The organism is Actinomadura livida (assembly GCF_014648675.1).
Classification (GTDB): domain Bacteria; phylum Actinomycetota; class Actinomycetes; order Streptosporangiales; family Streptosporangiaceae; genus Spirillospora; species Spirillospora livida.
This window is the reverse complement of the sequence record NZ_BMRO01000007.1, coordinates 384551-441589: the sequence shown is the minus strand read 5'-3', so window position 1 is coordinate 441589 and position 57039 is coordinate 384551. Positions and strand designations below refer to the sequence as shown.

General features: G+C 71.9%; 50 protein-coding genes, 2 tRNA genes and 1 pseudogene (1 of these 53 running past the window's edge). 26 read left to right on the top strand and 27 right to left on the bottom strand.

Features of this window, described 5'->3' with window-relative positions:
• On the top strand, nt 1-584 hold the final stretch of the coding sequence (gene alaS / locus IEZ03_RS19435; RefSeq protein ID WP_184882112.1) for an alanine--tRNA ligase. Its footprint begins 2017 nt before the window's first position; the window shows 584 of its 2601 coding nt (coding positions 2018-2601); its start codon lies off the left edge, out of view; the stop codon is at nt 582-584.
• Between the two features lie 50 nt (nt 585-634).
• Here alaS and IEZ03_RS19430 read toward each other — a convergent pair.
• Nucleotides 635-708: transfer RNA gene (locus IEZ03_RS19430), tRNA-Pro, on the bottom strand.
• Nucleotides 709-847: 139 nt separating this feature from the next.
• Here IEZ03_RS19430 and IEZ03_RS19425 point away from each other — a divergent pair.
• Nucleotides 848-921: transfer RNA gene (locus IEZ03_RS19425), tRNA-Gly, on the top strand.
• A gap of 1120 nt (nt 922-2041) precedes the next feature.
• Here the strand turns inward: IEZ03_RS19425 and IEZ03_RS19420 are convergent.
• From IEZ03_RS19420 to IEZ03_RS19400, 5 genes are all read right to left on the bottom strand, one after another.
• Nucleotides 2042-3280 carry an FUSC family protein gene (locus tag IEZ03_RS19420; protein WP_184882110.1) on the bottom strand — a complete coding sequence of 413 codons (1239 nt, stop codon included), beginning with the start codon at nt 3278-3280 and terminating at the stop codon, nt 2042-2044.
• Between the two features lie 19 nt (nt 3281-3299).
• On the bottom strand, nt 3300-4892 hold the full coding sequence (locus tag IEZ03_RS19415) for an FAD-dependent oxidoreductase (protein WP_229808404.1): 1593 nt from the start codon (nt 4890-4892) through the stop codon (nt 3300-3302).
• Nucleotides 4876-5301 carry a thioredoxin family protein gene (locus IEZ03_RS19410; RefSeq protein WP_184882106.1) on the bottom strand — a complete coding sequence of 142 codons (426 nt, stop codon included), beginning with the start codon at nt 5299-5301 and terminating at the stop codon, nt 4876-4878. Before IEZ03_RS19410 ends, IEZ03_RS19415 begins: the two co-directional genes overlap by 17 nt.
• 40 nt (nt 5302-5341) lie before the next feature.
• On the bottom strand, nt 5342-5791 hold the full coding sequence (locus IEZ03_RS19405) for an Hsp20/alpha crystallin family protein (protein WP_221480610.1): 450 nt from the start codon (nt 5789-5791) through the stop codon (nt 5342-5344).
• 101 nt (nt 5792-5892) lie between these two features.
• The gene (locus IEZ03_RS19400; protein WP_184882104.1) at nt 5893-7467 is read right to left on the bottom strand and encodes a Na+/H+ antiporter; all 1575 of its coding nucleotides are present in this window, start codon (nt 7465-7467) and stop codon (nt 5893-5895) included.
• A 173-nt stretch (nt 7468-7640) separates the two neighbouring features.
• On the opposite strand from IEZ03_RS19400, the gene IEZ03_RS19395 reads away from it, so the two are divergent.
• Nucleotides 7641-10175: a winged helix-turn-helix domain-containing protein gene (locus tag IEZ03_RS19395; RefSeq protein WP_184882102.1), complete on the top strand. Its 2535-nt coding sequence runs from the start codon at nt 7641-7643 to the stop codon at nt 10173-10175.
• Between the two features lie 68 nt (nt 10176-10243).
• Here the strand turns inward: IEZ03_RS19395 and IEZ03_RS19390 are convergent, their stop codons facing one another.
• A complete protein-coding gene (locus tag IEZ03_RS19390; protein WP_184882100.1) occupies nt 10244-12148 on the bottom strand; it encodes an MFS transporter in 1905 nt (634 codons plus the stop codon).
• A 187-nt stretch (nt 12149-12335) separates the two neighbouring features.
• Between IEZ03_RS19390 and IEZ03_RS19385 the strand changes: the two genes are divergently transcribed.
• A complete protein-coding gene (locus IEZ03_RS19385; RefSeq protein WP_184882098.1) occupies nt 12336-12764 on the top strand; it encodes a DUF2267 domain-containing protein in 429 nt (142 codons plus the stop codon).
• On the opposite strand, the gene IEZ03_RS19380 is transcribed toward IEZ03_RS19385, so the two are convergent.
• On the bottom strand, nt 12751-15603 hold the full coding sequence (locus tag IEZ03_RS19380) for a helix-turn-helix transcriptional regulator (protein WP_268248547.1): 2853 nt from the start codon (nt 15601-15603) through the stop codon (nt 12751-12753). The two genes, IEZ03_RS19385 and IEZ03_RS19380, sit on opposite strands and share 14 nt — an antisense overlap.
• A 133-nt stretch (nt 15604-15736) precedes the next feature.
• Complete coding sequence (locus IEZ03_RS19375; protein ID WP_184882094.1) at nt 15737-16186, bottom strand: DUF1931 family protein; 450 nt, start codon at nt 16184-16186, stop codon at nt 15737-15739.
• A 343-nt stretch (nt 16187-16529) separates the two neighbouring features.
• Between IEZ03_RS19375 and dnaK the strand changes: the two genes are divergently transcribed.
• The 5 genes from dnaK to clpB are packed head-to-tail and all read left to right on the top strand — an operon-like array spanning nt 16530 to nt 22833.
• Nucleotides 16530-18410 (top strand): molecular chaperone DnaK, encoded by a 1881-nt coding sequence (gene dnaK, locus IEZ03_RS19370; RefSeq protein ID WP_184882092.1) that lies wholly within the window; start codon nt 16530-16532, stop codon nt 18408-18410.
• Nucleotides 18379-18948 (top strand): nucleotide exchange factor GrpE, encoded by a 570-nt coding sequence (locus IEZ03_RS19365; RefSeq protein ID WP_184882090.1) that lies wholly within the window; start codon nt 18379-18381, stop codon nt 18946-18948. The genes dnaK and IEZ03_RS19365 overlap by 32 nt, the downstream gene beginning before the upstream one ends.
• Nucleotides 18948-19892, top strand: a complete 945-nt coding sequence (locus IEZ03_RS19360) for a DnaJ C-terminal domain-containing protein (RefSeq protein WP_184882088.1) — start codon at nt 18948-18950, stop codon at nt 19890-19892. Before IEZ03_RS19365 ends, IEZ03_RS19360 begins: the two co-directional genes overlap by 1 nt.
• Entirely contained in the window at nt 19892-20236 is a 345-nt protein-coding gene (locus IEZ03_RS19355) for a chaperone modulator CbpM (protein ID WP_184882086.1), read from the top strand. The genes IEZ03_RS19360 and IEZ03_RS19355 overlap by 1 nt, the downstream gene beginning before the upstream one ends.
• Nucleotides 20218-22833 carry an ATP-dependent chaperone ClpB gene (gene clpB, locus IEZ03_RS19350; RefSeq protein WP_184882084.1) on the top strand — a complete coding sequence of 872 codons (2616 nt, stop codon included), beginning with the start codon at nt 20218-20220 and terminating at the stop codon, nt 22831-22833. The genes IEZ03_RS19355 and clpB overlap by 19 nt, the downstream gene beginning before the upstream one ends.
• Before the next feature lie 18 nt (nt 22834-22851).
• Here clpB and ligD read toward each other — a convergent pair whose 3' ends face one another.
• From ligD to IEZ03_RS19325, 5 genes are all read right to left on the bottom strand, one after another.
• Nucleotides 22852-23805: a non-homologous end-joining DNA ligase gene (ligD, locus tag IEZ03_RS19345; protein ID WP_184882082.1), complete on the bottom strand. Its 954-nt coding sequence runs from the start codon at nt 23803-23805 to the stop codon at nt 22852-22854.
• Nucleotides 23806-24018: 213 nt separating this feature from the next.
• Nucleotides 24019-24303: a hypothetical protein gene (locus IEZ03_RS19340; protein WP_184882080.1), complete on the bottom strand. Its 285-nt coding sequence runs from the start codon at nt 24301-24303 to the stop codon at nt 24019-24021.
• A gap of 1045 nt (nt 24304-25348) precedes the next feature.
• Complete coding sequence (locus tag IEZ03_RS19335) at nt 25349-25969, bottom strand: hypothetical protein (protein ID WP_184882078.1); 621 nt, start codon at nt 25967-25969, stop codon at nt 25349-25351.
• A 125-nt stretch (nt 25970-26094) separates the two neighbouring features.
• Complete coding sequence (locus IEZ03_RS19330; RefSeq protein WP_189241218.1) at nt 26095-26358, bottom strand: hypothetical protein; 264 nt, start codon at nt 26356-26358, stop codon at nt 26095-26097.
• 308 nt (nt 26359-26666) lie between these two features.
• On the bottom strand, nt 26667-27437 hold the full coding sequence (locus IEZ03_RS19325) for a protease inhibitor I9 family protein (protein ID WP_184882074.1): 771 nt from the start codon (nt 27435-27437) through the stop codon (nt 26667-26669).
• 127 nt (nt 27438-27564) lie between these two features.
• On the opposite strand from IEZ03_RS19325, the gene IEZ03_RS19320 reads away from it, so the two are divergent.
• Both IEZ03_RS19320 and IEZ03_RS19315 read left to right on the top strand, forming a co-directional pair.
• Nucleotides 27565-29370: a thiamine pyrophosphate-requiring protein gene (locus tag IEZ03_RS19320; protein ID WP_184882072.1), complete on the top strand. Its 1806-nt coding sequence runs from the start codon at nt 27565-27567 to the stop codon at nt 29368-29370.
• A 52-nt stretch (nt 29371-29422) separates the two neighbouring features.
• Nucleotides 29423-29854, top strand: a complete 432-nt coding sequence (locus IEZ03_RS19315; protein ID WP_184882071.1) for a hypothetical protein — start codon at nt 29423-29425, stop codon at nt 29852-29854.
• A gap of 75 nt (nt 29855-29929) precedes the next feature.
• Here IEZ03_RS19315 and IEZ03_RS19310 read toward each other — a convergent pair whose 3' ends face one another.
• From IEZ03_RS19310 to IEZ03_RS19300, 3 genes are read right to left on the bottom strand one after another with little or no spacing between them, the layout of a single operon-like run.
• Nucleotides 29930-30613, bottom strand: coding sequence for a response regulator transcription factor (locus tag IEZ03_RS19310; protein ID WP_184882069.1), 684 nt, complete (start codon nt 30611-30613; stop codon nt 29930-29932).
• On the bottom strand, nt 30610-31836 hold the full coding sequence (locus tag IEZ03_RS19305; protein ID WP_184882067.1) for a sensor histidine kinase: 1227 nt from the start codon (nt 31834-31836) through the stop codon (nt 30610-30612). The genes IEZ03_RS19310 and IEZ03_RS19305 overlap by 4 nt, the downstream gene beginning before the upstream one ends.
• Nucleotides 31837-31843: 7 nt before the next feature.
• Nucleotides 31844-34087: an MMPL family transporter gene (locus IEZ03_RS19300; protein ID WP_184882065.1), complete on the bottom strand. Its 2244-nt coding sequence runs from the start codon at nt 34085-34087 to the stop codon at nt 31844-31846.
• Between the two features lie 290 nt (nt 34088-34377).
• On the opposite strand from IEZ03_RS19300, the gene IEZ03_RS19295 reads away from it, so the two are divergent.
• The gene (locus IEZ03_RS19295) at nt 34378-34761 is read left to right on the top strand and encodes a hypothetical protein (RefSeq protein WP_229808403.1); all 384 of its coding nucleotides are present in this window, start codon (nt 34378-34380) and stop codon (nt 34759-34761) included.
• On the opposite strand, the gene IEZ03_RS19290 is transcribed toward IEZ03_RS19295, so the two are convergent.
• The 4 genes from IEZ03_RS19290 to IEZ03_RS19275 form a co-directional block, all read right to left on the bottom strand.
• Nucleotides 34758-35417, bottom strand: a complete 660-nt coding sequence (locus IEZ03_RS19290) for a YbgA family protein (RefSeq protein ID WP_184882061.1) — start codon at nt 35415-35417, stop codon at nt 34758-34760. The two genes, IEZ03_RS19295 and IEZ03_RS19290, sit on opposite strands and share 4 nt — an antisense overlap.
• The gene (locus IEZ03_RS19285) at nt 35414-35911 is read right to left on the bottom strand and encodes an RNA polymerase sigma factor (RefSeq protein WP_184882059.1); all 498 of its coding nucleotides are present in this window, start codon (nt 35909-35911) and stop codon (nt 35414-35416) included. The genes IEZ03_RS19290 and IEZ03_RS19285 overlap by 4 nt, the downstream gene beginning before the upstream one ends.
• Before the next feature lie 69 nt (nt 35912-35980).
• A complete protein-coding gene (locus IEZ03_RS19280) occupies nt 35981-36892 on the bottom strand; it encodes a MerR family transcriptional regulator (protein ID WP_184882057.1) in 912 nt (303 codons plus the stop codon).
• A gap of 71 nt (nt 36893-36963) precedes the next feature.
• Entirely contained in the window at nt 36964-37200 is a 237-nt protein-coding gene (locus IEZ03_RS19275; RefSeq protein ID WP_184882055.1) for a hypervirulence associated TUDOR domain-containing protein, read from the bottom strand.
• A gap of 176 nt (nt 37201-37376) precedes the next feature.
• Between IEZ03_RS19275 and IEZ03_RS19270 the strand changes: the two genes are divergently transcribed.
• The 4 genes from IEZ03_RS19270 (at nt 37377) to IEZ03_RS19255 (ending at nt 41229) form a co-directional block, all read left to right on the top strand.
• The gene (locus IEZ03_RS19270; protein WP_184882053.1) at nt 37377-37670 is read left to right on the top strand and encodes a hypothetical protein; all 294 of its coding nucleotides are present in this window, start codon (nt 37377-37379) and stop codon (nt 37668-37670) included.
• A gap of 139 nt (nt 37671-37809) precedes the next feature.
• On the top strand, nt 37810-39282 hold the full coding sequence (locus IEZ03_RS19265; RefSeq protein WP_184882051.1) for a phytoene desaturase family protein: 1473 nt from the start codon (nt 37810-37812) through the stop codon (nt 39280-39282).
• A complete protein-coding gene (locus tag IEZ03_RS19260; protein ID WP_132047409.1) occupies nt 39279-40235 on the top strand; it encodes a phytoene/squalene synthase family protein in 957 nt (318 codons plus the stop codon). The genes IEZ03_RS19265 and IEZ03_RS19260 overlap by 4 nt, the downstream gene beginning before the upstream one ends.
• A gap of 1 nt (nt 40236) precedes the next feature.
• Nucleotides 40237-41229 carry a phosphate acyltransferase gene (locus IEZ03_RS19255; RefSeq protein ID WP_184882049.1) on the top strand — a complete coding sequence of 331 codons (993 nt, stop codon included), beginning with the start codon at nt 40237-40239 and terminating at the stop codon, nt 41227-41229.
• Nucleotides 41230-41234: 5 nt separating this feature from the next.
• Here the strand turns inward: IEZ03_RS19255 and IEZ03_RS19250 are convergent, their stop codons facing one another.
• Nucleotides 41235-41969 carry a spheroidene monooxygenase gene (locus IEZ03_RS19250; RefSeq protein ID WP_229808402.1) on the bottom strand — a complete coding sequence of 245 codons (735 nt, stop codon included), beginning with the start codon at nt 41967-41969 and terminating at the stop codon, nt 41235-41237.
• Here IEZ03_RS19250 and IEZ03_RS19245 point away from each other — a divergent pair.
• On the top strand, nt 41944-42540 hold the full coding sequence (locus IEZ03_RS19245) for a glycerol-3-phosphate acyltransferase (protein WP_184882047.1): 597 nt from the start codon (nt 41944-41946) through the stop codon (nt 42538-42540). The two genes, IEZ03_RS19250 and IEZ03_RS19245, sit on opposite strands and share 26 nt — an antisense overlap.
• Here IEZ03_RS19245 and IEZ03_RS19240 read toward each other — a convergent pair.
• Genes IEZ03_RS19240 through IEZ03_RS19230 form a run of 3 tightly spaced genes read right to left on the bottom strand, consistent with a single transcriptional unit; the run spans nt 42491 to nt 45878 of the window.
• Nucleotides 42491-43630 (bottom strand): glycosyltransferase family 2 protein, encoded by a 1140-nt coding sequence (locus IEZ03_RS19240; RefSeq protein WP_229808401.1) that lies wholly within the window; start codon nt 43628-43630, stop codon nt 42491-42493. The genes IEZ03_RS19245 and IEZ03_RS19240 overlap by 50 nt on opposite strands.
• Complete coding sequence (locus IEZ03_RS19235; RefSeq protein WP_184882045.1) at nt 43627-45075, bottom strand: phytoene desaturase family protein; 1449 nt, start codon at nt 45073-45075, stop codon at nt 43627-43629. The genes IEZ03_RS19240 and IEZ03_RS19235 overlap by 4 nt, the downstream gene beginning before the upstream one ends.
• Nucleotides 45063-45878 carry a carotenoid biosynthesis protein gene (locus IEZ03_RS19230; RefSeq protein ID WP_184882043.1) on the bottom strand — a complete coding sequence of 272 codons (816 nt, stop codon included), beginning with the start codon at nt 45876-45878 and terminating at the stop codon, nt 45063-45065. Before IEZ03_RS19230 ends, IEZ03_RS19235 begins: the two co-directional genes overlap by 13 nt.
• A 179-nt stretch (nt 45879-46057) precedes the next feature.
• On the opposite strand from IEZ03_RS19230, the gene IEZ03_RS19225 reads away from it, so the two are divergent.
• Nucleotides 46058-47518, top strand: coding sequence for a DUF1990 family protein (locus tag IEZ03_RS19225; RefSeq protein ID WP_184882041.1), 1461 nt, complete (start codon nt 46058-46060; stop codon nt 47516-47518).
• Nucleotides 47515-48192, top strand: a complete 678-nt coding sequence (locus tag IEZ03_RS19220; RefSeq protein ID WP_184882039.1) for a DUF1990 family protein — start codon at nt 47515-47517, stop codon at nt 48190-48192. The genes IEZ03_RS19225 and IEZ03_RS19220 overlap by 4 nt, the downstream gene beginning before the upstream one ends.
• Before the next feature lie 15 nt (nt 48193-48207).
• Here the strand turns inward: IEZ03_RS19220 and IEZ03_RS19215 are convergent, their stop codons facing one another.
• Complete coding sequence (locus IEZ03_RS19215; RefSeq protein WP_184882037.1) at nt 48208-48369, bottom strand: hypothetical protein; 162 nt, start codon at nt 48367-48369, stop codon at nt 48208-48210.
• 169 nt (nt 48370-48538) lie between these two features.
• Here IEZ03_RS19215 and IEZ03_RS19210 point away from each other — a divergent pair, with 169 nt between their 5' ends.
• Together IEZ03_RS19210 and IEZ03_RS19205 are read left to right on the top strand one after the other, a co-directional pair.
• Complete coding sequence (locus tag IEZ03_RS19210; protein ID WP_184882035.1) at nt 48539-48991, top strand: hypothetical protein; 453 nt, start codon at nt 48539-48541, stop codon at nt 48989-48991.
• A 71-nt stretch (nt 48992-49062) separates the two neighbouring features.
• Complete coding sequence (locus tag IEZ03_RS19205; protein ID WP_184882033.1) at nt 49063-49257, top strand: hypothetical protein; 195 nt, start codon at nt 49063-49065, stop codon at nt 49255-49257.
• A 12-nt stretch (nt 49258-49269) separates the two neighbouring features.
• On the opposite strand, the gene IEZ03_RS19200 is transcribed toward IEZ03_RS19205, so the two are convergent.
• The gene (locus IEZ03_RS19200; protein ID WP_184882031.1) at nt 49270-50988 is read right to left on the bottom strand and encodes a sensor histidine kinase; all 1719 of its coding nucleotides are present in this window, start codon (nt 50986-50988) and stop codon (nt 49270-49272) included.
• A gap of 137 nt (nt 50989-51125) precedes the next feature.
• Between IEZ03_RS19200 and IEZ03_RS19195 the strand changes: the two genes are divergently transcribed.
• The 5 genes and pseudogenes from IEZ03_RS19195 to IEZ03_RS38010 form a co-directional block, all read left to right on the top strand.
• Nucleotides 51126-51809, top strand: coding sequence for a response regulator transcription factor (locus IEZ03_RS19195; RefSeq protein WP_132047427.1), 684 nt, complete (start codon nt 51126-51128; stop codon nt 51807-51809).
• Nucleotides 51806-52249: a pyridoxamine 5'-phosphate oxidase family protein gene (locus IEZ03_RS19190; protein ID WP_229808400.1), complete on the top strand. Its 444-nt coding sequence runs from the start codon at nt 51806-51808 to the stop codon at nt 52247-52249. The genes IEZ03_RS19195 and IEZ03_RS19190 overlap by 4 nt, the downstream gene beginning before the upstream one ends.
• Before the next feature lie 7 nt (nt 52250-52256).
• On the top strand, nt 52257-54878 hold the full coding sequence (locus tag IEZ03_RS19185; RefSeq protein ID WP_184882029.1) for a cation-translocating P-type ATPase: 2622 nt from the start codon (nt 52257-52259) through the stop codon (nt 54876-54878).
• A gap of 139 nt (nt 54879-55017) precedes the next feature.
• Entirely contained in the window at nt 55018-56496 is a 1479-nt protein-coding gene (locus IEZ03_RS19180) for a bifunctional aminoglycoside phosphotransferase/ATP-binding protein (RefSeq protein WP_229808399.1), read from the top strand.
• Nucleotides 56497-56567: 71 nt separating this feature from the next.
• Nucleotides 56568-57039 (top strand): annotated as a pseudogene (locus tag IEZ03_RS38010) (4-hydroxybutyrate CoA-transferase); the annotation flags it as partial.

Below are 57039 nucleotides of genomic sequence, written 5' to 3'. Positions count from 1 at the left end.
CCGTCCACATCGTCGCCGAATCGTCCATCGGCACCGGCCTGCGCCGCATCGAGGCCCTGACCGGCACCGACGCGCTCCGCCACTACGATCACCAACGCGACATCCTCAACGAACTGGCGGGACTCCTGCACGTCCACCCCGACCAGGCCCCCGCCCGCCTACGCCAACGCCTGGAAACCCTTGCAGAGACCCAGCGCCAGCTGGAGAACCTCCGCCAGGCGGGACTCGACACCCACGCGGCGTGCCTGGCCGCCGACGCCGAGCCGGTCCCGGGCGGATGGCTCATCGCTGAAAGCGTCCCCGGGGAGACGGACCTGCGCGCACTCGCCACCAAGATCCTCAAGCTCCGCCCGGACCGCGGCGTCGTCATCCTGGGCGCGCATTCGGACGGCAAGGCGTCCCTGGTGGCGGCGACGAACACGGGGTCGCAGGCACGGGACATGCTCACCGAGGCGGCCCGCGAGATCGGCGGCGGCGCCGGCGGGAAGGGCCCGATCGCGAACGCGGGCGGCCGCAACCCCGCCAACCTCCCGGCGGCGCTCGCCACCGCGGCGACCCGGGCCCGCACGCTCCTGGCCCCCTGACACGGCACGGCCGCCGCCCGGCACCGGGCGGCGGCCAAGAGCCTCCACTGTCGGGCTGGCGGGATTTGAACCCACGACCCCCGGCACCCAAAGCCGGTGCGCTACCAAACTGCGCTACAGCCCGCACACGATGACGGAGTCTAGCCCCCCGCGCCACGGCCCGCCGCTCCATTACCCGGCACCCGGACCACCCGGCACGTCCACACCCGGAACCCTGTACGCTACGGACTGACGATCGAGGGCCGACCGCCCTCCGTCCCCTCGCGGGCGTAGCTCAATGGTAGAGCCCCAGTCTTCCAAACTGGCTACGCGGGTTCGATTCCCGTCGCCCGCTCCACTGTTTCCGCAGGTCAAAGCCCTGCAGGGCGAGCTTGAGATGGACACCAAGATCTTCTATCACTGGTTCTATCACTGGACCTGTACGTGATCATGACGGATTACGTCACCTGAACCGGCATCGAAGGGCACTCCTTCAAGCCGCCGATTGGACGTCATCCCGCCCTCGACGAACTGGGCATCAGGCACGAACTTGGGTCGGCTCGGACCGCATCACCTGTCTTCGTCGGCGACGAGATGGGCGACGACCAAGGGCAGCAACCGCATCACGCTCCGCCTCACCAGATGACATCGTTGATGCCACCGGAGGGACCGGAGGGGGACCCCTGAGCACATACGCCTTCGACGAAGATCGCCATGTGCTCGTCGTGTTCTGGGAGACCAGCTCGGGCTGCGCAGCCTCCACCTGCGCCGAACTCCCGCGCGACATCCCCGCCGGCGCAATCCAGCGTCTCGCTCAGGCTCTGACCTCGTTCTCCGCTCAGGCCTGGCGCACCTACACCCACCCGGCCTAGCAAGAGGTGAACACCGAGGGATGGCGACGTGCACAACACCGAGAATCGTTCGCGACAGTGATGGATGCTCTGACGCATCCGAACCTGCCCTCGGACGGCATGCTGGTGACGTCGTACGACCCTGTCGAGGAAAGTGCTCACCAGGTCGGCCGTGCCCTGCACGCCATTGACGATCCGGACTTGAGCAGACGGCTTAGCGCCGAAATCCAGGCCGAGCTGACCGCGATCGAACGGGCAGAAAGTCGGCGACCTAACTGGCCGCGCCCGCCAAGCTCTGGCCCTCACCCGCGCCGACGCCTCCCCCGCCCAGGTGCAAGCCGCCGCTGACGTCACCGCCGAGGCATCCGGCGATGCACCCACCCAGATCATCGAGGAAGCAGACAACATCGAGGCTCTTGCCCACGAGACCCCGACCATTGTGCTGCAACAACTCGAACTCGGCCTCAGCCCTTCGCATGCGCCGCTAGCGCCGGCCCGAGCGGCAGTGCCGCAGGCGAGGCGGGTGAGGGTGAGGCGAGGGAGCCCGGCAGTACGCCCGCTGGCCGACTGTGGCTCGACGATGCTCACTGTCGAAGGCGCTCGCGATCTGTCGGCGGCGAGTGCGGGTCAGGAGCGTGCTCGACGGAGGTCGGTTCGTCGCCGGATCGGGCTGAGCGTGGCGGGCGGCGAAGGCTTGGGGATGCGGAGTCGGCGACTCGGGCGCCTTGCCGCTCGCGTTCGTCGTCCGGACTCCAGTTCGGCTCTCAGGCGGTCCAGGTGAACGAGGAGCTCGCCATGGAGCGGCCAGTCGGGGCTGTCGGCCCGCAGCATCTGGGTCAGCTTGACGCGCTCTTCCCGCGCGGTGTCCAGGTGGGAGGCGAGCGTGTCCTCGAGGTCGGTGCTTCCTGTGGCGAACTGCTGCCGGCGCATCCGCCCGTACATGCCCAGCGCCGAGGCCAGATGCCTCGCGGTCGTGGCCAGCAAGGCGCGGGTGTCGCTCTCGGACAGGGGGTCCTCGCGCCCCTGCTCAGGTTCGTTGGCGTGGTCGGCGAGGCAGCGCGCGAGGCCGCGGATGGTGACTCCGCAGTGTTCCAGTGCGACCAGGGTCTCCCGCAACGCCACCATTGACCGCAGCATTCCGACGCCTTGCGGATTGAGGCGGATGCTTTCCTCGGCATGTACGAGTTCGCCGTCCACGCGTTGGACTTCCCGGGCGAGGGAGCGGGCCTGGGACAGCAATTCGTCGAAGGTGTGCGGCTCGGGGCGCTTTTCCACCGCGTCGGCGATGTCGCGGAGGTGACGGGCCATGGTGCCGCTGAGGTCCTCGAGCGCCTCCTCGGCTGCTTGGATCTTGACGGGAGAGGTCAGCAAACCGGCGACCAGGCCGGTGAGCGCGCCGACGAGCGTCTCCACGATCCGCCCGGTGGCGGCGGCGCCGGTCTCGAGGGAGAGGATGAGCATGGCGCTGATCGGCACCTCGAGGATGTAGTTGCCGAGCCTCATGACGAATCCGCAGATCAGTGCGGCCGTGATGGCCAGGCCCAGGCTCCACCAGCTGAATCCCAGCACGCTCGACAGCAATGCCGCGACCACCACACCGACCACTACGCTGACGACGCGTTGCCAGACATGGTGAATGGTCTGGTACAGCGTGACCTGGACGACGAGGAGTGCGGTCAGAGGGGCGAGTACGGGCCTTGGGCTGGTAGCGGGCAGCCATGACGCGAATTGGAATGCAAGAACCGCTGTCACGGCGAGGCGGGCGATCACGAGGGTCGTGGGCTGTGTGCGCAGCCGCTTCAGTCGCACCCGCACCGGCGTGACCGCAGTGCGCGCCGCCGCACGTATCCGCTGGTCACCGTTCATCCCACGCCCCAACGGCCGGTCATCGACTCAGGCGCTCGAACGCCAGGCGGACGGCCATCGCTCCCTCTCCGACCGCAGACGCGACCCGCTTGATCGAGCCGCTCCGCACATCACCCGCGGCGAGCACGCCGGGGAGGTTGGTCTCCAGCGGCAGGGCCTGTGGGCCCCCGGTGCGCACATACCCCTTGTCATCGAGATCGACCGTGCCGGACAACCAGGCGACGCAGGGGTCGGCTCCGATGAAGACGAACAATGCGCGCACCTCGAAGCGGCGGACTTCACCGGTCCGGTTGTTCCTTGTGACGACTTCCTCCAGGAGATCGTGACCGTGCAGTTCACGAATCTCGGTGTGCAGGAACACGTCGATCTCGGGGCAGTGCTCGATCCGGTCGACGAGGTAGCGCGACATGTTCTCGCCGAGTTCTCCGCCCCGGACGAAGAGCAGCACGCGCGTGGCGTGCCGGGCCAAGAAGAGGGCCGCCTGACCCGCCGAATTACCGCCACCGACGATGGCCACCGATACGTGACGGCACTGGAGCGCCTCTACCTGGGTCGCCGCGAAGTACACGCCGGCACCGTCGTAGTCGTCAAGGCGCGGGACGTCCAGCCGGCGGTAGCGGGCGCCGGTCGCGATGACGACCGTGCGGCCGGACAGCTCACCGCCTCCGTCGAGGTCGACGGTGTACCGGCCGTTGCCCGCCCGCAGCCCCGTGGCGCCGCCGGGCACGTGCAGTCTCGCGCCGAACCCTCTGGCCTGGATGACCGCCCGTTCCGTCAGCTCCGCACCCGAGATGCCGGCAGGGAAACCGAGGTAGTTCTCAATCTTGGACGACTTCCCGGCCTGTCCTCCGGTCGCGATGGCATCGACGACCATCGTGTCCAGGCCGTCCGAGGAGCCGTACACGGCCGCGGCCAGCCCGGCGGGGCCCGCGCCGATGACGAGCATGTCGTGCGCCGAGGAGGCCGGCGCCGGCGGCGGCAGCCCGAGCAGCCGGTTGAGCTCGTCATCTCCCGGATTGCGCAGCACCCGCTCACCGTTCAGGATCACGACGGGTGTTTCGGACGCCGGGACGCCGAGCTTCCTGAGCAGCGATTCGGCGTCCTCGTCGTCCTCGACGTCGATCCACCGGTGCGGCAGCCGGTTGCGCGCGGCGAAGTCGCGCAGTCGCAGGCAGCGGGGAGAGAATCGCGAGCCGATGATCCGCAGCCCGGCGCCGTGCTCGATGAGCAGGGAGCGCCGGATGAGGAACGCGCGCAGGACGAGGTCGCCGAACCAGGGTTCCCGGTCGGCCAGCTCGCGCAGGCGTCGCGGCCGCACCGCTATCACCTCACCGGGTTCCTCGACGCGGGCGGTGAGGAACGTCTGCTGACCGGTCAGCAGGCCGAGCTCACCGAGGAAGCGTCCCGGTCCGTGCACGCGGATGACCTCGCCCTTGTCGAGCATCGCCACCGTACCGGCCACGATCAGGAAGAAGTCGTGGTCACGGTCCCCTTCCGAGAAGAGGACATCGCCGCGGCGGGTCGGGCGTCGTTCCCCGTATGCCGCGACCAGCCCGATCTGCTCCCGGTCGAGTCGGGGGTAGGCGCCGTACAGATCAGGTGTCTCTTCCAAGGGCTTCCTCCACCCACGTGCGGAGCGGACCGGCATGTGCGGCGCCCGCCCTCCGGTCGATCACCTTCCCGTCGCGCATCAGCAGCAGCGTGGGAACGGCTCGCACGGCGAAGCGCTCCCGGATCCTCGGTGCCCGGTCTATGTCGGTCTTCACGAGCTTCAGCCGCCCCGCCATCTCGTGGGCGATGCGCTCCAGTACCGGGCTGACCGTGCGGCACGGCGCGCACCAGGCCGCCCACAGGTCGACGAGGACCGGGACCGAGGAGCGCTCGGCGACCTCGGTGAAGTCCTCGTCTCCGGCGTCCGCGATCCACGGGAGCGGCCGGTGACAGTTGCCGCAGACCGGCTTGCCGCCGGCGGCGCCCGGCACACGGTTCTTCGTACCGCAGTGCTCGCAACGGACGGTCATCGGTCCCTCCCGCGGATGCGGGCGAAGTGCCCCGTGCGGGTCAGCCCTTGACCTCGATGTGGCGGTCCTTCTCGGTCGTGGCCTTGGGGACCGTCACGGTGAGGACGCCGTCTGCGAGTTTTGCGTCGATCCCCTCGGCATCGATGTCACCGGGCAGGTACACGCGGTACTCGAACCGGCCGGTGCGCCGCTGCTTGTGATGCCGCAGCCCGCGGCTCTCCCGCTCCTTGATCTCTCCCGTGATGGTCAGCTCCCGGTCGTGCAGCGATACGTCGATCTCGTCCTTCTTCAGGCCGGGGAGTTCGGTCTCGATCACGTAGGCGTCGTCGGTCTCGCTCACGTCCCCCGCGGGCGCCCAGGGCATATCTGTGGCAGTACCGGCGAAGGCCGCGTTGACCAGCTGCTCCATCTGCTCGTAGAGGGGGTCGAACGCCCGCGGCCGCGGGGTGAGCATCGTGTCTCCGGGGCGGCGGATGCTGGGCAGTGCCATCGTCTGATCCTCTCGTTGGACGTTCTCTCCATGGGACGTTGCCCGTCCGGCCGGTCCGGCACATCCTCAGAGTTGACAGGTCCGGGACGTGCGGCTCCCGGTCAGCCGATTTCCCGGATGTCGGGGTCCTCGAGATCGAGCCACCGGTCCACGGCTCGCATCACCTCTGCGCTGATGCTGCCTTGGGAGTAGAGCCGGCGCAGCTTCTCGCGCTGCGTTCGCACCAGTTCGCGGCGGAGGCCGAGGACGTCGGTGACCTCCTCGTCGAGGTCCTCGCCGGATTCGGTGCGGACCTGGTCCAGGAGGCTCTCGTACAGCCGGCGGAAGGTCCCGCCGGTGCGATCGTCGACCTCGCCGTTCTCGATGAGCTCGTCCAGCCGCGCGAGGGCGGCGTCCACCACGGCCTTCCGCGCCTCCTGGTACTCGATCCGGACGCGGTCGGACCCGGCCAGGCCCAGCCGTCTCAGCAGGCCGGGCAGCGTGGTCGCACACCCGATCAGGGCGATGAACACGACGGCGCCGATCACGAAGAGCCGCTCGCCGCGCCGTTCCGGCGGCAGGCCCGGTGCGGACACCGGCAGGGACAGCACGATCGCCAGCGAGATCGCGCCTCGCATACCGCTCCAGCCGATGACGAGCCGGTCGCGCCAGGGCAGATGGTCGAAGGCGAAGTGCCGGCCGGGCAGGTACCGGGAGAGCGGGAAGACGAACTGCGTCCAGGCGAGCCGCAGGGCCACGATGACGGCCGTGACCGCGACCGCGCCGAGGATCGCCGACGACCACGCCGCGCCGGTCAGCTGGCGCACGATGAGGCGTACCTCAAGGCCGAGCAGCACGAACAGCGCCGATTCCAGAAGGAAGACCAGCACCTGCCAGAACAGCTGCCCGGGCAGCCGGGACGCCGGCTGGAGCATGCCCTCTCCGCGGGTGCCGAGGTAGAAGCCCGCGCAGACGGCGGCGAGGACCCCGGAGAAGCCGAGCTCCTCGGCCGGGACGAACGCGAGGTACGGCGTCAGCAGGGTCACGACGATCTGGCTGCCGGGATCGCGGATCCGGCGGCGGAGGCGGGACGCGACGAAACCCACCGCGAGGCCGTACGCCACGCCGCCGGCGACGACTTCGGCCAGCCGCGCGATGCCGTGCCCGAGGGTGAAGGGCGTCGTCAGCGCCTCGACGGCCAGCACGAAGGCGGTGAGCGCAACGGCGTCGTTGATGAGGTTCTCACCTTCGACGATGGTCACGAGCCGGCCCGGCGCGTTCAGCCGCTTCATGATCGAGATCGCGGCGACGGGGTCGGTGGGGGCGACGGCGGCACCGAGGGCGATGGCGGCCGCCCAGCTCAGGTCGGGCAGGATCCATCGCAGGACCGCGGCGACGGCGAGGGTGGTCACCGTCGTCAGGCCGATCGCGAGCGCCGTGATCGGCACGGCGTCCGCCTTCGCCTCGCGCGGGGAACTGAAGAAGGCGGCGTAGTAGACGAGCGGAGGTAGGAAGCCCAGCAGCACCACTTCCGGTGGCAGCGCGATCTCGGGCATGCCGGGCAGGAACGCCACCGCTGCGCCGAGCACGACGAGAAGGATCGCGTCGGGCACCCCTATACGCGCGGCCAGGGCCCGGGAGAGCAGCACCACGGCCGTGATGGCCAGGCCGACGATGAAAAGGGATTCCGGACCCATGATCGCGACCTTCCCGGGAAGGCCCCGTCCAGCCGAACACGCAGGTAGGGAAATGGACAAGCGGAACTGATTCTCCGGTGACCACCGCCGGGTCACTCGGAGGGGTGCTCATCGTCGGTTGCTACCCGTACTGAGGATACGAGGCGCCTGGCGGCACGCGCAGGGTGGTGGGCGTGACCGAGGTACCAGTGCTGGGTTCGAAGCTGGAGGTGCCCGCCCCTCCACCGGGGCTGGTGGAGCGTCCACGCCTCGGCCGCGTTCTCGACACCGGGCTGCGACGGCCGTTGACGCTGGTGAACGCTCCGCCCGGCTGGGGGAAGTCCGTGCTGCTGAGCTGGTGGACGAGGGCGACGGACCTCCGGGTCGGCTGGCTCGGCATCGAAGACGGGGACGACCCCCGATTCTGGTCCTATCTGCGGGCGGCGCTGAACTCTGCGGGGGGATTCGCGGGCGACGCCCTGCCGTCGCCGGACGAGGCGCCCCATGAAGTGTTCTTGGCCCGACTGGCGGCCGTGCTGGCCGGATCTGCCGAACCCGTGGGCGTCGTCCTCGACGATTTCCATCGAATATGCGACCCGCGGGTCCTGAAGGGGCTGGAGTATCTGGTCCAGCACGCCGGGAGGGCACTACGGGTGATCATCGTGACGCGCGGTGGCCCGGGACCTCCGCTGGCGCGTTTACGGCTCGCCGGCGCGGTCACCGTGTTGGAGGCCGCAGAACTTTCGTTCACCATGGCGGAGACCGTCGAACTGCTGGCCGCACTCGGCCTGGAACTGCCCGGCCGGTACACGCGCATGCTGCTCCAGCGCACGGAGGGCTGGCCGGCGGGCCTGCGGCTCGCGGGGCTGTCCATGCAAGGACACTGCGATCCGCTGCGCTTCGTGAACGGGCTGACCGGCGACCACGAGACCATCGCGGGCTACTTCGCCTCGGAAGTGCTGGACGGTCTCGACGGCGGGCATCTGGAGGTGCTGCTGTGCGGCTCTGTGCTGGAACAGCTCACCGGCAGCCTGGCGGACGCCCTCACCGGCCGGTCGGACGGTGAACGGATCCTGGCCGAACTATGGGATGCGGGCGCCTTCCTCGACACGGTCGGCGACCGGCGCTCCTCGTATCGCTGCCACCGTCTTCTCGGTGAGTTCCTTCGTCGTGAGCTGGCCAGGCGCGCGCCACGGCGAGTCCCCGACCTGCATCGGCGCGCGGCCGCCTGGTACGCCGCACGAGGCTCGTCCCAGGAGGCGCTCCAGCACGCCCTCCTGTCCCCGGACTGGCGGATGGCCACGGATCTCCTGGCCGACCACTGGCCTGATCTCGTGCTGTCGGACTCAGACCCACCGCTCTGGGCGTCCGACCCCGCGCCGCCGGAAGCGGCGCTTCGCGACAACCCGGATCTTGCGCTGGCCTGCGCATTGAATCAGCAGATCGTCGGTGATCGGCGAGGAACCGACCGTTACCTGCGGCTCGCCGACCACCACGCGGCCGAGGCCGACGATGACAAGGCCACGGCGATCCGCCTGACACGGTCGGTGGCGGCGGGGGACGTCGCCGCGACCTTCTCCCAGGCGTCACGGCTCCTCGCGCACCGGGAGGACGGCGAAGGCGCCCGTTCGGTCGCCCTTTGCGCACTCGGCACAGCGCGGCTGGCGACCGGGGACCTGCGCACGGCGGAAAGGGCACTGGACGACGGGCTGGCCGCGGCCGAGCATGCGGGCCTGGACCGGGCCCGAGCGGTGTGCCTCAGCAGGCTCGCCGTGGCCCGCGCCCTGCTCGGCGAACTCCATCTCGCGGGGCAGACCGCTCAGGATTCGCTCGGCTTCACCGCGGCACCCGGAGTTCGCGGGTACGCCTATCTCGCGTTGGCGATCACGCACCACGAGTGGGGCGACGGGAACGAGGCCGCGCGGTACCTGGATCTCGCGGAGAGTTCCGGTGACCGGCTGCTCGCCGCGCTGATCAGCATCGTCCGGCTGTGGTCGCTTCAGGGGGGCGAATACAGCTCCCACGCGGACGAGGTACTGCGCGAGGCCCGCCACCAACTCACCGGCTGGGCGGTGCCGACGTACATCGCCCACCGGTTCACCGCCGCCGAGGCGGCGCTGCGGACGAGCCTCGGGGACACCGGCACGGCCGCCCGGCTCCTGACCGACAAGGCAGGGGCATCGGGCGGCTCGGCGCCGCTGGCGGTGGCGCTCGCGCGCCTGCAGCTGAAGGACGGCGATCCGGACACGGCGATACTGACGGCCGCCGGCGCACCGAACGGTGAATTGGGGCTCAGCCTGGAAGCAGGCCTGCTGGAAGCGTTGGCCGCCGACCGTGCCGGCCATGACCGGCACGCGTCCACGACCCTGGAGAAGACCCTGCAACTCGCCGATCACGAGCGTTTCAAGGGGGTGTTCCTCCGCGAGGGCCGGGCCGCGCGGCGGCTGCTGAGCGCCCACCTGGACTCGGGGACGGCATGCTGGCCGTTCGTCATGGAGATCGTCGGATGCGCCGCCGAGCGGGCGGACGGCCCCGTCGCACCGCTGACCGAGCGGGAGCTGACGGTGCTGCGGTATCTGCAGAGCGTCCTGACGACCGAGGAGATCGCGGCCGAGCTGCACCTCTCGGTCAACACCGTGAAGACGCACACACGCCACATCTACCGGAAGCTCACCGCCTCCCGGCGCCGGGAGGCGGTGCGCAAGGCCCGGGAGGCTCGGCTTCTCTGAGCCCCCCGGGCCTTGCGGCTGCTCACCCAACCGCTGCGGCAGCGGTTCGCCGAGACGGCAGGCGGGCGTCATTCCCCGTCGTCCCTCCTGGAGTCTCCGGGGCCGTACCTGTCGTGCGGTAGCCGCCGCAGGTGCCCCTCCCTGATCGCCTCGGCCAGGGCGCGCCTGAACCGGCCGGGGCCCCAGCCTCGGGCGCCGACCCGCTCCGCCAGGTCGCGCCGCTCCACCGGGCCCTCCGCGGTCGCGCGGGCGAGGTCCTCGATCTCACGGTCGAGTTCCCGCTCGGCGAGGGCCGTCGAGCGGCTCGGAGTGCCCGTGGTCCCCATCATTCCCGGAGAGTAGGTCTGCGAGCCCCCAGGGCCGGGACGGAAGCGCTGCGGCCCCGTCGTCTCCCGCTCGCGGCGCCGGACTGCACGCTCACGGACGCGGCGATCGCGTTCGTCGGCCAGGCGCATGTCCCCCGGCGACAGCTCCCGCTCCATCTCGGCCCGCCGGAGGCTCTCCTGCTCCTGCGGCGTGGCGGCGTCGGCCTCCTCCGCGGTCAGCGGACGGGCGATGTTCTCCAGAGACTGCTGTTCGGCGCGGACACCGAAGATCAGCTCGGCGAACCCGCCCAGCATCATCGCTCCGCACCCGATGAAGAACCCGAGAGCGACCAGATCCAGGTTGCCGCTGCCGATGAACTGGCCGAAGAGCGCCGGGCCGGTGATCCCGCCGACCGCGGTGCCGACGGCGAAGAACAGGGCGATGGCGAGGGCGCGGGTCTCCATCGGGAAGATCTCGCTGACCGTGAGGTAGGCGGAGCTCGCCCCGGCCGACGCGACGAAGAAGCTCAGCGCGACCAGGATGATGAACGTCGTCGAGGTCAGCATGTCCGCCATGAGCAGGGCGGCCGTCGCCGCGATCAGCGCCGCGGAGCCGAAGTAGGTGCCGGCGATCATCGGCTTGCGGCCGACGGTGTCGAAAAGGCGCCCGAGCAGCAGCGGCCCCATCAGGTTCCCGAGCGCGAACGCGGCCAGGAAGTAGGGCACCGTGCCGGACGCGACGTCGAAGAAGTCGCTGAGGATCGTACCCAGGTCGAACGTGACGGCGTTGTACATGAACGCCTGCCCGACGAACAGCGAGAGCCCGAGCACGGTGCGGTTGGGATAGCGCTTGACCGTCACGCGGGCGATCTCACCGAAGCCGATCGACCTGCGCTGGCGCACGGTGATGCTCTGCGCCGGAGGAGGCAGCGGCTCCCTCATCTCGGCCCGGACCTCCCGTTCGATCCCGTCGACGATCCGTTCAGCCTCATCCTCACGTCCATGGATGAACAGCCAGCGGGGGCTTTCCGGGACGTTCCGGCGCACCAGCATGATCCCCAGCCCGAGGACCCCGCCGATGGCGAAGGCCAGCCGCCAGCCGAGATTCGCCGCCAGCAGGGCATCGTTGAGGAGCAGCACGCTGCCGAGGCTTCCGATGGCCGCGCCCAGCCAGTAACTGCCGTTGATGGCGAGGTCCACCTGGCCGCGGTTGCGGGCGGGGATCAACTCGTCGATGGCCGAGTTGATGGCCGCGTACTCCCCGCCGATACCGGCGCCGGTGAGGAAACGGAACAGGAACAGGTACCACGCCTCGGTCGCGAACGCGGTCGCCACGGTCGCCACCAGGTACAGCCCCAGCGTTGCCATGAACAGCTTCTTGCGTCCGAAGCGATCGGTGAGCTGGCCGAAGAAGAGCGCGCCCAGGCATGCGCCGGCGACGTAGAAGGCCGCGGCGGTGCCTATGTCGCCGCTCGAGATGTCGATCCCGCTGCCCGGCTCGGTCATCCGGGCCGCGATCGAACCCACGATCGTGACCTCCAGCCCGTCCAGGACCCAGACGGTGCCGAGGCCGATCACGATCTTCCAGTGGAACCTCGACCAGGGCAGGCGGTCCAGTCGAGAGGGAATCTGCGTCTGGATCGTGCCCAGTTCTCTGGCAGTTGTCATTTCTACCCCCTTGCAAGGCAGGTCGCTGCCATCGACCAGCGTCTGGCCAAGGGGGTGAACGAGCATCGCCCAGGCTGGGTGAACCGGCCCCATTTCCGGCATCACCCTGACCGGGTGACGTGTTCTCACCCGATCCAGCGCGACGCTCTGGGGCGGAAGGTCCACCTCATCTGGAAGGCAGGCCGACATGGGCGCTACGGGGTTCCCCACCTTCGACAAGACCATCGACAAGACGAACCACGTGCTGAAGGTGATCGAACATGCCTACGGGTGGTCAAAGGAACAGCGGAACGTGTCCTATGACGCGTTGCGCGCGGTCCTGCACGCTTTGCGCGACCGGCTGACCGTGGACGAATGTGCGCATCTGGCCGCCCAGTTGCCCTTGCTCGTCCGCGGCGTCCACTACGAGGGCTGGGACCCTAGCCGGGTGCCCGTGAAAATGAGCAAGGAGGAGTTCCTTCAGCGCGTCCGGCGCGACTTCCCGCATGAGGTCGGTGATACAGAGCAGCTGGTCTCCACCGTCCTGCAGGCGCTGCGGCAGTACGTCACGGAAGGTGAATGGGAGGACATCAAGTCCAGCATCTCCCGGGACCTGCGCCCGCTCATTCCGGTCTAGGTGGTCGGCGGGCAAGGGGCGACCCGGCCTCCGTGCCGTCGTCAGGCTCCTTGGAACGCGCGCGGGGAAGGTCGTCGGAACGTTCGAGGACCCGGCGCGCCAGCTCGACGCGCGAGCGGACGTCGAGTTTGCGGAAGACCTGTCGCAGGTGGAACGCAACGGTGTGCGCGCTGATGAACAGCTGGTCGGCGATCTTCTGGTTGGTGAGCCCCTGGGCGACGAGCCCGGAGATCCGCTGCTCGGTCCCGGTGAGGCTTGCCCAGCCGGTCGCGGGCCGGTCCCGGTGGTTCCAGTGCCGGCGGCGTTCCCCCATACGCCGCAGGCGCCCCCGGATCCGGGCCGCGTCCCGCTCGGCACCGGCCGCCGCATAGCAGGACAGGGCCTCGTCGAACCACTGGATCGTCTGGCGGCGTGCCCCGTCCCGTCCGCCGAGCAGCGTGCCGAGGTCCTCGTAGGCGGAGGCGCACGCCCATCGGTCGGCATGGTCCGCGGCGGCGTTTCGCAGGAGGTCGGGTTCACCGTGCAGCAACCCGCGGGCGTGCCCGGCGGCGGCAGCCAGGCTGGGCAGCCCGGGGTTCAGCCCGGCGAGCCGGTCGGCCGCCGCGACGACCTTCTCGGCCGGTCCGGCCTCACCCGCCGCGACCGCCGTCCGTACAAGCCAGGCCGCGGCCGTCGGGTCGCAGATGAGCGCCCGGCTGTGCTCGGCCAGGTCGTCGAGGAGCCGACCCAACCCGGCCATGGCGGCCCGCGGCCCGTCGCAGGCCTCGGTAACCTGCGCCCGAACCAGCTCGCTTCGGGTCAGGTCGAACGGAGGAGGTGCAGGTCCGCCCGCGTCTTCCGCACCGCGGGCGTGCTCGATGGCCGTTTCGAGATCGCCGGAGCGCAGTGCCGCAACGCTCAGCGCGGACCGGGCGGATGCGCTCAGCAGACGCGCGCCGGCCGCGTCGGCCGCCTCCAGAGCCGCCCTCGCCTCGCGGATCGCCTCTTCTGGACGCCCCTCCGCAAGGGCGATGCGTGATCGCACGATCGCCGGTCCGACCGCCCAGCCGCCCCTGCCGATCCCGTCGGCCCCACCGGTTCCCAGCACCATCGTCCGCCGTGCCTCGTCCATGAGCCTGACGTCCACCAGCAACGCGGCCAGGACCAGGCCGGGGTGGAGTCGGCAATCCTGCGCGCCGTCGTTGGAAACCCGCCGCACACTCGTCCGCGCGAGGCCGAGCGCGTCTTCCAACTCGCCCTTGTCCCAGCCGTTCAACGCGAGGACGATGAGCGCCCCGGTCACCAGGCCCTGGCCAGGCGCGTCACCTGCCTTGACGAACGCTTTGGCCCGGTCCAGTACACCCGCGCCCTCGGGCAGGCCCGTGTCGGCCTGCAGGAGGGCCAGTTCGGCGCGGTCGCGCACCTCGTCCGGCAGATCCGGCATGCCCAGCACGGCCTTGGCCATGTCCGACGCCCTGACGACCTCGCCCTTCGGCACCAGGACGAAGGACAGCGCGGTCAGCAGTTCGGCGGTGGACGGGCCCGACGCGCAGTGGTCGAGCGCGGCCTCCGCGAGTTCCGCGGCCCCCACCAGGTCACCGGCGGCGACGAGCGTGCGCATCGCCGTCATCGTGCGCGCGAACCACTGCGGGTCGGCGAGCTCGGTGAGGTCGAGCGCCCGGCGCATCAGCTCGGCGGCGACCGCCGGGTGGGTGTCGAGCATCTCCGCGCTCGCCCGGTCCAGGCTTGGGAGGACCTCCGGGACGCCTGGGACCGCCCCCGCCATGAGGTGGGCCGCCGCGGCCTTCACCCGGCCGCCGTGCTCCAGCAGGGTTCTGCCGATCTGCACGTGCAGCGCCTGCCGGACGGGACCGGGGATATCGGTGATCACCGATTTGCGCACCACCTCGTGCCGGAACACCAGCGCCTCTTCATGCGCCGCGAGTAACCCGGTCGCCAGCATCGCCTCCAGGGACGGCAGTAGTTCGGAGGGAGTGATGCCGAGCAGGTCGGCGGCGACCAGGGGGTGGAACGCGGGCCCCAGCATCGCCACGAGTTCGAGGAGCCGCCGGGCCGCCGGATCCAGGTCGTCCAGCCGGCCTTTGACGACGAGATGGGCCCGCTCCGGCAGCCGGGAGGTGACGAGGCGAGCACGGCCCTGGGAGACCGCCACCCCGCCCTCGTCGAGCAGGCCGTTCATCAGCTCGAGAAGCAGCAGCGGATTGCCGCCCGCCCCGTCCGCGAGCTCGCGCAGGTCGGGGTCGGGGGACGCGCCCAGAGTGGCGGTGACCAGGTCGGAGACGGCCTCGTTCGGCAGCGGGCGGAGCGGGAGCAGGACGGCGCCCTCCGCCTGCAGGCGGAGGAACAGCCGTTCGAGCTCGGCGCCGCCGCGGCCGGTGCGGCGCGCGAGAATCCAGTGCACGGGGGATGACGCGAGCCGGATCGGCAGCGTCTGCAGCGCTAGAAGCGCCGCCGGATCGGCCCATTCGAGATCGTCCAGTACGACCAGCAAAGGGGTGGAGCGGGCCCGTTGCTCCAGCGCGGTCCGCAGCCGCTCGGCCGGCCGGTCCTGTTCGCCGGCCTGCCGCGGAGGCGGGCGGGGCTCGTCGAGTGCCGACAGCAACAGCTCCAGGTCAGCCGGGCGCCCCAGTCCGGGATCCGGGTCCGCGACCACCACCGCGAAGCCCCCGTCAGCGGCCCTCCGCGCGGCCTCCTCGAGCAGCCGGGTACGCCCGATTCCCGGCTCCCCCTCGACGAGCATGATTCTCGGGCCGTCGACACGCGCCAGCAACTCATCGATGCTCGCTCGTTCCCGTTGGCGACCGAAGGTCGCGCCCCGCGTCGGCGGCCTGCCATCCATGCAGACACCGTGCCCCCGATTCAGCAGGGGATACGCGCCCGTCCCGCGCCGCCGTCCCCTTCTTGGGCAGATCAGGACAAACATTGCACAAAGGCGGATCACTGCCGCGAACTGCCAGAGCGGACAGCCCGGGTCACAAGAGCAGGTCGAAGATGCGCCGGACCTCCTCCCACTGCGCGGTCTGCGGGTTGCGCCGGTCCGGGAACATGATCCGGAAGGCCTGCGACAGCGCGTAGGAGAGACCGCCCGCGATCTCGGGAAGCTTCTCATCCGTGACATCGCGGACCGCGAGGTCCAGCGGCGGCCGCCTCGCCAGCAGCTCCAGGATCGGCTCGACCTCGATCTCCTCGTCCAACCGGCGGAACCGGTGGATGCTCTCCTGCAGGCCCTTCGTGATCGGCAGGTCGAACGGCTCGATGATGTCGCGCCCGCTCGCCTTCGCCTTGGCCTGTCCGATGAGGAGGAGATCGTACAGTTTGGCGTCGAGGAACTCGTGGTAGCGCCGCAGATCACTCTTATCGACGTCCAGCCCGGCGGCAGCCCTGAAGAAGCGCTCGAACCTGCTGATTCCGATAACGGCCATGGAACCGCCTCCCCTGTCATCTCCTGCCGAAGCGAGAACTTCTTGCAGCCTCCCCTTCCGGGGCGACCGTCACATCGTCAGATCTTGTAGGCCTGGCTAGCGCGACGAGGCCGCCCGCGCCGGTCGGGAGTGAGGACCGCGTCCCGCCCGCCCGGTCTCGCCTTCCGTTCACGGCGGCCTCACCGACTCTCCCCGCGGTGGGCGCTGAGCACAGACCTACACGGTCGGTGGATGTGCCCGGCCCGCTGATGACGCAGCGTCGCTGGCGAAGGCGTTGCCATCTCCGGCAGCGGTGTACGCCATCTCGCCGGTATGCGCGGTGAGGACCATCGGAAGGAACCTGATGGCTAGAGCAGTCGGCATAGACCTCGGCACCACCAACTCGGTCATCGCGGTGATGGAAGGCGGCGAACCCCGGGTCCTCCCCAACGCGGAAGGGGCACGGACGACCCCGTCCGTGGTGGCCTTCACCGAACAGGGCGAGAGGCTGGTCGGCCAGCTGGCCCGGCGGCAGGCGATCCTGAACCCGAAAGGCACCATCACCTCCGCGAAGCGCTTCATCGGACGGCGCTACGGCGAGATCGGGAGTGAGAAGGACGCCGTCTCCTTCGACGTGGTCGAAGGGCCGGACGGGACTGCGCGCTTCGAGGTGCGCGGCAAGCAGTACGCACCAGAGGAGATCTCGGCCCAGGTACTGCGCAAGCTGGCGGACGACGCCGGAAAGTCGCTCGGCGAGAAGGTCACCGAGGCGGTCATCACCGTGCCCGCCTACTTCAACGACGCCCAGCGGCAGGCGACGAGTGACGCGGGGAAGATCGCCGGGCTCGAGGTCCTGCGCATCATCAACGAGCCCACGGCGGCGGCGCTGGCCTACGGCCTCGACAAGAAGGCCAACGAGACCGTGCTGGTGTTCGACCTGGGCGGCGGCACCTTCGACGTCAGCCTGCTGAACATCGGCGACGACGTGGTGGAGGTCCGCGCCACCTCCGGTGACGGCCATCTCGGCGGCGACGACTTCGACCGCCGGATCGTCGATCACCTCGCCGATGACTTCCAGCGGGAGAACGGGATCGACCTCCGCGCGGACCCTCAAGCCCTGCAGCGGCTGTTCGAGGCCGCCGAAAAGGCCAAGGTCGAACTGTCCACGGTGTCCCAGACACAGATCAGCCTGCCCTTCATCACGGCCGACGCCAGCGGCCCGAAACACCTCAACACCTCGCTCATGCGCTCCACGTTCGAGCAGATCACCGCGGACCTGACCGAGCGCTGCGTCGGGCCGGTGGAACGAGCGATGAGCGACGCCAAGGTCACCGCCGACGACATCGACGAGGTCATCATGGTCGGCGGGTCCACACGAATCCCCGCCGTGCAGAGCCTCGTCCGCAGGCTGACCGGCGGCAAGGACCCCAACATGTCGGTCAATCCCGACGAGGTCGTGGCGCTGGGCGCCGCGATCCAGGCCGGCGTCCTCAAGGGCGAGGTCAAGGACGTCCTGCTGCTCGACGTCACGCCCCTGTCGCTCGGTGTGGAGACCATGGGCGGGGTGATGACCAAGATCATCGAGCGCAACACGACCATCCCCGCCCGCCGCACCGAGACGTTCAGCACCGCCGAGGACAACCAGAACGCGGTCGACATCGTGGTCCTGCAAGGCGAACGGGAGCGGGCCGCCGACAACCGGGTGCTGGGTCGCTTCCGGCTGGAGAACATCCGCCCCGCGCCACGCGGCCAGCCGCAGATCGAGGTGACGTTCGACATCGACGCCAACGGCATCCTCAACGTCTCCGCACGCGACAAGGACACCGGCGCCGAGCAGCGCATCACGATCAGCCAGAGCTCGAACCTCGATGAGAGCGAGGTCGAGCGCATGATCGCCGATGCGGAGCAGCACCGGCAGGAGGACGCCAGGCTGCGTGCGCAGGTCGACGCGCGCAACGAGCTGGACTCGGCCGTCTACCAGGTCGAACGCCGGCTCGGCGAACTCGGCGACACGGTGCCCGTGCATGAGAAGGCGCGGGCCGAGGGGCTGATCGAGGACGCCCGGCAGGCCGTCAAGGAGGAGGCGCCGCTGGACCGGCTGCGCACGCTCACCTCCGAACTCCAGCAGATCCTGCACGGCTTGGGAACGACCACCGGAGCGGCGGGCGCGGGCGAGCGCTCCGCTGGGGCCACGACGGAAGGCTCGGACGACGATGTCATCGACGCAGAATTCACGACGGACTGACCAGACCGGGCAGTCGGCCGACCAGGACCGGCCACCCGAGCGCTCCGAGCAGGAGGGCGCCGCCGAGGCGGCCGGCCCGGATCCCGGCGAGGTCGAACTGCTCAGGGCGCGGGTCGACGAACTCGAGGACCTGTGGCGGCGCGCACTCGCCGATCTCGACAACATGCGCAAGCGCATGACGCGTGAACTGGAGACGCAGCGCCGTGCCCAGCGGGCGGAGGTCACCGCGATGTGGCTGCCCGTTCTCGACGACCTCGAACGCGCCCTGCAGCACGCCGAGTCCGATCCGGAAAGCGTCATCGAGGGCGTTCGCAGCGTCCGGGACCGTGCCGTGTCGACGCTACGTGACCTCGGTTACCCGCGCCGCGATGAACTGGGGGTCCCGTTCGACCCGGCCCGGCACTCGGCGGTCGCCGTGCGCACCGACTCCGACGTCCCGCCCGGCACGGTGGTCGAGGTGCACCAGCCGGGTTACGGCGACGACGAGAACCAGTTGCGTCCGGCGCTGGTGTCAGTGTCGGCCAAGGCCGGTGACTGATGGCCGTCCAAGATCCGTACGAGGTGCTGGGGGTCTCCCGAGACGCCGACCAGGACGAGATCCAGCGGGCCTACCGCAAGCTCGCCCGCGCCCATCACCCCGATATCAACAAAGACCCCGAAGCCGAAGAGAAGTTCAAGGACGTCTCCGAGGCCTACGCCATTCTGTCCGATCCGGACCAGCGCCGCCGCTATGACGCCTTCGGGCCCGACTTCCGGCGGGTTCCGGAGGACGTCGACCCGGACATGTGGGCGCGCTCCCGGGCAGGTGCCACCGCAGGACGCGCCGGCTCCTACGCCACCACGGGCGGCGTCTACACCGGCGGGTTCGGCGAGGACATCGACCTGGAGGACCTGTTCGGCGGGATCTTCGGCGGCCGGCGGCGGGGCGGCGGCCGCTGGTCCGCCTGGTCGCCGTCACGCGGCGCCGACCAGGAGGCCGAAATCGAGGTGAGCGTCGAGGAGGCGTACCAGGGGACCAGACGCACCATCACCCTCAACCGTCCGGAGGGCCCGCGGAACCTCGACGTCACCGTTCCCGCCGGTGTGACCGACGGCCAGCGCATCCGGCTCGCCGGCCAGGGCGGGAGCGGCGACACCGCCGGAGACCTCTACCTGGTGGTGCGGATCACCCCGCATCCCCGCTACCGCGTCGAGGGCCGCGACGTGTACACCGACCTCCCACTCGCTCCGTGGGAGGCCGCCCTCGGCACGACGGCGGGACTGCAGACGCCCGGCGGCGAGGCCAAGGTGAAGGTGCCCCCCGGCACGTCCAGCGGGCGCCGGCTCCGGCTGCGCGGCCGCGGTCTGCCCAACCCGCGCGGCACCCCGGGCGATCTGTTCGCCGAGGCCCGCATCGTGGTGCCGCCCGAGCCGTCCGAAACCGAACGCCGGCTGTTCGAGGAGCTCGCATCGGCGTCGCCGTTCGACCCGAGGAGATCGTGATGGAACATCTGCTGCCCGGCGCGGTCTACGCCATCATCCCGACCCGTCCCCGGCGGATGGACCTCGACGCCTTCGCCGATGCCGCCGGAATCCATCCCGAGCTGGCACGCCGGCTGGTGCGCCTCGGCCTGCTCGACCCCGAACGCGACCCGTCCGGCCGACTCTGGTTCGCGCCCGCGCAAGTCGCCGCGTACGCACGCCTGGAACGCCTGCGGACGGGACTCTGCCTCAACTACGCCGCGCTGGGACTCGTGGTCGAACTACTCGACCGCATCGCCGAACTCGAGCGGGACCTGCGCACCCGACACCAAACCGGAGGCCGAACGTGGACCCCAACCGCCTGACCCAGAAATCCCAGGAGGCCCTGCACGACGCCCAGACCAAGGCCCTGCGCTTCGGGCACGTCGAAGTGGACGGCGAGCACCTGATGCTCGCCCTGCTCGACCAGGCCGACGGACTGGTCCCGCGGCTGCTCACCGAGGCGAAGGCCGATCCGGCGCGGTTGCGGGAGGCGCTGGAGGCCGAGTTGGGCCGCCGCCCGAGCGTGAGCGGTCCGGGCACCGAGCCCGGCAAGGTGCTGGTGACCCAGCGGCTCTCCCGCCTGCTCGACACCGCCCAGCAGGAGGCCGAACGGCTGAAGGACGACTATGTCTCCGTGGAGCACCTGGTCATCGCATTGCTGACGGAGGGCTCTACGACTGCGGCGGGCCGGCTGCTGGACCGTCAGGGCGTCACCAGAGACACCTTTCTGGAGGCCCTCACCCGGATTCGCGGCCACCAGCGGGTGACGTCCGCCATGCCCGAGGTCGCCTACGAGGCACTGGAGAAGTACGGCCGGGACCTGGTCGCCGACGCCGCGGCGGGCAAGCTCGACCCCGTCATCGGCCGGGACGCCGAGATCCGCCGTGTCGTCCAGATCCTGTCCCGCAAGACCAAGAACAACCCGGTGCTGATCGGCGACCCCGGCGTCGGCAAGACCGCCATCGTCGAGGGCCTCGCCCGGCGCATCACCGACGGCGACGTCCCCGAGGGCCTCCGCGACAAGACGATCTTCAATCTGGACATGGGCTCGCTCGTCGCGGGCGCCAAGTACCGGGGCGAGTTCGAGGAACGCCTCACCGCCGTCCTCAACGAGGTCAAGGCGGCCGAGGGCCGGATCCTGCTGTTCGTCGACGAGTTGCACAACGTCGTCGGCGCAGGCGCCACCGAAGGTTCCATGGATGCCGGCAACATGCTCAAGCCGATGCTCGCCCGCGGCGAACTCCACATGATCGGCGCCACGACGGTGGAGGAATACCGCAAGCACATCGAAAAGGACGCGGCCCTGGAACGGCGCTTCCAACCCGTCCTTGTCGACGAACCCACCGTGGAGGACACCGTCTCGATCCTGCGCGGCCTGCGCGAACGCCTTGAGGTCTTCCACGGCGTGAAGATCCAGGACGCCGCCCTGGTCGCCGCCGTGACGCTCAGCCACCGCTACATCTCCGACCGGTTCCTGCCGGACAAGGCCATCGACCTGGTCGACGAGGCGTGCGCCATGCTGCGCACCGAGATCGACTCCATGCCCGGGCCGCTGGACGAGCTCACCCGCCGCGTCATGCGCCTGGAGATCGAGGAGGCCGCGCTGGCCAAGGAGGAGGACGCGGCGAGCAGGGCCCGCCTGGAGAAACTCCGGAGCGAACTGGCCGATCTGCGCGCCGAGGCCGGCTCCATGCGCGCTCAGTGGGAGGCCGAGCGCCAGGCGCTGCGCAAGGTGCAGGCGCTGCGCCAGGAGATCGAACAGGTTCGGCAGGAGGCCGATCGGGCCGAGCGCGACTACGACCTCAACCGTGCCGCGGAGCTGCGGCACGGCCGGCTGCCCGAGCTGGAGCGACGGCTGCGGGCCGAGGAGGAGCGGCTGGCCGACAAGCAGAACGGCGGCCGGCTGCTGCGCGAGGTCGTCACCGAAGAGGAGATCGCGGCGATCGTGTCCCGCTGGACGGGCATCCCGGTGAGCCGGCTGCAGGAGGGCGAGCGGGACAAGCTGCTCAGGCTCGACAAGGTCCTGCACGAGCGCGTGGTCGGGCAGGACGAGGCCGTCCAGCTGGTGTCCGACGCCATCATCCGCGCCCGCTCGGGCATCAAGGACCCGCGCCGCCCCATCGGCTCGTTCGTCTTCCTCGGCCCCACCGGCGTCGGCAAGACCGAACTGGCCCGCACCCTCGCCGCGGCCCTGTTCGACACCGAGGAGAACATGGTCCGCATCGACATGAGCGAATACCAGGAGCGGCACACCGTCAGCCGGCTGGTCGGCGCGCCCCCCGGCTACGTGGGGTACGAGGAGGGCGGCCAGCTCACCGAGGCCGTCCGGCGCAAGCCCTACTCGGTCGTGCTGTTCGACGAGATCGAGAAGGCGCACGGCGACGTCTTCAACACGCTGCTCCAGGTGCTCGACGACGGCCGCCTGACCGACGCGCAGGGCCGCACCGTCGACTTCCGCAACACCGTGATCATCATGACGTCCAACATCGGGTCGGAGCACCTGCTGCAGGGCGTCACCCCGGAGGGCGGCCTCGACCCGGACGCCCGCGACCGGGTGATGGGCGAGTTGCGGCGCCACTTCCGTCCCGAGTTCCTCAACCGGGTCGACGACATCATCCTGTTCAAGCCGCTCACGCTGCCGCAGATCGAGCAGGTGGTCGACCTGATGTTCAACGACCTCCGCGCCCGGTTGGCCGACCGGCAGATGCGCCTGTCGATCGACGAGGACGCCCGGCGGCTGATCGCCGAGCAGGGCTTCGACCCGGTGTACGGCGCCCGCCCGCTCCGGCGCTTCATCGCCCGCGAGGTCGAGACCCGCCTCGGCCGCGCGCTCATCGCGGGGGACGTCCGGGACGGCGCGACCATCCACATCACCGTCGCGAACGGGGAGCTGAACGTCCGCTACGAGAACCCGGAGTGACCGGCCGGGCACGCCGGCCTATTCGCGGCGGACTTCGCCCGGTTCCTTGTCCGTGCGGACTCCGCGCCAGCTCGGGTGCCGCAGCCGGCCATCGCCGGTCCACTCCGCGAAAGCGACCTCACCGACCAACTGGGGCCGCACCCAGCGGGCGTCTCGCGCCTGCTGAGGGGGCACGTCGGAAACCGGCGGGTCGTCCTGCCGCAACGGCGCGAGACGCCTGGCGAGGTCGTCCAAGATCGCCTCGGTGAAGCCGGTACCGACATGACCGGCGTATCTCAGCCGTCCCCGCTCGTCGTTGACGGCCAGCAGAAGCGCGCCGATCCGGTCGGCGCGGCGGCCCTCCCCCGGCTTCCAGCCGACGATGACCACTTCCTGCGTCCGGAAGTTCTTCGTCTTGGTCCAGTCCCGATGCCGTTTCCCCGGCCGGTACGGGGAGTCGACCCGCTTGGAGACCACGCCCTCCAAGCCCAAACGGGACGACTCGGCGAAGACATTCGCGACGTCGTCGTGGGAAGTGGTCGTCTTCCAGCACGGCCCGTCCAGCCCGAGCCCCTGGAGAGCCCGGCGCCTCTCGGCGTAGGGCAGGGCGATCTGGGACTCATCGCCACGGTGCAGCACATCAAAGATCATGTAAGAGACGGGGTTGGACTGGGCCAGGGCCTTGATGCGGTCCGGCTGACGCAGGTGCATCCGCGGGCCGAGCGCCTTGAACGACGGCCTGCCGTCCGGTTCGAACGCCACGATCTCCCCGTCCAGCACCGCCGGCACGTCGACCGCGGCGGCGAGCGGGGCGAGTTCGGGCCAGGCGACGGTGATGTCCTTTTCGTTGCGCGACATCAACTGTAACCGTTCGTCGCGGATATAGGCGACGGCCCGGACTCCGTCCCACTTCAACTCGGCCGCCCAGCCTTCCGTGGTCGGCAGTTCCCCCAGCACGGCCAGCATCGGCGGATAAATCGGCAGGCTCCCCATCACCACGACCTACCGCCCAGAAGGCGGCGACATGCCGGCCTACTGCAATGAACAGGGAAATTCCGCTTCCGCCGGCCCCTCCCGTAGATCACCTAGGCCGATGCCTCGAACGCTCGCCGCAGATCTGGCAGGCAGCAGAGCAGGTCCGATCAGGAGGTGTTGCGCTTCCTCTGCTGCTCCAGGCGGCTGCGTTGACGGACCCCGTACGCGGAGTCACGCACGGCCGACTCGTCCTCCAGCCCCGACCCGAGCGCACCACCGGCCATGCCCATGCAACGTAGCCAGGGTGACAGCGTTGTACAGCTTGGCACGCTGGCGATTGATGACGTCGTCCGGGCGTTCCCACAACCGATGGTCGATGATGAGCCACGCCAGCAAGGCCGCAACCGCCAGGACCGCCTGCCGAATCGGACCAAGCGCATCGGCGATATTCCAGACGGTGGCATTGACCACCGCGAACGCCGCGGTCGCCAGCACCCCGGCCAGCGCCTTCGACAAGCCGGTGAACCTCCAAGCGGGTCTCGCTGTTGGTGAGCCACAATGAAACCTGAGCGCCCCAGATCAAAAGCATGAGCAAAACGCGCGATGATAATAAGTGCTCAGCAGCGCGACACGGTGGCCGAGGGCCGACGACGCCGCAGACGCCGACGCTTGAGGGGAGGCAGCTTCGGCCGTCGTCACTGGCAACTTCAGCTCATTGGCCAATAACACTAAACCGACGAAAGGGAGACCGGCGCGCGGTGAGGTCTCATCTCAGGCAATCCGGCCACGTCCTAGTCAATCCATGAGTTACCTGGTCAGCACCTGTGACCACAGCAGCCAGACAACGAACCGTCAGTTCGACGGACGCTCGGTCGAAGACCTCGGTGGCAACCGAACGGACTTCTACCGATCCCTCGCAAGTCCATTCCGAACCTGCGGAACAGACCGGCGGGGCGACCGTGTCGCCGAGTTGGTGGCCATCGTGGTCCTGGCCCCCCAGGGCGTGCGCGAGCCTCTCCGCTCTGCTTTTACTCAGACGCTCACCGTTTGCTGCTTGTCGCCGGTCGGGTCGGCCGACGACTGGTCGCGAGTGCCCTGCGGGGGGACCTTGTCGGCGGTCTCGGGGCCTCCGCTCGGCCGACGGGGTGATCCACGCCCACGCTCGCAATCCTTCGCCAAGGCGTCACCGAGGGCCGCCGCGATCACCCTGTCTCGATCCTGGCTGGCGTGCTGGTTGATCAGCGCCGCCGGCGTCGAGGCGTGCCCCATGGGCGCCATCAGCTCTTTAAGGCTGTCACCGGTCGAGGCCGCGAGTGTGTTGCCGCACGAATGAGTTCTGGGCCCGCCTCATGGCCGATGATGGCCGCCGTTCGTCGCCCGTCAATGTCGTACGGCCTCGCTTCGCTGCGGGCGCTCCGCGTCTCGCTGGGGAGGGTTGGCGGCGCGGCCACCGAGGAAGGGGCAGAGGCCGTCTTCCGGGGATCGAAGACGGCCTCCTCACGCGGGCCGGGGGCGCGGTCGCTTCGTCAGAGTCTGACGTGCGTCGGGCCGGTTGCGGTGCTCAGATCCAGTGGATTGAGGACGCCTGGTTGTTCAGGCCGCCGTGATCCATCATCGAGGGGTTCTGTCCGACGGGTGTGGTGTACGCCCCGGCGCCGTTCTCGTGCTGGAAGTGCCTGACCTGGCAGCCGTTGTAGCCCTTGAACGACGAGATCCGGTCGTTCCAGGAGTCACCGAGGTTGTTCTTCATCCATTCCACCGAGCCGTCGCTGTCGCAGCCGGAGGTGCCCGTGTACGTGTTGCTGCCCGCGGTGGTCTGGTAGTAGTTCCAGTCGTACTCGATGGAGAGTGTGACCGTCGCCAGCGGCGCGGCGCTGGACGCGGCCTGCCTGCCGGCGGCGTTGATCCGCTGTTCGAACGACCGGCTGGCGACGGCCGCAGCCGGGCTCTGCGGCGCGTCGGTGATCTGGCCGCCCGTGGCGGCGGAGATCGCCTGCGGGAAGGTGTCGTAGCACTGCATCTGCCCGGTCGCGACGTTGGTGACGCAGTGATCGTTGTCCGCCGGAGCGCTGTCGGCTGAGGCGGCGGACGCCGTGGCGAGGAGTCCTCCGCCGGCCATCGCCGTGGCCAGCGTTCCCACCGCGATGGCGCGCTTGGAGCGTCCGGACATGCTGGTCCGCATGATCGCTTCTCCGTTCCTAAATGCGGCACGCCCGGTCAGGGCACGCCTGGAAATGCAAGGGAACCGCCCGCGTGCTTCAGATCTGCTTCAGAACGGCGTCTCGCACAGCCGGCACCCACGCGCCCTCACCAGGGCTTGGCCCACCTGAATAGCGCACCGGCCAGCGAGGCGATGACGTCCGCCAAGTCGCGCATCGGCCGTTCCAGTCGGCGGCGGGTGTCGGAGTCGGCCGTCGAGACCAGGCGGGTGAGCATCAGGCAGCTGGCGTTGAGCATGTCGACGGCGTTCTCGTTCTCCCGCACGACGAAGGTCGCACGCGCTCGCCATCCGAGCGTGCGGCGGGTGATCGAGCCGCTGCTGACCGCCGAGCACGTCGCGGCGATCGACATCGTGTGCGACGAGACGCTCGGCCTCGAAGCCGCGACGGGCGCACTGCGCGACATGGTCCAGAGCCATCTGCTGCACTGTGGGTCCCCGAGACTCATGGGCGCCGCACCCACGACGTGGGCGTGGACCTTCGCCGACGGTGGAACGTCCCAGAAGAGGAAGGAACATCCTGGCAAACGCGCCAACAGAGCCATCACGGTCTCGTTGACGTACCGCCAGGCAGTGGAGGGGACACACTTAACCCGGCGGGCGACTCGGCGAAGTTCTCGCCTTTGTTTACCGAATAAGCCGTTATGCGTCCGGGCTTCGGTCAGTCGAGATCGGCTCTGCGGTTCTGCTCGATGATGGTCACGTCCGGGTCGAGGCGAACACGCTCGATGTCGGCGGGAGTCAAGCGGGTGGCGAACGTGGCGATGAACTCGTAGACATCGTCGACCTCAAGCCCCAGTCTTGCGGCGACGGCGATGGGATCGGCGGCCTGGCGGACGCCGATGAGGAACTCCCCCTCGATCGCGTGCGATGGGGGCGCGAAGGACACTTGGGCGGGCTGGACTCGTGCATCCTGCTCCACGTAGATGACGCCCGGCTCCCTGCGCACACGGGCCAGCTGATCCGGGGTCAGGGAGGCGCAGAACCAGCCCCAGATCGGAGACGCGCGGGTCACCGCGATACCGAGTCGGACGGTCATCCGCCGGCCCAGTTCCTTCGCGTCGATGACGCCGGGCCAGCCGGCCATGCCGCCCAGGGACACGACATAGTGCCCGTCGATGCGACCCTCGGTTGCCGGGAAATAGGGAGCCGGCCCGGCGAAGGTGCAACCGTTTCCCATCGAGAGAGGCGTCAGTTCGCCTTCCTGCTGGTAGCCGTCCGGCAGGGTCACCAGCGCGTCCCCGCTGGGCACGGACCGCGCACCAGCCTCGTACAACGGCGCAGGGGTGCCGGTCAGCCTTCCATTCCGCGCAGGCCGCTCGGTGCCGAGCGGTACCGAGCCCCAGAACAGATCGGCGAATACCGGATGGTCGGTTGCAGAGCCGGGGGTCCGGACGGCCGCCGGGCCCCGGTAGTGATCAGGTCGACCCATGACCCGGATTCTGCATTACATGTCGAGGCGGTGGGCCCTGGCAGATGGTTTGGTCTCCTGCTTCCCGGGGACCCGGGGAGCAGGCACGGGTACCGCGTCGTCGACGACCACCGGGAGAGTTGAAGACATGGCCCAGCAAGTAGCCGACTACGTCCTCCAGCGCCTCACGGAGTGGGGCATCGAGCGCGTCTACGGATATCCGGGTGACGGCATCAACGGCATGCTGGGCGCCTTCGACCGCGCCGAGGGGAAGCCGGAGTTCGTCCAGACGCGCCACGAGGAGATGGCGGCGTTCATGGCCTGCGGGCACGCCAAGTTCACCGGCGAGGTCGGTGTCTGCGTGGCGACGTCCGGGCCGGGTGCGATCCACCTGTTGAACGGCCTGTACGACGCGAAACTGGACCACCAGCCGGTCGTCGCGATCGTCGGGCAGCAGAAGCGGCTCGCGCAAGGCACCAACTACCAGCAGGAAGTGAACCTCGAGAACCTGTTCTCCGACGTCTCGGAGTACTGCCAGATCGTCATGCACCCCGGGCAGATGCGGCACGTGATCGACCGGGCGTTCAAGACGGCGCTGACCACCCGGAGCGTCGCGACGATCGTCATCCCGGAGGACGTGCAGGAGGCGGAGGCGATGCCGTCGCCGCCGAAGGAGCACGGCTCGGTGTACTCCAGCGTCGGCTGGAGCCGGCCCCGTGTCCTGCCGAACCGGGAGGAGCTGCGCAAGGCCGCCGACATCCTCAACGAGGGCGAGAAGGTCGCGATGCTCATCGGGCAGGGCGCGGCCCAGGCCCGCGAAGAGGTCGTCGAGGTCGCCGAACTGCTCGGCGCCGGGGTGGCCAAGGCGCTGCTCGGCCGCGAGGTGCTGCCGGACGACCTGCCGTTCGTCACCGGCCCCGTCGGGCTGCTCGGCTCGAAGGCCAGCGACGAGATGATGATGAACTGCGACACCCTCTTCATGATCGGCAGCAGCTTCCCGTACGCGGAATGGCTGCCGGACGAGGGCAGCTGCCGCGGCGTCGAGATCGACATCGACGGCCGCATGATCGGGACCAGGTACCCGATGGACGCGCACGTCGTCGGCGACGCCAAGGAGACCCTCCAGCAGCTGATCCCGCTGCTGCGCCGCAAACAGGACCGGTCCTGGCGCGAGCAGATCGAGGAGAACGTCCGCACCTGGGACACGGTGATGGGGAAACGAGCCGGGCAGACGTTCGACGGGAAGATCAACCCGCAGGCGGTGGCCCATGAACTGTCGCCGCTGCTGCCCGATGAGTGCATCCTCACCGCCGACTCCGGTTCGACGACCAACTGGTGGGCCCGGCACCTCAAGATCCGGGAGGGCATGAAGGCGTCGCTGTCGGGGACGCTCGCGACGATGGGGCCGGGTGTCCCGTACGCGATCGCCGCGCGGTTCGCCTTCCCGGACCGTCCGGTCATCGCCTTCGTCGGGGACGGCGCGTTCCAGATGAACGGCATGAACGAGATGCTCACGGTGAAGCGGTACGCCGACCGGATGGGCGGCTCGCCGCCGCTGGTCTTCTGCGTCTTCAACAACCAGGACCTCAACCAGGTCACCTGGGAGCAGCGGGCGATGGGCGGCGACCCGAAGTACGAGGGCTCGCAGTCCATCCCGGACTTCCCGTACTCGAAGTACGCCGAACTGTGCGGTCTGAAGGGCATTTACTGCGACGACCCCAAGAAGGTCACCGTGGCCTGGCAGGACGCCCTCGCCAGCGATCGGCCTGTGGTGCTGGAATTCGTGGTGGACGACCAGATCGCGCCGATCCCGCCGCACATCATGAAGGAGCAGGCCAAGAAGACCGTCAAGGCCGGCCTCAAGGACCCGCAGAAGGCCGGCATCGCCGAGCGCGGCTTCCGGCAGAAGCTCACGGAGCTGTACGAGAACCTTCCCGGCCGCAAACACGACTGACATGGGGCCATCCCGGGACGTTGGCGCTTCTCACGTCAGGCGTAGTGCCCGCGTGGGCGTCAAGACCGCCGTCATCGACAACAGCGCCGCGTTCGGGTTCTCGATCATGATCACTTCGTCCTTCGGCGCGCTCGACAAGCTGGCGGGTTCCCCGTCGCTCGCCGACATCTTCGGGTTCGCGATGGGCGCCGCGGCGGCGTTCACCGTGCTCCAGGCCGCGACCACCAAGGGGTTCCGGCGTCGCCCGGGTGCGGGGCCGCGCGAGGTCGACCTGCTCGGCACGGCGCTCGGCATCCTGTCCGTGGCCCTCGGCTTGGGCGCGGCCGTCGTGGCCGGCCTCACCCTTCCCGCCGGCGCGGCGTGGGCGACGGGGGCGTTCTTGGCCGCCATGGCCTTCATGCTCGGTCAGGCCCTGCTGATCATGCTCGCCGCCCAGCTCGAACGCCTGCGCGGTGACCCGGGGGCGGACGACGAGAAGGAATGAGGCTCGCCGAGCCAGCCGAAGTGAAGCGGCATCTACGCGACAAGACCTGTGGGCCTTCGAGGGCGGTTGTCGCGCTCATGTCGGGTCGGGGCCGGGGGTTGGTTGGACTAGGCCCGTGCGGTAGGCGATTACTACTAGTTGGGCGCGGTCGCGGGCCTCTAGTTTCATCATGGCGCGTTGTACGTGGGCGCGGACGGTGTAAGGGCTGAGGTACATCCGGTCGGCGATCTCCTGGTTGGACAGGCCGGTGGCGACCAGGGCCACCATCTCGCGTTCGCGTGGGGTGAGCACGGCGAGCGCTTCGGGGTCGTGCGGGGGGGTGCCGTCGGGGGTGGCCAGGAAGCGGGCCACCAGGGAGCGGGTCGCGGCGGGTGACAGGAGGGTGTCGCCGTTGGCGATCGTGCGGACGGCGTCCAGCAGGGCCTCGGCGCCGATGCCCTTGCCGATGAAGCCGCTGGCCCCCGCGCGGAGTGCCTGCGCGACGTACTCGTCGGTCTCGTACGTGGTGAGGATCAGGATGCGGCTGGCGCGCAGTTCCGGGTCCGCGCAGATCTGCGACGTGGCGGTAAGGCCGTCCACGTCGGGCATGCGGATGTCCATGATCACGACATCGGGGCGCAGCTCCCGGGTGAGGCGGACCGCCTCCCCGCCGTCGGCCGCCTCGCCGACGACGGTGATGTCGTCGGCGGTGTCGAGCAGCGTCCGGAAGGCGGCGCGCAGCAGGGCCTGGTCGTCGGCGAGGAGGACGCTGAGCGTCACGGCGCATCCCCGGCCTCTCCGGCGGTCTCCCGCGTCGTGACCTTGGAGGGCGGGAGGGGGAGCTCGGTGGATACGAGGAAGCCGCCCTCGGGGCGCCGTCCCGCGGAAAGGTGCCCTCCTATCGCGGTGGCACGTTCGCGCATCCCGATGAGGCCGTAACCGGGTGGACGGTCCGGGGACGCGTTCGGTGTCTCCCCGCCGTCGTCGGCGACGGTGATGGTCACGCGATCGCGGTTCCAGGTGAGGCGCACCTGCGCGCTGCCGGTGCCTGCGTGTTTGGTCACGTTGGTCAGGGCCTCCTGGACGATGCGGTACGCGGTGAGGTCCGCTCCCGGCGGCAGCGGCCTGGACGTGCCCTCCTGGTGCACCGAGACCTCCAGGCCGGCGCGGCGGAAGGACTCCAGCAGGGTGGGGAGGCGGGACAGGCCGGGCGCCGGCTCGGACGGCGCGGCCGCGTCCCCGGACTGGCGCAGCAGGCCGACCGTGGCCCGGAGGTCGTCGAGCGCGTCGCTGGTCGTCTCGACGAGTTCCTTCAGGCTCTTGCGGGTCTGCTCCGGGCTGGTGTCGAAGAGGTGGGCGGCGACCGTGGCCTGCGCGTTGGCGAGGGTGATCTGGTGGGCCACGAGGTCGTGCAGTTCCCGGGCGATGCGCACCCGCTCCTCGGCCACTCTCCGGCGCGCCTCCAGTTCCCGGCTCTTCTCGGCGCGCTGGGCCCGCTCTTCCACGGCCGCCAGGTAGGCCCGCCGGTTCCGCGTCGCGTGACCGAGGACCCCGGCCACCAGCGGGAACGCCGCCACCGCTCCCATCCGGCTCGCGTCCTTCCACGAGATGGCGTCGAACAAGGCGGTGGACGTGGCCAGCAGTGCCGCGGAGGCGAGGAGCACCGCGCTCGTCCCGCGCCGTTCGGTGCGCGCGGTGAGGGAGTAGGCGCTGATCACGGCGGGAGCCATGATGAGCGGGGTCAGCAGCAGGCCCAGGAGCGGGGCCAGCATGCCGGCCGTGGTCGTGGCCGCCATGGCGGCCAGGGGCGCCCTGTGCCGCAGCGGCAGCACGGCACAGGACACCGCGGCGAGGAGGTAGGTGGCGGCGGGCGGCGCGGACAGCGTGTCGTCGACCCGCACCATGCCGCCGAGCAGGCAGAGGGCGAACGCCGCCGCCGTGATCGCTCCCTCCCGCCACCACATGCCGCGTGGTCGCGGGGCACCGCCTCCGGGGTTCGTCATGGCCGGGTCAGCGTCCGCCGCCGGGGAGCAGCGGCACCGCCGCGTCCGGCCCGGTCGCGGACGCCGGGACGTGGCGGCTCAGTCTCTCCCCTTCGATGTCCACGTTCGGCAGCACACGGTTCAGGATAGGAGGCAGCCACCAGGCCCGGCGGCCGAGCAGCGCCAGGACCGCGGGGACGATCGCCATCCGGACCACGAAGGCGTCGAAGGCGACGGCGGCGGCCAGCCCGACGCCCATCGTCTGGATGGTCGGGGAACTCATCCCGATGAATCCGGCGAACACGCTGATCATGATGATCGCCGCCGCGGCCACCACGCGTCCGCTGTGCCGGAAGCCGTGCACGACCGCCTCGCCGGGGGACGCGCCGTGCACGTAGTCCTCCCGCATCCGGGAGAGGAGGAAGACCTCGTAGTCCATGGCGAGGCCGAACACGATCCCGATGATGAGGATCGGCATCAGCGACATGACCGGTCCGGTCTGCTCGGTGCCGATCAGGTCCGCCGCCCAGCCCCACTGGAAGACGGCGACCAGCACGCCGAACGCGGCACCCACCGACAGCAGGAAACCGAGCGCGGCCTTGACCGGGACCAGGACCGAGCGGAAGACCACCATCAGCAGGAGCACCGCCAGGCCGATGACCACGGTCAGATAGGGAAGCAGGGCGTCGGACATGGCTTCGGAGATGTCGATGTTCATCGCGGTGGTGCCGGTCACCAGGACGCCGGAGCCCGTCTCGGCCTCGACGGCGGAGACCGCGCCCCGGATCGCGTGCACCAGGTCCTTGGTCTCGCCGCTGCTCGGCGCGGTCTGCGGGACGGCGGTGAGGACGGCCGTGTCCCCGGCCGGGTTGAGAACCGGGTCACCGACGGACGCGACCCCGTCCACTCCCCGTACGGTCTCCGCGACCAGGTTCGCGGCGGCCCCGGTGTCCGCGGGCTCCGCCATGTCCACGACCACGGTCAGCGGGCCGTTGAAGCCGGGACCGAAGCCTTCGGACAGCAGGTCGTAGGCACGGCGCTCGGTGGTCTGGACCGACTTGGACTCGTCCCCGGGCAGCCCGAGTTCGAGGTTCAGCGCGGGGAGGGCGACGGCGCCGAGGCCGAGTCCGGCGACCAGCAGCACGGTCACCGGCCGGCGGAGCACGAACCGCGCCCAGCGGGTGCCGAGGCCGAGCCGCCCGGACGCGGCGGGCGCCGGGTGCGGACGCCCGCTCCCCCGCCGGGCGGCCTTGCGGGCGGCGCGGGGCAGGATCCGCCGGCCGGCGAAGCCGAGCATCGCGGGGACCAGGGTCAGTGCGACGAGCACGGCGAGGGCCACGGCGCCCGCGCCGCCCAGGCCCATCTTCGTGAGTTCGGGGATTCCGACGACCCCCAGCCCGACCAGGGCGATGAAGACGGTCGCGCCGGCGAAGACGACGGCGGATCCGGCCGTCCCCACCGCCCGGCCGGCGGCCTCGTCCGGCTCGCCGCCCTGGACGAGCTCGTCGCGGAAGCGGGAGGTGATGAACAGCGCGTAGTCGATGCCGACAGCCAGGCCCAGCATCAGCGCCAGGATCGCGACGGTGGACGTCAGGCCCAGCCGGACGGCCAGCGCGGAGATCAGGCTGAACGCGATGGCCACACCCGCGAAGGCGGTCAGCAGCGACAGTCCGGCCGCGACCAGCGACCCGAGGGCGAGGACCAGCACCACCGCCGCGACCGCCACGCCGATGATCTCGGTCGTACCGCCCGGCTCCTCCTGCGAATCCAGGGCCGAGCCGCCGATCTCCACGGTCAGCCCCGCGTCCCGGGCCTGGTCCGCGGCGTGCCGGAGGGCGTTCTTCGCCGGCTCGATCAGGTCGGCGGCGCCCGCGGTGTAGGTGATCGTGGAGTAGGCGATGGTGCCGTCCTCGCTGACGGCGCCGGTCTCGTAGGGGTCGGTGGTCGAGGCGACCTGATCGCCCCCGTCCAGCGAGCCGAGGGTGTCCCGGACGGCGGCCCGGTTCTCGCGGGCCGTCACCCGCTGCCCGTCCGGGGCCTGGAACACCATGCGGGCTTCGGCGCCCTGGGAGTTGCTCTGCGGGAAGCGCTCGTCCAGCAGGTCGAACGCCTTCTGCGACTCGGTGCCGGGCATGGACAGGTCCTCTTCCTGCCCGGCGGGCGCCGTGGCGGCGGCGACCCCGGCCAGCACCAGGGCACCCAGCCACAGGCAGAGCACGAGCCGGCGCCGTCGGAAGGCCCACCGTCCGATCCGGTAGAGAAGTGTCGCCACGGATTGATCACTCCAGACGCTGCGGGAAAGGGGAATCGCGTGCGATCCACGCGGCCTCCAACACTTCCCTCCGGCGCCCCCGCCGGGCATCGTCCCCCGACACCGCCTTCTCCTGGTGCGCCTGGACCAGCCGGCCGCGCGTCCTAGTGCCTGCGCACCAGACCCGGCTCGGCCATGCCTCGTTCAGGTGGCCGCCGTTTGGGGGTGGGGGGCGGTGGTAGAGGGCCGGTATGAGCAGGGACGGGCCGGCGGAGCGGCATCGGCGGCCGGAGGGGGTTTCTGATGGGGCCGTGGCTGCGGCCGGGCGGGTTTCGGAGGCGTTGGAGACCACCGAGCAGGCGCGGGGGCATCTTTACGCGTTTCATCAGTTGACGGGGCGGGCCGACGGGCAGCTCGACGCGGCGGTGGAGCTGTTGCGGGCGGCTGGGCACGGTGATCTGGCTGATGAGGTCGAGCGCGAGTTGATCGGGCGGAACGTGCTCTCGGGGCGGTGGACGTTCCAGATCGTCGAGGAGTACGACGACGGGTATTACCGGGAGTTCCGGTCCATCGAGGGCAAGGTGCGGGGGCGGCTCATGGAGGGGCGGCGGCACGTCTTCGAGGCCGAGATGAAGGAGCGGCGGCGGACGCATGGGCTGCCGGATCACATCGCCAGGCCGGGCGACGAGGACTAATCCACGCGGAGGGCAGGCGGGTAGGGGGCCAAGTAGGTCTGGTCGGCCAGGTAGGTGTGGTTCTTGGCTTCGGCGTAGTGGCGCAGTAGGGCGATCGGGGTGCGCAAAGGCGCCTCGCCCTGGTGGTAGGAAGCGATCGCGGCGACTATTTCGTGGCGTTCGGGCGGGTCCAGGCGGTTGCTCAGCGGGCCCAGGACGTGACCGAGGGCGTTGGTGTGGCGGCCGGGGGTCGGGGAGACGGCGAAGGCTTCGGTGAAGGCGCGGCGGTACTCGGTCTCCAATGCGGTGGCGGGTCGCGTGCCCGCTTGGGCGACCATGCGGCCCATGTGCCGGTAGGCCGCGGGGTCGTGGGCGAGGATCTGCAGTTTGTGGCGGCTGTGGAAGGCGACCAGGTCGCCGGGGCGCCAATCTCCGGCGAAAAGTTCGCGGAGGCGGGCCTGGGCGTAGAGGCGCTCGATGAAGTGTTCGCGGAGTTCGGGGTCGTGGAGGCTGGTTGCGGGCAGGTGCGGGAGGGCTCCGGGTGTTTGGGAGTCTGAGATGTATCCGTCTGGGTCTTCGTCCGGGGGGATGCAGTCGGCGTGGGCTGCCAGGGGGTCGGCGGTGAGCAGGTGGCTTGGTGCTGCTAGGCGGGGGCGCGGGTGGGCCAGGTCCGTCACAGGAGGTCTCTCATCCGGCGTAGGCCGCGGGTGGTGCGGGCCTTGACGGTGCCCAGGGGGATGCATAGGCGGTCGGCTATTTCTTTCTGGGTCAGCTGCCCGAAGTGGGCCAGGACTATCGCCTGGCGCTGCGGGGCGGGGAGTCCCGCCAGTGCTTCGCGGATGTCGCATGCAGCGTCCACGGCGGACGTGCGGTCGGGTACTCCGGCGGTGTCCTCCAGCGGGACCGATCTCCGGGAGTGCCGGGCCTCGGCGCGCAGCTGGTCGATGGCGCGTTTGCGGGCGATGGTTAGGACCCACGGCTCCAGGCCGCGGGAGGGGTCGAAGCGCCCGCGGGATCGCCAGACCTCCAGGAAGACGAGCTGGACGACGTCGTCCACGGCGTGGTCCGGTACGAGTCGTCCCGCGTGGCGGCGGACGAGGGGGCCGAGCGCGGTGTAGCACTCGGCGAGCGCCGCCTCGTCGCCGTCGGCGAGCCGCTGTTCCAGTCTCATGCGGCCCAGGTCCCCGGAAAAACCGCTTCAAAACTTGTTCATAGTCCAAAGTGGGGCAAAGGGAGCGGATCAGCGGGCTCCGGGGAGGGACGCCAGGGCGGTGACGGCCTCGGGGAAGGCCGCCACCCGGGTGATGTGCGGCGGTAGGCGGTCGCGGTTCCAGCCGGGTCCGCCGACCACGAGGCGGTACGGCGGGCGGGACGCGGGCAGTTCCGCCAGCCAGGCGGGGTCGCCGGTCTCGGTGGTCTGCGACCAGACGAAGACGGCGTTCGGGCCCGTTCTGCGGATCGCGGCGGTCAGGGCCGGGGGCGGCACGCGTGCGCCCAGGGTCAGCGTTTCGACGCCGGTTTCGGCCAAGGCGGCCGCCAGGGCGTGCACGGGGAGGCTGTGCTGTTCCTCCGGCGCGCAGGCCAGCAGGACCGGACGGCCGTTCGGCGGCGCGGCCGGCGTCTCCGCCAGGCAGCCGAGCACCACGGCGGACAGGAGGTGCTCGACCTCCACGCAGTCGCCGGACACCGCGTGCTTGCGGCCGATGCCGATCAGCACGGGCGCGATCAGGTCGTCCCATGCGCGGACGACGCCGTCGCGGCGGAGGGCGTTGCGCACGGTCCCGGCGGTCGCGGAGGCGTCCAGCGCCATCGCCGCGCGGGCCAGGCCCCGCACCTCCGCGGCCTGGCGCTCGTCGTGGTCGGCCCGCAGCGGGACGCGGTTGCCGCCGGCGCCGTGGGCGCGGGGGGCGGGAGGTTCGCCGGGGGGCGCCTCGAGCGCGACCCGGGCCGCCTCCTGGGGCGGGACGCCGGTGAGGATCTGGCGTTGCATCGTCTCCAGCCGGGCCACGTCCGCCGGGGTGTAGCGGCGGTGGCCGCCCGCGCTGCGGCCGCTCGGGCCGATGCCGTAGCGGCGGTCCCAGGTGCGGAGGGTGGACGCCGCCACGCCGAGGCGCTGCGCCACCGCGCCCACGCCGAGCTGGGCCTCCCGCATGCGTCCGCTCCCCCATGTCGTCCCGGCCCGCACAGCGTACGCCTCTCACCCGAGCGGGTCGCCGAGCCGGTTCAGCCCTTCCGCCGGCGCAGGGCCGAGCCCTTGTGGACGGCCTTCTTGCCGCTCTTCTCGCTGCGCACGACGTACTGCGGTTCGTCGGGCGAGGCGGCGACGGTGCGGCCGGCCTCCTCGCGGCGGTCGGTGACCTTCTTCTCCACGCGGCCCTCGGCCGTGGAGCCGTGGCTGCTCCAGGCGACCTCGTCGCCCACGGCCGGTTCCTTCTTGCCCTTCTTGTCATTCCTGCCCATGGCTGTCGCCTACCCGCCGTTGCCGCGGTTGTCACCACGAAAGTCCTGGTCAGACGGTATTCATCCGCGGCCGCCCGGGGCGGCGCCATCCCGCGGGCGGGAGGCGGCAAAATCCGTTTCATGCGTGCTTGTGCAGGTCAGCGGAGGGTACGGGCCGATCGACCAAAGGGGGAAACATGATCGGCAAACTGCACAGCTGGGGCTTGAAGTCCAGCCACATGTACTCGGCGGGCATCGCCTCCGTCGGTCTGGCGTTCGCCTCATGGGCGGCGTCCAACCGCCTTGAGGCAGCGGGCGTGGACCGGGCCGACCGGTGGGGGATATTCATCGGCGAATGGGCTCCGACCTTTTTCGCCATAGGGGTCGCCCTCCGCCTGGAGGAATCGCACGACCAGGCGGCGATGGAGGCGTCCGGGCAACGCGGCCGGGCGGAAGAGAGAGTCGGCGCGGCGCAGTCCACCATGCGGTAGCGGCCGCGGATCGCGGCGGTTTCGGCCACGCCGCCGGGCATGGGTGAAACCGATCGGCCACCGGGTTCCGAAGAACGGTGCACAACCATTCGGACGACGATGGAGGAACCGTGCACTCCCGACATTCTGGGCACAGTCGTTGAGGGCGGCGGACGGCCGGGTCGTCGTGGTCGGGGCGGGCCTGTCCGGGCTGTCGGCGGCGATCCACCTCGCGGCGCGCGGCCGCGAGGTGGTGGTGGTCGAGGCGCACGACGAGCCGGGGGGCTGCTGCGGCTCGGCGCACGCCGGTCCCTACCGGTTCGACACGGGCCCTTCGGTGCTGACCATGCCGGGGGTGCTGGCGAACACGTTCGGCGCGGCCGGCGAGGACATGGAGAACCTGCTCCCGCTCCGGCGGCTGGACCCCTTCTACCGCCTGTCCTTCCACGACGGCTCCCGGCTGGACGTGGTGGCGGGCGCGCAGCGGATGGCCGAGAACGTCCGCGCGCTGTGCGGGCCGGACGAGGCGGCGCGGTACCTGCGGTTCCGGCGGCGGCTCGGGGCGATGTTCGACGCCGAATGGCCGGCGTTCATCGACGCGGACATGACCCGGCTGCGGAGCATGGCCCGCCCGCTCGCGCTGCTCAGGCTCGCGGCGGCGGGCGGGTTCCGGCGCCTCGACCGGTTCGTGGCGGCCCAGCTCACCGACGAGCGGCTCGTCAGGGCGCACACGTTCCAGGCGCTGTACGTCGGGCTCCCGCCGGGGAAGGCGCTGGCCGTCTACGCGGTCGTCGCGCACATGGACACGGTCGGCGGCGTGTACTTCCCCGAGGCGGGCGGGATGCACGCCGTCCCGCAGGCGCTCGCCGCCGTCGCGGAGAAGGCGGGCGCCGCCGTCCGGTACGGCGTGCGCGCCGAGCGGGTCGAGACGGACGCGTCCGGGGTGGCGGCGGTGCGGCTGGACGGCGGCGAGCGGATCGCCGCCGGGCACGTGGTCGTCGCCTGCGACCTGGCGCGGGCCCACCGGGGGCTGCTGCCGGACGCGGCGGGCGACTGGCGGCTGCGCCGTCCGCGGTACTCGCCGTCCTGCCTGGTCATGCACTTCGGGCTCGACCGCCGGCTGCCCGGTCAGGCGCACCACACGCTGCATTTCGGCCGGACGTGGGCGAGCACATTCTCGGCGCTGGCGCGCGGGCGCCCGCAGCCCGATCCGAGCGTCCTGGTCACGTATCCCGAGGCGGACGGCGCGGCGGCACCGGCCGGGCACGCCACGCTGAGCGTCCTCGAACCCGCCCCGAACCTGGCGAGCGGAACCGACTGGGACCGGCTCGCCCCGCGGCTGGAGCGGCGGCTGCTCGGCCGCCTCGCCGAACTCGGGTACGGCGACCTGTCGGCGGCGTCGCGGCTCACCTTCGATCCGCGGGACTGGTCCCGCCTCGGCCATTCGGCGGGCACGCCGTTCGCGCTGGACCACCGGTTCGGCCAGACGGCCTGGTTCCGGCCGGCGGGCCGGAGCCGCCGCGTCCCCGGCCTGCACTTCGCCGGGATGTACACCGCGCCCGGTGTGGGCGTCCCCACGGCTCTGATCTCCGGGCGGCTGGCCGCCGCCCGCATCCTGGAAGGCCGCCGATGACGCTGACCGCGAGCTACGAACACTGCCGCCGCCTCAACGCCCGCCATGGACGCTCGTTCTACCTGGCGACGCTGCTCCTTCCGGCGTGGAAGCGCCGCCATGTCCACGCTCTGTACGGGTTCACCCGCCATGTGGACGACATTGTCGACGCCTACGGCAATGAGGCCACGGACACGGAGGTTCGGGCGAAGGCGCTCGACGATGTGACCCAGAGGCTGAGTGCGAGCCTGGAGGGAGAGGTCATCCCGGACCCCGTCCTGCCCGCCTTCGTGCACACCGTCCGCTCCTTCGGCATTGAGCGCAGCGACATCGACGCCTTCCTCAGGTCGATGCGCACCGATCTCACCGTGACCCGGTATGCGACCTACGACGACCTGCTGGTGTACATGGAGGGCTCGGCGGCCGCGATCGGGCTGATGATGCTCCCGGTCCTGGAGACGGTGCCGAGTGCGGGGCGGGCGGCCCGCGAACCCGCGCGCGAGCTGGGACGGGCGTTCCAGCTGACCAACTTCCTGCGGGACGTCGCCGAGGACCTGGAGCGCGGCCGCATCTACCTGCCGCAGGAAGATCTCGCCCGGTTCGGGGTGACCGAGGACGACCTCCGCTCCGGCGGCCGCACCCGGCCGCTGCGCGAGCTGGTGGCCTTCGAGGCCGGCCGCGCCCGCGACCACTACCGCCGCGCGCTGGACGGCCTCGGCCTGCTCGCGCCCTCGTCCCGGCCGTGCATCCGCGCCGCGTACGAGCTGTACGGCGGCATCCTGGACGAGATCGCCGCGGCGGACCACGACGTGCTGAGCGCGCGGGCGCGGGTGCCGCGCCGCCGCCGGGCCGCGATCTTCGCGCGGCACATGCTGGCCGCGTCCGCCGCGGGCCGCGCCGAGCGGCGGCTCCCGGCCCGCGCGCTGGAAGACGGCGCCCTGGGGGACGGGGCGCTCGGGGACGGGCAGGTCTGAGATGGATGCGGCGGCTGACGGAGGCGGGGCGCTGCGCCCGGTGGTGCTGGACGCGATGGGCGGCGACCACGGGCCGGCGGTGACGGTGCCGGGAGCCCTGGCGGCGCACCGCGAGCACGGTGTCCCGGTGGTCCTCGCGGGACGGGCCGACGAGGTGGAGCACGAGCTGCGCCGCCACGGCGGCGCAGGTGAAGTGGAGGTCCTGCACGCGGACGAGGTCGTGCCGATGGCCGAGCGCGGCGCGGGTGCCGCCGCCCGGCGGAAGTCGAGCCTCATGATCGGGTGCGAGGCGGCGCGGCGGCGGGGCGGCTCGTTCGTCTCGGCCGGGTCCACCGGGGCCGTGGTGACGTGCGCGGTGCGGGCGTTCGCGCGGCGGGAGGGCGTGCTGCGTCCGGCGCTGGCGGTGGCGCTGCCGACCGTGACGGGTTCGACCGTGCTGGTCGACGCGGGCGGGACGTCCGACCCGACCCCGGAGATGCTCGCGCAGTTCGCCCTGCTGGGCACCGCGTACGCGCGGAACGTCCTCGGCGTCCGCGACCCTTCGGTGGGCCTGCTGTCCATCGGCGCCGAGCCGGGGAAGGGCAACCGGCTCGCCCGCGGCGCCGCCCGGTTGCTGCCGGATCTGCCCGTCCGCCTCCACGGCAACGTGGAAGGGCACGACGTGCTGGCCGGGACGGTCGACGTGGTCGTGACGGACGGCTTCACCGGCAACGTCGTGCTGAAGAACATCGAGGGCTGCGTCCGGAGCACTCTGGACATGGTCGCCAGGGCCGGTATCGCCCCACCCGCACGGCTCGCGGAGGTCGCGCGGCTCTACACGGCGGACACGCACGGGGGCGCCGCCCTGCTCGGGCTGACCGGCACGGTGGTGGTGGCGCACGGCTCGTCCGGACCGACGGCCATCGCCCGCGCGTGCGCTGTCGCGGCCGAGCTGGGCGAGGCGGACGAGCCCCTGCCGGTGGTGGGCCGCGCTTCCGTGGGGCCGGTCGCGTGAGGCGCTCACTCGGCGCCGCCAGGGCGCAGGGGGTCGCGGCCGTCCCAGGTGCCCTCGCTCCCGTAGGGGACGAATCGGGCGAACAGCTCCTCGCTGTACCAGTCCTCGCCGCGGACCCGGTCGATGACGGTGCGGTGCGCGTCGCCCCGGTAGGCGAACCGGGCGATGGCGGCGTCGTCCTCCCACAGCGAGAAGGTCGCCTGCCGGGCCAGCGGCCACTCCCCCACCCCGATCGAGGCGAGGCAGCCGTCCTGGCGCCGCAGGTCGAGGTCCACGCCCGGGACGGACCGGTAGAACGCCGCCAGCCGGCGCGGGCGGATCGACGCCCGGGTCAGCACCGCCACCGGCCCGCCGGCGGGCTTCGCGGCCGGGACGGCGGAGGCGAACGGGTCGCGTCCGCCCCAGCGGCCCCGGGAGCCGAGCGGGGCGAGCCGGACATGCCACGACTCCTCGGCCTCGTCCCGCCACCGTCCGGCCACCGGCGAGCGCGCGAGGAACTCCTCCAGCGCCCGCTCGCCGTCCCACACGGCGAACAGCGCCCAGCGGCGCAGGTCGGCGCCGAGGCTCATGGACCGGCCGCGGCCGGTGCCCAGCAGCCGCCAGAACGGCAGGCCGCCGGTGCGGCGCAGCACGGGCCGGTCGAACGCCATGTACCGCATGGCGTCCGCACGCGCGTACCTGATGAGGTGGAACGAGGCGATGACGCTGGACTCGGTGGCTCCCCTGCTCGTCGCGGTCATCGGCGGTTACCTGCTCGGCTCGGTGCCGGTCGCGGTGCTGGTCGGCCGCGCCCACGGCCTCGACCCGCGGGAGACCGGCGACCGCAACCCCGGCTTCTGGAACGTCATGGAGCAGCTCGGCTGGAAGGCCGCCGTCCCCGTGTTCGCCGGGGACATGCTGAAGGGCACGGCGGCGGGCCTGGTCGGGCTGGCCGCGGGCGGGGGCTCCACCGGCGCGCTCGGGACGGTGACCGGCACGAGCGTCCTGCCCGTGTACGCCGCCGTCGCCGCGGCCATGGCCGGGCACGCCTGGCCGGTGTTCGCGGGCCTGCGCGGCGGCCGCTCGATCCTCGCGTTCGCCGGCGGTTTCGCCGTGATCTGCCCGCCGGCGTTCGCGCTCGGCCTCGCGCTGCTGGCCGGCACGAGCCTGGCGCTGCGCTCGTTCGCGTGGGGCACGCGCGTGGCGGTGTTCTCGCTGCCGGTGCTGCAGCTCCTCTTCGCGCCCGCCGCGCACGTCGCGGGGACCGGGGCGCTGATGTGCCTCATCGGGCTGCGCTTCGGGCAGGCCGCCGTGGCGGGGCGCCGCGCCTGACGGCCGGGCGGGCGTAGCCGCGGCCGCGCCAGGTGCGCGCCGGCCGCAGCGCCGACCACGTCAGGCGCACCGCCGTCAGCGGGTCGAGAAGGGGGGACAGCGCCAGGCCCGGGCCCGGACGCGCGTAGCTGCCGCGCAGGGCGGCGAGCAGGAGCAGGCGCTGGATGAGGAGGCCGAGGTCGAGCGGGGTCGGGCGTCCCGCCGCCAGCCGCAGCCAGGGCAGGGCCAGGGTCAGCCAGACGACCGCGAGGTCGGCGGCCAGCGCACGGCCGGTGGTGACGTCGCGGAGCGAGATCGACCGCCCCCATTCGCGCCACACGTCCCGTGCCGACTCGTGCATGTCGACGTCGAGCAGGGCGCGGGCGTCGCGGAAGACGACCGTCCAGCCGTCCCGGGCGAGCAGGCGGCCCAGCGCGACGTCGTCGGTGAGGTTGCCGCGGACGCGCTCGAACGCACCGGCCCGCAGCAGGAGGTCCGTGCGGAACGCCAGGCACTGGCCGTTGACCAGGAGCCGGTCCGGTGACGCGGCGGGACCGACCGGCCCGAACCGGTAGACGAGGCTTGCGAGGAAGGAGGCGTGCAGCGCCTGCTCCGCCGCACCGCCGCATACGAACCGCGGCGCGGCCGACACCAGCCGGCCCGACTCCGCGCAGGACGTTCCGAGCAGCGCGGCGAGTTCGGCGCAGAGTCCCGGTTTCGGACGCGTGTCGGCGTCCAGCAGGACCACGATGGGATGCGACGCGGCCGCCACGCCCTGGTGCAGCGCCCACTGCTTGCCGACCCATCCGTCCGGGAGCGGCGCGCCGGAGATCACCTTGGCGCCGAGGTCCGCCGCGACGCGGGCCGTGCCGTCGCGGGACCCGTCGTCCACGACGATCACCTCGGACACGTCGGGGTCCGCGAGGAGGGGCCGGAGGCAGCCTTCGATCCGGGTCTCCTCGTCCCGCGCGGGGATCACCACCGACACCGGCTCCGGCGGCGGGCCCGAGGCTCCGGGGGCGAGCGGCGCGGGCCGGGTCCGGCCGCGCGACAGCCGCGCGGCCACCACCCCGGCGGCAAGCGCCTGGCAGGCGGTCAGGAAGGGCGTCACGTCGGCGCGCCCGTCCGTACCGGGAGGTCCTCCTCGACGAGGGAGGCGACGATCCGGCCGCCCATCGCGACCAGCGGGAGCCCGCCGCCCGGATGCGCCGACCCGCCGACCAGGTACAGCCCGCGCCGCGGGCCCCGGTTGCCGGGCCTGCGGAACGGCGCCAGCGCGCCGCGGTAGGCGGTGCCGTAGATCGCGCCGCCCGGGGAGCCGTACCGGTCCCGCAGGTCGGCGGGGGTGAACGTCTCCACGAACCGCAGCCGCCCCGACAGGTCGTGGCCGCGGCGCGCCAGCGTCTCCAGGACGTGCTCCCCGTAGGCGTCCGGGTCCGCCGGCCAGCGGCCCGGATCGCCCGCCGGGACGTTGACGAGCAGCACCCAGTTCTCCGCGCCGCCGGGGGCCTGCGACGGGTCGTCCACCGCCGAGCAGCCGATGTAGACCGTCGGGTCGCGGGGCGGCACGCGGCGGCCGAAGATGTCGCCGAACTCGCCCGCGTAGTCGGCCGAGAAGACGACGGAGTGGTGCGGGAGGCCCTCGGTGCGCCCCTCCACCCCGGCGAGCAGCAGGAACGCCGAGGAGGACGGGCCGAGCCGCGCGATCCGCCGCAGCCTGCGGCGATCCGGGAGCAGGCGCCCGTACAGCGCCTCGGCGTCGGCGTTCACCACCACCGCGTCGGCGCCCGCCCGCTCGCCCGACGCCAGGACGACGCCCGTGACCGCAGACCGGTCGGCGGTCACCTCCGCCACCTCGGTGCCGGTGCTGACGTCCACTCCGGCGTCGAGCAGGAGGCAGGCCAGGTCGTCGGCGAGCCGGGGCAGCCCGCCCAGCACATACCAGCCGCCGTCCCCGTGCTCGATCGCCGGGACGCACCCGAGCGCGGCCGGCGCGCGGTACGGGCTCGACCCCGCGTACGTCGCGTACCGGCCGACGTACTGGCGCAGCCGCGGGTCGCGGAAGAAGCGGCGGGCGAGGCCGTCCAGCGTCCGGCCCGGCGCGACCGCGCGCAGGTCGCCGAGCCGGGCCTGCTCGGGACGGCGGCCCAGCGGCCCGGCGAAGAACGTCCGGCGGGACGCGTCCAGGCAGGCCGCGGCCCACCGGTGGAAGGCCCGCCACGAGGCGCCCTCCCCCGGTGCCAGCCGGTCGACCTCGGCCGCCATGCGGACCGGGTCGCGGTACGCGCGCAGCTCGGAGCCGTCGGCGAAGCGGTAGCGGCACAGCTCGTCCAGCTCCACCAGCTCGCGCCCGACGCCCAGCTCGCGGAAGATGCCGGGAAGCGTCAGCAGCGACGGCCCCAGCGAGAAGGCGAAGCCGTCGCGCTCGCGCTCGGCGAGCTTCCCGCCGAGCCGGTCGAGCCGCTCGTACAGCCGGACCCGGTGGCCGCCGCGCGCCAGCAGCAGCGCGGCGACCATCCCGCCGACGCCGCCGCCCACCACGATCACCTCGGCCATCGACGCCTCCCCGCCAGGGCGGCGCACGTCCCCATCGCGATCCCGCCGATCGCCGCGACCACCCGGTCGGGCGGCTCGAACACCGCCGCGAACGCCAGCGTCTCCATCGCCGTCATCACCCCGTAGATCGCCACGAGCCCCCCGGGCGGGGCCGCCTCCGTCCGCCCCGCGATCTGGTCGATCATTCCCATGACCAGCAGCGACACCGCCAGCCAGCCCGCGAAATTGCTGACCGGCACCCCCCGGTACGGGCCCTCGTGCACCCAGGTCCACAGGCCCAGCCGGAGCATCTGCGGGTCCAGGAACAGGTCCCACGCCGTCAGCGCGAACGCCCCGGCCGCCCAGCGCGCGAGCCCGCCCTGCGGGACGATCGCGGTGGCGACCGCGTGCGCGGCCAGCCCCATTCCTCCCCAGGCCACCGCCACGATCACCGGCACCCCGCCCAGCTGGGGCCGGAGCAGCGGCGTGTAGGAGTACTTCCCGAACGGGACGCCCGCGCGGACGCCGATCCACTCGGCCGCGTATCCCGCGCCCGCCGCGGCGCCGAAGGCGCCCAGCGCGCGGCCGGCGCCGTCCCGCCCGGCGAGGAACGCCACGGCGCTCGACGCCAGCAGCACCACGACGACGCTGGTCAGCCGGATCGGGGCGGGCCGCACGCCCGACAGGACCTGCGCCACCACCATCGACCCCAGGAGCCCGGTCCCCGCGGCCGGCCAGGTCCGCGGTCGCCGTCCGGCCCCGGCCACGCGCCACCCGGCGGCGCGCACGTACCGCTGGAGCCACCGCCCACGCACATCCCCCATACACGACCTTCGCGAGAAGGCACCGCCACGGATGCACCCCTACCCGGAGCGATCAGCGGCAGAGCCCGCCCGGGGCGTTCCCGGGTTCATGGTTCGGCCTGGTCGAGCGGGGTAGGCCACGCCGCGTCTCCCTCAGAACGCCAGGCGGAACGACACGGGCGAACATCCGGGGGGAACGCGTGCGAGGACGGTGGCTGTGGCGCGCACGCGCGGTGCGCTGGCCCGCGGGCATGGGGATCGCGGCATGGCGGTGGGTGCTGCGCTCCCGCCGGACACCGCGGCGCAGGCTGCACTCGGAGGCGTGCACGGACGTCGACCGGCTCCCGCGCCACGAGGGCGACAAGGTGCAGGACGCGCGGCAGGGCGTGGGGCCGGTCTTCCAGCGGCGGTACATCGTCCGCATCTCCGGCAGCCCGCTGACCCCCGCCGAGCTGATCAAGCGGGTGGGCGACGACCTCAACGCCGCGACCCCGGTGGAGATCGCCGTCTTCGACAAGATCTCGGGAGCCGCCGGGTCCCTGCAGATCGGGGACGAGTACGACGTCCACATGCCGGGTCCCTGGAACTGCCCGGTCCGGGTGGTGGAGCACGCGCCGACGTCGTTTCGGTTCGCGACCCTGCACGGCCACCTGGAGGCCGGGGAGATCGAGTTCCGGGCGGTGCGGGCCGGCGAGGACGACCTCGTGTTCACGATCGAGTCCTGGGCGCGGAGCGGCGACCGGCTGGCGGAGGTCCTCTACGCCAGGGTGGGCATCGCGAAGGAGATGCAGCTGCACATGTGGGCGCACTTCTGCCGCCGCGTCGCCGAGCTCTCGGGCGGGCGGATGACCGGTGAGGTGGCCGTCGAGACCGAGCGGACGGACGTGCCGGGAAACGGGCGGGGCATCCTGGCCCGGGTCGTCACGACGGCCTTCACCCGGACGTTCGTCCTCGCGACCCGGCTGCGCGGCGACCGGCCCCTGCACCCCGAGGGTCTGGTGTTCGACGCGACGCTGAACCTGAACGGGACCTCCCGGTACTGGGGCGTCCCGTTCCTGGACGACACAGCGGAGGTGCAGGGCCACGCCCGCCTCTCCCGGGCGGTGGGGCTGCCGGTCGCGCTGCCGGACATCCTCGGCCTCGCGCTGCGCTGGCCGCAGGCCGACACCGGCGACGGATCGACCGCCGAACTGCTCCTGGCCACGACCGGGCATTCGGTGCTCGGCCGCCGCCTGCTGCGCCCGATGAGCAGGTGGAGCCCCGCCTTCTACGGCTCACTGCTCGCCTACCGGGTCGGTGACCGGAGGGTCCTGCTGGGCGCGGTCGGGCGGCGCGAGCCCGCCGTCCCGGCGCGCCTCGACGCGCTCGCCCACGCCGCGGACGAGCGGGCGCTGCAGTTCGACCTCGTGGTGGCGACCGAGTTCGGCCGCTGGGAGCGGTTCGGGGAACTGCGGCTCACTGGACCGGCCCGGGGCGACGACGAGCAGCCGATGCGCTTCAATCCGGCCCGGCACCCCATCCACGGGATGCCGCCCGCGGGCCTGCTGCAGCAGGTGCGCGGCCCGACCTACGCCGCCGTCCAGTACACCGCGCGCAGAGCCCGAAGGGCCCGGGAGGCGGGTCCGGAACGCGACCGGCGGCCGGTGAAGTCATCGCGATGAGACGGAGCCGGCTCGTCCAGCGGCGGATGCGGCGGTTGCACGACGACCTGCCGAGGCGTCCGCTCAACTTCGACCCGGGGCGGCACGACATGCACCGCCCGGAACCCGGCTGGCACGTCGACGACTACCGGCAGCCGCTGCCGCCCGAGCCGCCCGGTCCGCCGGTCCCCGGGGGGAGCTGGGAGACCGCCCGCCGCCTCGTCCGGGACTACCAGTACGCCGATCCGGCCATCATCCGGCGGATCCGCCATTCCGGCCCGCCCGAGCCGGGCCGCGACATGCTCCTCGAAGGCCGGTTCTACGGGCTGCGCTTCTACCTCGGGCTGCGGATCGGAAACGTCGTCGACGGCGTCGTCGAGGAGGAGGACGGACGCCGGGCGAGGGTGTACGGCTGGAACTACCGGACGCTGAAGGGGCACCTCGAACGCGGGCAGATGGACCAGGAGGTGCGCAAGTGGCTCGACACCGGCGAGGTGGAGTTCCACATCCACGCCTTCTCGCAGCCCTCGTCCGACCCCAACCCCATCGTGCGGCTCGGCTTCAGGGTCTTCGGGCGGCACACGCAGGTGAAGTTCTACAGGCGGGCGTGCCGGCGCATGGAGGCGCTGACGAAGGCCGGGATCGGCGCCCACCGTGCCGAGCCGCGGGAAGACCCCCGGGAGGAACTCCGCTGACGAAGTCAGCCGTGGTCATCGCTCGGGCTTGACGTCGCCGTCCTGCTCGCCGTCCGGCGCGGGACGGCGCGTCTGGTTCTCCCCCGGCACGGGCGGTCCGCCGGGTGCGGTGGCCGGCTTCACCGGCTTGGCGGCGTCGCCGCTGTCGGTCCGCCCGCGGAACGAGGTGTAGGGCACGGTTCCTCCTGCTCGGCACTCGCCGGGCCCCCGGGGCCGGCGGTTCGTTGCCCAGTGCCCGCCATTTTCCGGAACATTCGGGAACCGCGCACGAATTCCCGGTGTTCCTCGCGGTAGCCGGGACGAACGCGGGTAGTCCCCACCGAAACACCAGTTCAGGGGAGTCCTCATGCCTTCACAAGCCGAAGTCGAGCGGTACGAGTTCGCGTTCGACGACCGGTTGCGGCGCCCGCTGTCGCTGCTCGGAATCCGGCCCGACACGTGCCACGCCCTGATCACCGCGTCCAGGCTCGTCGTCCGCTTCGGCCCCTGGACGGTGCGCTCGCCGCTGGAGAACATCGCCGGCGCCGAGGTCACCGGCCCCTACGCCGCCTGGAAGGCCACGGGCGTGCGCATCTCGTGGGCCGACCGCGGGCTCACCCTGGGCACCAGCGCCGCGCAGGGCGTGTGCATCCGCTTCCACCGCCCGATCCGCGGCGCGGAGCCGACGGGCCTGCTGCGCCACCCCGGACTGACCCTCACCCTCGCCGACTCCCCCGGGGCGGCGCGGCGGCTGGCGGAGATCGCGGCCGCGCTGCGGGGCCAGGTCGCGGTGGGGGCCGGCCGGGACGCCGGTCGTTAGAGCGGAACCTCGCCGGGTAGCAGCGCCGTGCCGGGGAAGCGCCGGCGATTCATTCGATCAAGGGGGCGGAGATGACGACTCCGGAGGAGAACGCACCGAAGACCGACGACACCGACCAGGTCGTCATGAAGCCGGGCGGGCAGCCCGACCGGGACCCGGACCAGGAGCCCGCCCGGCGGCCCGATACCCGCACCGAGCTCGGCGCCGAGCTGGAGGACAAGATGTCGGAGAAGGGGTTGTCCCGCGACGACTTCTCCGAGTCCTGACGGGCGTCCCGCTCAGCCCGCCTTGAGCGGGACGCGCCAGACCAGGACGGTGCCGCCGCCGGGACGGTCCCGGGTGGCGAAGTCGCCGCCCAGTCCCCCGGCCCGCTCCGCCATGTTGCGCAGGCCGCTGCGGCGGCCCCCCTCGGGGATGCCGACGCCGTCGTCCTCGACGCGGAGGGTCAGGTCCTCGTCGCCGACCCCGATCACCACGCCGGTCTCGGTGGCGTTGGCGTGCCTGGCCACGTTCGAGAGGGCCTCCCGGACGACGGCCAGCAGGTGATCGCCGGTCGCGTCGTCCACGGCGGTGTCCAGCAGCCCGTCCAGGCGGACCGACGGCGCGAACCCCAGCTGCCCGGCCGCGGCGTCGACCAGGGCGTGCACGCGGCTGCGCAGCGACTCGTCGTCGGCCGGGGCCTGCAGCGCGAAGATGGACGAGCGGATCTGCCGGATCGTGTCGTCCAGGTCGTCCACCGCCCGCTGGACCCGGACGGCCACCTCCCGCTTCTGCGTGATCTTGATGGCGGCCATCAGCGTCATCGCGGTGGCGAACAGCCGCTGGATGACGGTGTCGTGCAGGTCCTTGGCGATCCGGTCGCGGTCCTCCAGCAGCGCCAGCCGCTCGGTGTCGCGGCGCCGGTCGCCCAGCTCCAGCGCGACGGCCGCCTGCCCCGCGAACGCCTCCAGGAGCCGCCGGGTGCCGTCGGTGAACAGCGCCCCGCCGGGCGGGTTGATCACCGAGATGACGCCCCGGGCGGAGGGCCCCGTGCCCAGCGGCACCGCCACCACGGGGCCGGCCATCGGCTCACCGGTCCGGACCCCGGCCTCCCGGGCGGCCTCGGCGCCGTCGTCGAGTATCAGCGACACGCCCTCGTCGAAGACCCTTCCGACGACCGAGTGGTCCCGGGGGACGCGCAGGCCCTGGACCCGGTCGGCGCCGTCGCCGTCCGCGGCCTCGATCACGAAGCCGTCCCCGGACTCGTCGACGAGGGCGACGTTGCCGAGCGCGCCGTCGGCGACCTCCCGGGCCCGCTCGGCGACGAGCGCGGTCACCTGGTGCGGGCCGACGCCGGACAGCAGCGCGGTGGAGATGTCCGCCGACGCCTCCAGCCACCGCTCGCGCCGCCGGGTCTCCTCGTACAGCCGGGCGTTCTCGATCGCCACGCCCGCCGCGGTGGCCAGCGCGGTCACCACGACCTGGTCCTCGTCCTCGAACTCGCCGCCGCCGGCCTTCTCGGTCAGGTACAGGTTGCCGAACACCTCGTCCCGCACCCGGATCGGGACGCCGAGGAACGTCCGCATCGGCGGGTGGCCGGGCGGGAACCCGTACGACTCGGGGTGCTCGTTGAGGTCCGGGAGGCGCAGCGGGCGCGGGTCCTTGATCAGCAGCCCGAGGATGCCGTGGCCGTGCGGCCAGGACCCGATCTCGGCGATCTCCTCCTCGCCGATGCCGACGGTGACGAACCGGACCAGCCGCTCGCCCTCGCCGCCGATCACGCCGAGGGCGCCGTAGCGGGCGTCGACGAGGGTCGTGGCGGCCTCGGTGATCCGCCGCAGCACCGTCTCCAGCTCCAGGTCGCTGCCGATGGAGACCACGGCCTCCAGCAGCGCGTGCACCCGGTCGCGCGTGGCGCGGGCGGTCTCCAGCCGCGCCTGCAGCTCCAGCAGCAGATCGTCGAGCTGGAGCTGGGGCAGGATCAGTTTCGCCCGTTCGGAACGAGATTCGTCGGCCACACGGCCAGTATCCCCGCACCTGTCAATGGCCGGCGGGGGGACCTTCGTCCTCCCGGCGCGGGACGTCCGAGCCCTGTGTCGCCGGAGGCCCGGCGGGTAACTTGAGACCCGGCACCATCGAGGAGAGGGAAGGGCCGATGACGGACGCGGGCGGCGCGAAGCCGATCAGGGTGTTCCTGCTGGACGACCACGAGGTCGTGCGGCGCGGCGTGGCGGCCCTGCTGTCCGCCGAGGACGACATCGAGATCGCCGGGGAGGCCGGCACGGCCGAGCAGGCGCTGGCCCGCATCCCCGCCGCCCGGCCCGACGTGGCCGTCCTGGACGTCCGGCTGCCCGACGGCGACGGCGTGAGCGTCTGCCGCGAGCTGCGGTCCCGGCTGCCGGGGCTGGCCTGCCTGATGCTGACCTCCTACGACGACGAGGACGCCCTCTTCGAGGCGGTGATGGCCGGGGCCGCCGGCTACGTCCTGAAGCAGATCCACGGCTCCGACCTGGTCGGCGCCGTCCGCACGGTCGCCACCGGGCAGTCGCTCCTCGACCCCCGCTCGACCGCCCGCATGCTGCAGCGGCTGCGCGAGCGCCAGGAGAAGAAGGACCCGCTCAAGGGGCTGACCGAGCAGGAGCGCCACATCCTGGAGCTCATCGGGGAGGGACTGACGAACCGGCAGATCGGCGAGCGGATGTTCCTGGCCGAGAAGACGGTGAAGAACTACATCTCCAACCTGTTCGCCAAGCTCGGGATGAGCCGCCGCACGCAGGCCGCCGCGCTCGCCGCCCAGCTCAAGGCGGACGCGGCGAAACCCAAGGGGGTGTGGGAGTGACGCCCGCCGGCACGGACCTCGACCAGAGCGGCCTGGAGATCCTGGACCGGGACGAATGCCTCGCGCTGCTCTCCCGCGCCGCCATCGGGCGCATCGTGTTCACGCACCAGGCGCTCCCGGCGGTCCAGCCGGTCAACTTCGCGTTCGACGGCGCGAACATCGTGATCAAGGTGTCCCGGACGTCGCGGCTCGCCACCGCCGCCTCCGGCACGATCGTCGCGTTCGAGGTCGACGAGTTCGACACCGAGGCCCGGACGGGCTGGTCGGTGGTCGCGGTCGGCCCCGCCCGGCACGTCACCGACCCGGACGAGCTGCGGGCCCTGGAACGGCTCCCGCTGCAGACCTGGGCGCCCGGGGAGCGCGACCGCTACATCCGGCTGCGCCCCGAGCTCCTGACCGGACGCCGCGTCCCCGTGCGGGACCTGACCGCGTCCGCGTGACCTCCGCATGACGGGCACCGGAGCACCGCACGGCCTGCCCGCCGGCGAGGTGGTCCGCGCCCTCGACACCGACGCCGGCCGCGGTCTCACCGCCGCCGAGGCGGACGAGCGGCTCGCGCGGGAGGGACCGAACACCCTGCCCGCCGCCGAGGGCCGCGGCGCGGTGCTGCGGTTCCTCGCGCAGTTCCACAGCCCGCTGATCTACGTGCTCCTCGGGGCGGCCGGGGTGACGGCCCTGATGGGCGAGCACGTGGACGCGCTGGTGATCCTCGGCGTCGTGATCGTCAACGCGGTGGTCGGGTTCGTGCAGGAGTCCCGGGCCGAGCAGGCGCTCGGCGCGCTCGCCGTCCTCGCGCAGACCTCCGCCACCGTCGTCCGGGACGGGCGGCGCCGCGGCGTGCCCGCGGCGGAGCTCGTCCGCGGCGACCTGGTGGAGCTCGCCGCCGGCGACAAGGTCCCCGCCGACCTGCGGCTGCTGCGCGCCGACGAGCTGGCCGCCGACGAGTCGGCGCTGACCGGGGAGTCGGTGCCGGTCGCCAAGGACCCCGCCGCGACGCCCGGGGCGGAGCTCGGCGACCGCACCGGCATGGCGTTCTCCGGGACGCTGGTGACGCGCGGCCAGGGCGCGGGCGTCGTCGTGGCCACGGGGGCGCGCACCGAGCTCGGCGACATCCACCGGCTCGTGCGCGGCACCCGCGCGGTCCGGACGCCGCTCACCCGCAAGATCACCCAGTTCAGCAAGATCGTCACGGTGGGGATCCTCGTCCTGGCCGCGGGGACGTTCCTGCTCGGCGTGGCGCGCGGGCGCGGGACGACGGAGATGCTGACCGCCGCGGTCGCGCTCGCGGTCGGCGCGATCCCCGAGGGGCTGCCGGCCGTCATGACGGTCACCCTCGCGCTCGGCGTGGCGCGGATGGCCCGCCGCGGCGCGATCGTCCGGCACCTGCCGGCCGTCGAGACCCTCGGCGGCACCACGGTCATCTGCACCGACAAGACCGGCACCCTCACCCGGAACCAGATGACGGTGACCGCCGTCGTCGCCGGGGGCCGCGAGTACACGATCACCGGCAGCGGCTACGCCCCCGACGGGGCCGTGCACGCGGGCGGCGAGCCGGTCGAGCCGTCCGAGCACCCCGCCCTGCACGCCGTCCTCACGGCGGGCCTCGCCTGCAATGACGCGGAGCTCGTCCAGCGGGACGAGGGCTGGCAGGTGGCCGGCGACCCCACCGAGGGCGCGCTGGTGACGAGCGCGGCCAAGGCGGGCATCGACTCCGTCCCCGAGCGGCTCGCCACGCTGCCGTTCAACGGCGAGCGCCGCTTCATGGCCACCCTCCAGGCGGACGGGGTCGTCCACGTGAAGGGGCCCGTCGAACGGATCCTGGAGCTGTGCGACGACCAGGCGGGGCCGGACGGCGAGCCCGAGCCCCTCGACAAGGACGATGCCGTCGGCCGCGCCGAGGCGTTCGGCGAGCAGGCGCTGCGCGTCCTCGCCTTCGCCCGCGCGCACACCGCCGCGGGCGACCTCGACGAGCTTCCCCGGCTGACCTTCGTCGGGCTGCAGGCGATGATCGACCCGCCGCGCACCGCGGCCGCGCAGGCCGTCCGGAGCTGCCACCGGGCAGGCGTGGACGTCAAGATGATCACCGGCGACCACGCCGCGACCGCCCGCGCGATCGGCGCCCATGTCGGCCTGGAGGGCGAGGTGATGACGGGCGCGGAACTCGACGCCGACGTCCCGCCGGAGCGGATCCGCGCCACCACCGTGTTCGCCCGCGTGTCGCCCGAGCAGAAGCTGCGGCTCGTCCAGGCCCTCCAGGACGGCGGCCACGTCGTCGCCATGACCGGCGACGGCGTCAACGACGCCCCGGCGCTCAAGCAGGCCGACATCGGCGTCGCGATGGGCCGCACCGGCACCGACGTCGCCAAGGAATCCGCGGACATGGTCCTCACCGACGACGACTTCGCCTCGATCGAGAAGGCCGTCGAGGAGGGGCGCGGCGTCTTCGACAACCTGGTGAAGTTCATCGTGTGGGCGCTGCCGGCCAACATCGGGCTCGGCCTGGTGCTCGTCGCCGCGATCGTCGCGGACACCGAGCTGCCGATCCTGCCACTGCAGGTGCTGTGGCTGAACATGACCGCGATCCTGGTGCTCGGCCTGCCGTTCGCGGTGGAGCCCAAGGACGACGCCATCATGGACCGCCCGCCGCGCGACCCGTCCCTGCCGCTGATCACCCGCGCGATGACCACCCGGATCCTGGTGGTCTCGGCGGTCCTGCTCGCGGGCGCGTTCGGGCTGCAGAACTGGGAGCGGGCGAACGGCGCGTCCCCGGACGTGGCGCAGACCATCGTGGTCAACGTGTTCGCGCTGACGCTGCTGACCTACATGTTCAACTGCCTCTCCCTGGACCGTCCGCTCCTCTGGCGCGGCGTCCGCCGGAACCCGTGGGTCGGCGTCAGCGCCGCGGCCCTCATCGCGATCCAGCTCGTGTACACCTACGCGCCCGCGATGAACGAGGTCTTCGGGTCCGCCCCGCTCGACCTCGCCCACTGGCTGCGGATCGTCGCGGTGGCCGTGCTGTCCTACGCGCTTCTCGAACTGGTCAAACGCGTCCAGCGCGGCAGTTCGTAGCGGAGAGATTCGGGACCTTCGTCCGGGAACCGGGGGCCTCCGGCCACGGGCCCGCTGTCGTCCGGCTGGTTGACTGGTGGTCGAGGACCTTTCCGCACGGGACGAGACTCTGGGAGTGCATCGGATGGATGCCGCGGCCGTGAGCGAGACCCACATCGGCGTCGTCTTCTTCGTGGGCGACCGGGCGTACAAGATGAAGAAGCCGGTCGACCTCGGGTTCCTCGACTTCAGCACGCGCGAGCTGCGCGAAAGGGCGTGCCGCGACGAGGTCCGCCTCAACCGGCGTTTCGCGCCCGACGTCTACCTCGGGGTCTCCGACGTGCACGGCCCCGACGGCGAGGTATGCGACCACCTGGTCGTGATGCGGCGGATGCCCGCCGACCGGCGCCTGTCCCGGCTCGTGGAGGCCGGCGAACCGGTCGAGGACGCGCTCCGCGACACCGCGCGCATCCTGGCCGCCTGGCACGCCGAGGCGCCGCGCGGGCCCGAGGTCACCGCCCAGGGCACCCGGGACGCGCTCCGCGGCCGCTGGAACGACAGCTTCGAGCAGGTGCGCCCCTTCCACGACCGCGCCCTCGACGGCGCCGCGGCCACGGAGATCGAGGAGCTCACCGCCGCCTTCCTCGCCGGCCGGGCGGAGCTGTTCGACGCGCGCATCGCCGACGGGCGCGTGGTCGACGGGCACGGCGACCTGCTGACCGGCGACGTGTTCTGCCTGGACGACGGCCCGCGCATCCTCGACTGCCTGGAGTTCGACCAGGCGCTGCGCAGCGTGGACGGCCTCGACGACGCCTCGTTCCTGGCCATGGACCTCGAACGCCTCGGCGCGCCCCGCCTCGCCCAGCGCTTCGTCGACTGGTACTCCGGGTTCGCCGCCGACCCGGCACCGCCCTCGCTGCGCCACCACTACGTCGCCTACCGGGCGTTCGTGCGCGCGAAGGTCGCCTGCCTGCGCTACGGGCAGGGCGTCCCGGAGGCGGCCGACGAGGCCCGCTCGTACGCCGGCGTCGCGCTGCGCCACCTGCGCGCCGGGAAGGTCGACCTCATCCTGGTGGGCGGGCTCCCCGGCACGGGGAAGACGTCCCTCGCCGGCGCGCTCGCCGACCGGCTCGGCTGCGCGCTGATCAGCAGCGACCGCGTCCGCAAGGAGCTCGCGGGCCTGCCGCCCGAGGAGTCCGCCGCCGCCCCGTACGGCACCGGCATCTACAGCCCGGAATGGACCAGGCGCACCTACCGCGAGCTGGCCGGGCGCGCCGCCCGGCTGCTCCGGCTCGGCGAGACGGTCGTCCTGGACGCGTCGTGGTCGGCCAAGGAGGACCGGGACCTGCTCGCCGCGGTCGCGGACCGCGAGCACGCGCACCTGACGGCCCTGCGCTGCGCGGCCCCCGCGTCCGCCACCGCCGAGCGGATGCGGGCCCGCGCCCGCGGGCGGAGCATCTCCGACGCGGACGCCGAGATCGCCGCCGCCATGCGCGCGGAGGCGGCCCCGTGGCCGGAGTCCGCCGCGATCGACACCGGCGGGGCGCTGGAGGACGCCGTGGCGCAGGCCCTCGCCGTCGTCCGGCCGGCCGGCGCCGAGCACGTCTGGCACCGACGCCCGCTGCTGTCCCCGGGCTGAGAGACTCGCGGTACATGATCGACGAGGGTCCGCGCCGGGCCGGCGCGGCGGAGCACGGGAGGGGTCCATCGATGCGGGTGATCTCGGAACGGCAGCTCGGCGCCGTCCTGTCCGGGCTGCCGGGCCGGCCGCGGGTCGTGGCCGGGGGCAACTTCGCCGCGCCCGCGCGGGCGCTGGCGATCCTCGACGAGGCGCTCCCGGAGTACCGGCTGTTCATGCTCAACGCCCAGGACGGCCTGCCCGACCGGGACGGGGTCGACCTGGAGACCCCGTTCGTCGGTGTCGGGATGCGGGGCCGGGACGGCCTGCGGTACTACCCGTCGCGGCTGTCGCTCGTCCCCAACCTGCTCAAGGAGCTGCTCCCGCCCGACGTGGTGGTGATGCAGACGTCGGTGCCCTCGGGCGGGACGGTCTCGCTCGGCATCGAGGTCAACATCCTGCCCGCCGCGATCGAGGCCGTCCGGGAACGCGGCGGGCTGGTGATCGCCCAGCTGAACCCCCGGATGCCCTACACCTACGGCGACGCCGTCCTCCCGCTCGACG

Coding starts and splice junctions, on each gene's coding strand:
- IEZ03_RS19420 (WP_184882110.1), bottom strand. CDS start 3,280: ATGAACGGTGACCAGCGGATACGTGCGGCGGCGCGCACTGCGGTCACG.
- IEZ03_RS19410 (WP_184882106.1), bottom strand. CDS start 5,301: ATGACCGTCCGTTGCGAGCACTGCGGTACGAAGAACCGTGTGCCGGGC.
- IEZ03_RS19405 (WP_221480610.1), bottom strand. CDS start 5,791: ATGGCACTGCCCAGCATCCGCCGCCCCGGAGACACGATGCTCACCCCG.
- IEZ03_RS19400 (WP_184882104.1), bottom strand. CDS start 7,467: ATGGGTCCGGAATCCCTTTTCATCGTCGGCCTGGCCATCACGGCCGTG.
- IEZ03_RS19390 (WP_184882100.1), bottom strand. CDS start 12,148: ATGACAACTGCCAGAGAACTGGGCACGATCCAGACGCAGATTCCCTCT.
- IEZ03_RS19385 (WP_184882098.1), top strand. CDS start 12,336: ATGGGCGCTACGGGGTTCCCCACCTTCGACAAGACCATCGACAAGACG.
- IEZ03_RS19380 (WP_268248547.1), bottom strand. CDS start 15,603: ATGGATGGCAGGCCGCCGACGCGGGGCGCGACCTTCGGTCGCCAACGG.
- IEZ03_RS19375 (WP_184882094.1), bottom strand. CDS start 16,186: ATGGCCGTTATCGGAATCAGCAGGTTCGAGCGCTTCTTCAGGGCTGCC.
- dnaK (WP_184882092.1), top strand. CDS start 16,530: ATGGCTAGAGCAGTCGGCATAGACCTCGGCACCACCAACTCGGTCATC.
- IEZ03_RS19365 (WP_184882090.1), top strand. CDS start 18,379: ATGTCATCGACGCAGAATTCACGACGGACTGACCAGACCGGGCAGTCG.
- IEZ03_RS19360 (WP_184882088.1), top strand. CDS start 18,948: ATGGCCGTCCAAGATCCGTACGAGGTGCTGGGGGTCTCCCGAGACGCC.
- IEZ03_RS19355 (WP_184882086.1), top strand. CDS start 19,892: ATGGAACATCTGCTGCCCGGCGCGGTCTACGCCATCATCCCGACCCGT.
- ligD (WP_184882082.1), bottom strand. CDS start 23,805: ATGGGGAGCCTGCCGATTTATCCGCCGATGCTGGCCGTGCTGGGGGAA.
- IEZ03_RS19335 (WP_184882078.1), bottom strand. CDS start 25,969: ATGCGGACCAGCATGTCCGGACGCTCCAAGCGCGCCATCGCGGTGGGA.
- IEZ03_RS19330 (WP_189241218.1), bottom strand. CDS start 26,358: ATGTCGATCGCCGCGACGTGCTCGGCGGTCAGCAGCGGCTCGATCACC.
- IEZ03_RS19325 (WP_184882074.1), bottom strand. CDS start 27,437: ATGGGTCGACCTGATCACTACCGGGGCCCGGCGGCCGTCCGGACCCCC.
- IEZ03_RS19320 (WP_184882072.1), top strand. CDS start 27,565: ATGGCCCAGCAAGTAGCCGACTACGTCCTCCAGCGCCTCACGGAGTGG.
- IEZ03_RS19305 (WP_184882067.1), bottom strand. CDS start 31,836: ATGACGAACCCCGGAGGCGGTGCCCCGCGACCACGCGGCATGTGGTGG.
- IEZ03_RS19285 (WP_184882059.1), bottom strand. CDS start 35,911: ATGAGACTGGAACAGCGGCTCGCCGACGGCGACGAGGCGGCGCTCGCC.
- IEZ03_RS19280 (WP_184882057.1), bottom strand. CDS start 36,892: ATGCGGGAGGCCCAGCTCGGCGTGGGCGCGGTGGCGCAGCGCCTCGGC.
- IEZ03_RS19275 (WP_184882055.1), bottom strand. CDS start 37,200: ATGGGCAGGAATGACAAGAAGGGCAAGAAGGAACCGGCCGTGGGCGAC.
- IEZ03_RS19270 (WP_184882053.1), top strand. CDS start 37,377: ATGATCGGCAAACTGCACAGCTGGGGCTTGAAGTCCAGCCACATGTAC.
- IEZ03_RS19260 (WP_132047409.1), top strand. CDS start 39,279: ATGACGCTGACCGCGAGCTACGAACACTGCCGCCGCCTCAACGCCCGC.
- IEZ03_RS19255 (WP_184882049.1), top strand. CDS start 40,237: ATGGATGCGGCGGCTGACGGAGGCGGGGCGCTGCGCCCGGTGGTGCTG.
- IEZ03_RS19250 (WP_229808402.1), bottom strand. CDS start 41,969: ATGACCGCGACGAGCAGGGGAGCCACCGAGTCCAGCGTCATCGCCTCG.
- IEZ03_RS19235 (WP_184882045.1), bottom strand. CDS start 45,075: ATGGCCGAGGTGATCGTGGTGGGCGGCGGCGTCGGCGGGATGGTCGCC.
- IEZ03_RS19230 (WP_184882043.1), bottom strand. CDS start 45,878: ATGGGGGATGTGCGTGGGCGGTGGCTCCAGCGGTACGTGCGCGCCGCC.
- IEZ03_RS19220 (WP_184882039.1), top strand. CDS start 47,515: ATGAGACGGAGCCGGCTCGTCCAGCGGCGGATGCGGCGGTTGCACGAC.
- IEZ03_RS19210 (WP_184882035.1), top strand. CDS start 48,539: ATGCCTTCACAAGCCGAAGTCGAGCGGTACGAGTTCGCGTTCGACGAC.
- IEZ03_RS19205 (WP_184882033.1), top strand. CDS start 49,063: ATGACGACTCCGGAGGAGAACGCACCGAAGACCGACGACACCGACCAG.
- IEZ03_RS19195 (WP_132047427.1), top strand. CDS start 51,126: ATGACGGACGCGGGCGGCGCGAAGCCGATCAGGGTGTTCCTGCTGGAC.
- IEZ03_RS19185 (WP_184882029.1), top strand. CDS start 52,257: ATGACGGGCACCGGAGCACCGCACGGCCTGCCCGCCGGCGAGGTGGTC.